This window comes from Deinococcus cellulosilyticus NBRC 106333 = KACC 11606 (assembly GCF_007990775.1).
In the GTDB taxonomy this organism is placed as follows: domain Bacteria; phylum Deinococcota; class Deinococci; order Deinococcales; family Deinococcaceae; genus Deinococcus_C; species Deinococcus_C cellulosilyticus.
This window is the reverse complement of sequence record NZ_BJXB01000020.1, coordinates 1-56720: the sequence shown is the minus strand read 5'-3', so window position 1 is coordinate 56720 and position 56720 is coordinate 1. Positions and strand designations below refer to the sequence as shown.

The following is a 56720-nucleotide window of genomic DNA, read 5'->3' as shown; positions in this document are numbered from 1 at the left end:
GCACCCGCAAGGTGCCTTTGCCCTGCAGTTGTTCGGCCATGAAGTGCTGGTCGGTCCGGTCTGCAGGGGCTTCTTTGGGGACCAGGGTGATGTGATCATTGGGGAGTCCAGGTCCCTGAAACTGCACCTCGATGTCCTGCCCCACTTTGACTTTCGCCGGGGCCTGAAGGCTGTATTTCCCCTGCACGGCAGTGAATTTCGCCCGTCCCAGCACCCGCCCTGCAGGGGTCATGTACCTGAGTTCGTACTGGCCTGGCTGGAAGGGAAGGCGGATCTGGGTCACGGCAGGCTGTCCGTACAGGTTCAGGGTCACGTCAAAGGCCCCATCCGGGGCATCTGCTTTCACCACGGTGAGGTAATCGCTGCCGTTGGCAGGGCCTGTCCAGGCGACCTGCAGCAGGTCTCCGGCATTCACCTGATTTGCGATTTTCAGGGTCGCAGGAACGTCCCTGGGGGTAAACGGGCTGCTGCGGCCCAGCACTTCAATTTCCCCGGAGCGGTTTCGCACGTAACGGAACTCCAGGGTTTCCGGGGCCTCCGGCAGGCGCACGTTGAATTGCCCGTTCTGGCTTCCCACGTACGTTTCAAAACCACTCTCGAAGTCGGGGTCCTCAGGGTGCACCAGCCTCAGGTAGGCGTCCAGACCGTCCTCGGGGACATTCTGCACATCCACGGTGATGGTGCTTCCCATCACGGGCGTGGACGGATGCACGGTGACCCTGACCGGTTTTGCTGGATCGGCGGCCTCGAAACGGTAGCTGTTCTGCCCCGGGTTGACCACCACTCCAGAGTAGGATCTCACCCCTGCAGGGGTGTTGATGTGCAGGCTGTAACTGCCCACCCTCACCTGCCCGCCAAAAAGTCCCGTTGTGTTCTGCGCCTGCAACACCAGACGCTCACCCCCTGCAGCACTGGTCAGCGTGACGGTGCCACTGGATTGGAAGGGAGCACCTCCCTGGGTGAGCTGGATGTCGAGCTGTGCTTTCTCATCCACCACCTGCACCACCTGCTCGACGGCCTTGCCAAGCGCCCGGGCGAGCCCTGTTGCGGTGGTGGTGTTCTCAAAGGTGCCCAGTCCCTGGAAGGCCTGCTGGGCTTTCGCATCCAGGTCAATGCCAATGATGCGCAGATCCACCTCAAGGCCCCGTTCCTTGAACGGGTTCAGGCTGGCTTTCAGGTCCCCACCGCAGGACTCCATGCCGTCGGTGACCAGCACAATCACCTTTCTGTCGTCTCCCGGAGCAAAATCACTGGCGGCCTGCTGCAGCGAGTAGGCAATGGGGGTCGCCCCTTTGGGAGCGGTTTTGCGCACCGTGTCCTGAAGCGCAGTGCGGTTGATTCCAGAGATGGGGAGGACCAGCTGGCTGTCCTCGCAGCTGCTCCCCTCGGTGGTTTTGCCCCCGTACACCCTGAGGCCCACATTCAGCTGTGGATCATCGGGCAGGCTGGCAATGAAGCCAGAGAGCACACTTCTGGCCACCTGGATGCGGCTCTGGCCGTTTTCAAGTTTGGTGTACATGCTGCCCGAGGCGTCCAGGATGATTTCCACCTGGGTGGCGTGGGCAGAGGCAACAAGCATCAGGCCCAGGGTGAGGGTCTTCGGGAAAATTCGCATTGTGATTCCTCCAGCGTGCAATGAAATGCTTCAGTGGATTGTGGAGCCCATTCAAAAAAAGGTCCTTTCAGCATGATACGTTGTGGCTTTCCATTCGCACAGGGGAGAAACCCCACCTTCAGTCCCTGAACCGGGTCGAAAAAGGAAAGGGTTTCATCTTCCAGCAGGGTTGCAGGTTCCTGCATTGAACACGAAAAACAGCTCATTTTTGCCGTGCAGGCACATGTTATGCTTGGCCCGATGACTGTCTTCAAAATGCTTTTGTTGGGTGTCTCCCTGCTGGGAGGGGCCAGTGCCAGAGACCTTTACGCGTCCCTGCAAACCGTTCCCGCTCCGGTGGCGGGATCTTCCTGCATGCTGGACTTCGAGGCCTGCATTGCGTCAGACACGGTGGGAAACCAGCTCTTTTTTGTTCCCGGTGTGAATGAAAACCGGGCTGTGTATGCCTTTGATGCTGTCACTGGAAAGACCCGGCAGGTGATGCCCCTTTCTTTTCCGGTGTGTGATCTCAAGTTCATCAACGACCACCAGTTCTACCTGCGGGGCCTTGACCTGACGTTGCACGACCTGAAGGACCTGACGCACCCCCTGAAAGCCCAGTTGCCCCGGGGTTATGTGAACAGCTGTGAAGACGACATGCTCTCCCTGTCTCCGGGCATCAACAAGGTGGTTTTCACCAGCACCCAGGGGGACATCATGCACAGTGAAATCGGCAAGGCGGAGGCAGTGCTGGACCTCAAAGGCAACGACAGTTTCAATGAAATGGGCAGTGTGGACGGCAACAATGTGTATTTCATTGACGACCACTACAGCGTGGTGAAGCTGGACCTGAACACCCGCAAAACCCAGAAAATTGCAGAAAATGAATACCTTCCACGTGCCCTCATGGCAGACCCTGCAACCCACCGGGTGTATTTCTCCAGCAGCAAACCCAAACTCTGCCAGCTGAACATCTACGATCCTGCCAGCAAAAAACTCCAGACGCTGCAGGTGGAGGTGTGTGCCACCGTGATCAAGAAGACCCCCCAGGGAGAAATCCTGCTGGCGGGACGTTTTGGCGGCATCCTGGTGCTGGATGCCCAGGGCAAGGTCCTGCAACGGATGAAAGAACAGAAAAACATCTCATCGGTGGAATTCCTGCAGGACGGGACCCTCTGTGTGATCCTGGAAGACAGCAGTTTACACCTGTACCGGCGCAATTCCTGAGGGGTAAAAGGGCCTGAAGTCTGCTCAGGGGATCACTGGATCGCCAGGTGTCCCTCCGGGGCGAATGTCCAGCCGTCTTCATAGAGCACCTCAAAGAGGTGACCGTCAGGGTCAGCGAAGTAACCGCTGTGGCCCCAGGGGTTGGGGCCTGCGGCACGGTGGATGGTGGCCCCCAGGGACGCTGCCCGCTCCATCATCTTGTACACCTCCTGGGGGGTGGTGGTCACGTGGGCCAGGGCCATCCCTGGAAAGCCCTGCCCCTGGCCGTTCTGAAAACGGGCATCGGCGGCAAAGGCCTCCCTGGATTGCAGTCCCATCACCACCCCTCCCAGGTCAAAAAGCACGAATTCGGGGTTGCCAGATGGGCTTTTCTTCCAGCCGAGCCCTTCGTAGAACGCCACGGAGGCTTGCAGGTTTTGCACCCCAAGCAACACCAGATGGATGCGTTGTTTCATGTTTCCTCCAGGTTTACCGGACATGGTCCGGGGCATGGCCACCATGTGGGGCCAGGGAGTCTCAACCGTAAAATTCAGGCAGCTTCTTCAGGCCATCCCACTGTGCCCGCTCATGCCCGAAGATGACCAGGTTGACCTGTCCGTGTTCCACCAGATCCAGCAGTTTGAGGGTGCTCTTCCGGGCCTGTTCAGGGTCGGGGTTGTGGTCGTTCAGTGGAGCGTCCCGGGTGAAGCCCTCAGCGAAAGGGACAGCGTCCACTGTGAGCAAGACCTTTCCTGTCTCTGGCAATTCCAGCAGCACCGACTGGTGCCCTGGCACATGTCCGCTGGTTTCAAGCAGTTGCAGACCGGGAAAGAGTTCCATGTCCCCCTGCACCAGCTGGATGCGTTCCATCGGCTGGTCCCATTCAGCTCTCAGGGCCGCATAACGGGGGTTGCCGGACAGGGCGTCTTCATGGTGAACCTGCTGCACCACGTATTTGGCGCGAGTGAAGGCCCCATGCCGTCCAGCATGGTCAATGTCATAGTGGGTGGAAATCACGGTGTCAATGTTGTCTGGGGTCAGACCGATCCTGGAGAGTTGCTGGATCACGTCCTGGCCGTTCTCGAAGTCCGCTTCCTCTTGCGGGATCGTTTCTGGGAGGCCCGTGTCGATCAGGATGTTTTTGCCGTCCCTGGTTTGCACCAGGTAGCACACCACCGGAATCTGGTATTCGGGCATGGACCCCACTTCCATCAGATAAAGACGTTTTATACTTGTTTGACGCATGAATTCCTCCCTGGAATCAAAAGGGTGTGTTCCATCATGAAAACTTGAGGGGTTGAAGGCATACCCACCACGCTCACACCGCCACCAGCACTGGATCTGCAGGGGTGACGGTCAGCCAGGATGAAGGGCAGGGTCTGAGGAGGGTTTGCAACTGGGTCACGGTGCGCTGCTCCAGCCACTCCCTCGCACTGGCCTGGCCCAGAATCACGGGCATCCGGTCATGAAAGCTGGAGACGGTTTTGTTTGGGGGGCAGGTCAGAAGGGTGAAAGAGTGCACGAGTCCCTCTTTGCCCATCCAGAAATCCCACAGCCCGGCCACGATGAGGGGGCCACCACTGGCACTGGAAAACAGAAACTTCTCTTTGCGTTTGCCGTCCCTCTTCCACTCCACGAAATTCGAGATCTGCACGAGGCAACGCTGGGTCTGGAAGGGCCTGCGGTAACTGGGCAGGGTGTGGGCGGTTTCGGAGCGGGCATTGAAGGTCAGCTTGAATTTTTTGAGGTCCTCTTCTCCCTGACAGAAAGAGGGAATCAGACCCCAGCGGGCAGAGAGGGCTTCCAGTTCATCGGTGCCGGGCCTTTTTCGGATGATCGGGTAGGGCTCGGTGGGCCTGAGTTCTCGTGCGAAATTCCAGGGGCCGTGGTATTTGATGTTCCAGATGAAGTGTCCGTCGTGGTGTCCGGTGATGCGTCCGCACATGGTGTTTCTCCTGTTGGTGCTTCAAAAAGGACTCACAAAAACCCCGAACCGTTGCACTCTGGGTGCAATGGTCCTTTTTTACCGTGTCATAACTGACTATACTTGACAGCTTGATACGTATCAAGTAGTGTCGAATCATGCCCCCCAGAATCACCGAGATTCGCAAAAAAATCCTCAGCTGCTTGCTCAAACTGTGCCAGAAAGGTCCGGTCACCTCTGCGGAACTGGCCCGCAGCATGAACATGACCGCCCAGGCCATGCACCAGCATGTGAAAGCCCTCGAAGAACTGGGCTTTGTGCAGGTCCATCGCCTCACCGACCGCAGTGCCACCCTCACCATCACCGAGAAGGCAGAACATGAACTCGGGCTCGGGGCCCTGCCCATCGCCGGACAGATCGCCGCAGGTTTCCCCCTCACCCCCAGCGACCACAGCCAGGGCTTCATGAGTCGCCTCTCGGATTTCTTTGATGCCAGAGACGGAGACTACCTGCTGCAGGTCGAAGGCAACAGCATGACCGGCGTCGGGATTTTCCCCGGAGACATGGTGGTGGTGCGCCCAGGGACGGAGATTGTGGAAGGGGAAATCGCGGTGGTGCTGATCCGCAGCGAAAACCTGGTCACCCTGAAGCGCTGGTACGTCGAAGGAGAAGACATCGTGCTGGTCAGTGAAAACACAGCGATGGAACCCATGCGCTACCGCAGGGAGGACATCAAATTGCAGGGCCAGCTGATTGGTCGCCTCGGGGGGAAACCGCCACGCAAAAACCGCCACAGTTGAACTGACATTTCAGCACAACAGAGGCTCCCGGCAGCACATGCCTTGCCGGGTGGGGTCACTGTTTTTCAGAGAGGTGCTTCATGCCCATTGTTGCCATCCATTTCATTCCTTTTGCATTTCACAACCTCCCTGAAGACCAGCCCAGGGTCTCCCTCAAAGAGGGCCGTGCCCTCCATGTGTGCGAAAAAGCCGCAGCCCTCGGGGTGACACAAGACATGCCAGAAAGTGCCGTGAGGCTGAGGGCCACTGACGCAAAAATCGTGCAGGACTCCAGTCCAGAGCTCTCCCGACAGTGGCAGGATTTCCTGTTGCAGGTGTTTCACTTCAGCCCCAACGTGGAAAGCCTCAGAGAGGGGGTGTGCCTGATCACCTGCAGTGCGTACGATGCCCACCAGATCCAGCACCAGTTCGGCTGTCCGGTTGGGGTGGGGGACACCCGCGAGCAGGCCCTCATTGCTGCCACCGTCGCGACCCGAAGCAGGGTGCGTACTGTGCTGGACTTTGATGCGTTCTCGCAGGAGGTCCCCATCACCTCGCTCTCGGTGCTGGGCATCAAACAAGAAACCCTCGAGCGTTTGAGTTGGCTGGGCGTGACCACCCTTGGAGACCTCAAAACCTGGAGCCGCAAGCAAATTCAGCATTACTTTGGCATTGAGGCCAGACCGATCATCGGCCTGTTTTTTGAAAAGAACGTCTGGGTGGCGAGGTACAACCTGCCAAAAGAAATCATCAGCAGCTTCAGCTTCGAAAGTCCCGTTCAGGAGCCGTGCGACATCGACCCCGCCCTGAAACGCATGGGGGAGCACCTCTTTCAGAAACTTTCGGGCCTGCACCCCAGAAAACTGGTGCTCACTGCAGGGACCCCCATCGGAAACCTGTGGTCTTCGAGGAACGTCAAGGACCCGGTGCAGAAACAGGACACCTTGCAGCACCTGATGCGTCTGGCCCTTGATGACAGTTTCGCAGTGCAGTTCGGCATCGAGAAACTCGAAGTGCGCCTGATGGACCTGTACCAGCTGGGCGAACAGAAAACGCTCTTCCAGCAGAAGCCCTCTTCAAAGGACGCTGTAAAACTTGTCCACCAGCGTTTCGCCGGGGTGATGTTCCACTACCAGATTCACGATCCTTTTTCTCAGGCCAGAGACCAGCGGTTTCAGAAGCTTCCTTTCGACGAGGAGGAGTGACATGCGCCTCATCATGCAAAGTGCGCATGTGGAAACCCGTGAGGGCCGCATTTCCAGGGTCACCACCCAAAACCGCGCTTACGTGATTGTCCGCACGGTGGAGCACTGGCGCTCCGGTGGCCGCTGGTGGCGGGGAGAATGCCCCAGGAACTATTACCTGCTGAGAACCCGGGAGGGCACCTTGCTGGAAGTCTACGAGGAGATCCTGACGTGGACCCTGAGCGCCATTCAAGACTGAACGTGCTCTTCTGCCACTCGTTTTTCAGCTTCGGGGCAGGCACCTCGAGTCCCACACGGCTGGTGGAAACCGCCAGACGCTTTGGGTACACCCACCTTGCCCTGATCGACGAGGCCTCGATGGGTGGAGCGGTGGAACTGCATGAAGCCTGTCAGGCCTGCGGGCTTCACCCGATCCTCGGCCAGACCCTGCAGGTGCAGGTGGAGTTGCTGGGGGAGACGTTGACTGGACCTGTGGTCGCACTCTGTGAAGACCGGGAAGGCTACAGGCAGCTCAATGAACTCATCACCCTGCAAAACGAGCAGGGTCACGTGCAACCTGGACATTTGCGTGGATTGCACGTGCTGACCGGAGGACGCCGGAGCCTGCTGGGAAGGCTGCTGCAGGGTGACTTTCGGAGGGCCAGACACTGGATTCAGCACCTCAAAGGGGTTCTTGGGGGCAAACTGTACCTGCAACTGTGGCACGACCTGTGCCACGGGGATGACCGGATGGCAGAAAGCATGGTCCACCTTGCACGTGACGTGGACCTGCCGTGTGTGGTCGCCCCCGAAATCCGTTACGCCACCGAAGACCAGTGGCCCCTCTTTGACGCCCTGACCTGTGCGAGGCTGGGAATCACCCTGGACACCCCCCATGAACTCAGGCCGGTGAATGGTGCTCAGGCCATTCAGCCGTGGGAGCATTACCTGCAGCGCCTCCCGTACCCTCAGGCCATCTGGGCCGCCAACGATCTGGCCAGACGGTGCACTTTTGAGCTGCTGCCAGATCGGCTCACCCCTGCACAGGCAAGCATCCCGGAGCATTTCAGCCCGAAGCTGTACCTGATGGTGCGCGCCTTCAGCGGCCTGGAGGAACGCTACGCGCCCACAAAGCGCAAAGCGGCTGCAAAGCAACTGGCCCATGAACTGGGCATCGTACAGAAACACGAACTTGAAAACTTCTTCCTGCTGGCCACCGAGGTCAGTGATTACTGCCGGGAGAACCGCATCATGGCTGCGGGCCGGGGCAGTGCCGCCGGAAGTGTGCTCTGTTACGTCCTGGGCATCACAGGGGTGGACCCCCTGCAACATGGACTTCTTTTCGAGCGTTTCTTGCACGGTGAAAAAAAGGCCATGCCCGATGTGGACATTGACATCTCCAGTTCCCGCCGCCGGGAGGTGCTGGCGTGGGTGGAGAAGCGCTTCGGTGAGCAGGGAAGAGAGGCGATGGTGGCAAACCGCATCACCTACCGCCTGCCGTCTGCTGTGCAGGACCTTTCCCGTGCGCTGGGGTTGCCGCAGCAGCAGGCAGCGGACCTCACCAAAGCCCTGGGCAGGGACTTCCGGCACCTGAGGCCAGCGGACGCCCACAGGGCAAAAGTGGTGTTTGATGAAATCCTCAGGGATGCCCCGGCAAAACAGGTCCTGCTGGACCTGCTTTCCCGCATGGAGCGTGGATTTGTGCGTCACCTCGCCCCGCACAGTGGCGGGGTGGTGCTCTCCAGAGAGCCCCTCTCGCACTACAGTCCCCTGCGGGTCAGTTCGGGGGGCATCCGCACCCTGGAATTCAACAAGGACGATGCCGAAACGCTGGGCCTCATCAAGCTGGATCTGCTGGGGCTCAGGATGCTGTCCACCATCGAAAATGCCCTCTCGGAAATCGAGCGGGTGGAGGGGAAGCGCCTGGACCCCTCCACTTTGCCTGACCATCCGAAAGTCTGGTGGCGGATCTCGCGGGGGGACAACATCGGCCTCTTTCAAATCGAGTCTCCGGGTCAGATGCAGCTCTCGGCCAGGAACCAGCCCAGAAACCTCAGGGAACTCGCCCACCAGGTGGCCCTTTTTCGTCCGGGTCCCATCCAGTCGAACACCGTCCACCCGTACCTGAGGCGCAAATCCGGCCGGGAGCAAGTGCCCCTTTTGCACCCCACCCTCACACCCATCTTGCAGGGCACTTTCGGGACGGTGCTCTTTCAGGAGCAGGTCCTGAGGATCTGTGTGCACTTTGCGGGGCTGAACTGGCTGGACGCTGACCGCTACAGGAAGAAACTCTCGGCCTGGGAGGACCAGGGGGAGTTGCAGGAATTGAAGAAACGCTTTGTGTCCAGTGCCGTGTCGCACCACCAGAACCATCCCTGTCCGGTGTCCAGTGGGCTGGCAGAGCAGGTCTTTGAGATGATCGCGGCGTTCCGGGGGTACGGTTTTGCAGAGTCCCATGCGTACGCCTTTGCCCAGCACGCCTACACCAGTGCTTACCTGAAGGAGTTTTTTCCTGCCGGGTACTTTGTGGGGGTGCTCAACCATGAACCGGGCATGTACTCCCGCCAGACGGTGGTGCAAGAATGCCTCAAACGAGGGGTTGCCATGCTGCCCCTGCACATCAACCACAGCCACGTGCTTTTTCAGGTGGAAAAAGTTGGGGGAGGCAAGGGGACAAAAGGCATCCGTTTTGGCCTGTGCGGGGTGAAAGGCCTTACAGAAAACAGCCCGGCCCGCATCGTGCTGGAGCGGTCTCGTGGACTTTATGCGTCCCTGCAGGACTTCTACACCCGCGTGTCCCTCACCTCCAGTGAGTACGAAGCGCTCATTCTGGCCGGGGCCTTTGACGCCTTTTTGCCCCGCAGAGAGGCCCTGTACCAGTTGAAAACCTTACAGCACAGCACAAAAGGTGGAAGTGGAGCCCTGTTTCTGCCTGAAGTGGGTGCCCCAGAGTTTCACCCACCCACGGAACAGGACCTGCACCGCTGGGACCTGCACTTCAAGCGGGCTTCTGAATCCGGGCGTCACATCATGGACCTGTACCGATCCGAACTTCAGGCCCTGGAGGTGCTGCCCCTCAGGGTCCTCAAAGATGGGGACCGGGTGCGCACGGCAGGCTGGGTGATCTCCAAACAGAAACCCCCCAGTGCAAATGGGGTGGCTTTTTTTGCCGTTGAGGACGGACCTGTACGTGCACAGGTGATCCTTTCTCCAGAGTTGTGGGAAAGAGAGCGCACCCTGCTCAGGGACGTGCAACTGCTGATTGTGGAGGGTCGGGTGCAGGCGAGTGGGGTGAATGTGGCGGTGGTGGCAGAGTCGGTGTGGTGCCTGGTGCAAAGGCCCAGAGCGAAGGTGCAGGTGGGTTGATGGGGCCATTTCCCAAAAATATGTTTTTAGCGAATTTTTATGCTAGGATTTTGTTATGGATAACGCCGATGCCATGCTCCGCAAAGCCGGACTGATGAGCGCCCATGTGGCCCTCTTCAACCGCATGAACGCCCTTCGCCAGATGCTCTTCCTCGCCGAAGTCCTCGATGAACGCCAGGCCAGCGCTGCACTGGTGCGCGCAGGCACCATCACCACCATCGGGCCTGCCACCGCAGAAGAACCCAGTGTCACCAGCAGTCGGGGCCGCACTGCGGACGCTCCCACCTGTTACAGCACCCTCGCAGACCTCAAAGGACACGCTGCAGAGGTGTACGCCGTCACCACCCCGGAACTGAAAGCCCTGAATGCCGCAGCCATCGAAGCCCTGAAAGCCAGCGATGAGCTTGCAGCTTTCGCCCAGACCCTCACCAAACTCGATGGGGACACCGGAGAAAGTTCCCGCCGTTCCCGCACCGCCACTCCCGCAGAAACGGCACCTTCAGCCTCCTGAAGGGCTTCAAACAGAACACCCACCTCGCAAGGTGGGTGTTTTTGCTTTTTCAGATGGATTTCACACTTTCAAAGCCACTGGAGTGGGCAGGCACCTCAAGGTCACCCGTCAGGCGGGTCTTTCAACAGGTCTGCGAACGCCTCTGCCGGAATGGGCCGGGAGAACAGGTAGCCCTGCAGGTACTGGCAGTTGCGGCTCTGCAACCACTCCTGCTGCCCCGGGGTTTCCACCCCTTCTGCCACCACTTCCTTGTTGAGGTGGTGACCCATCGAAATGATGGCCTCCATGATGGTGGAGGTGTTCTGGGAATCCAGTTGCTGCACAAAACTGCGGTCAATTTTGATGTAGTGCGGATTGAAGCGGGTGAGGTAACTCAGAGAAGAATACCCGGTGCCAAAGTCATCCAGGGCAATTTTCACCCCCGCCTCCTCCAGCAGGCTCAATTGTTCTTCCACCACCCCATGGTCCTGCATGAACACACTCTCGGTGATCTCCACGATGATCCGGGAAGCATCAAGGTTGTGGCGTTCAAGCTGCTCCAGCAGATTCTGGATGGTGCCAGGCTGAACGAATTGCCTTGCCGAAAGGTTGATGGACACGGCCACTTCGGGCAACCCCTGGGCGTCCCAGGTTTTCAGTTGTTGCATCACCGTCTCACAGACCCAGCGGCCCATCGGGTGGATCAGGCCACTTTCTTCGGCCAGGGGAATGAACACCGCAGGACTGATGAAGCCCCGGTTGGGGTGTTTCCAGCGCAACAGGGCTTCCGCTTTGCGGATCACTCCCGTCTGGGCGTCCAGGATCGGCTGGTAATACACCTCCAGCAGGTTCTCCTGCACGGCCTGCGCCAGTTGATGTTGAAGAAACTGCTGCTCCAGCAGGTCCTGTTGCTGCCCGGGTTCAAAGAACACATGCTGTCCACGGGCGTGCCGTTTGGCGGCGGTGAGGGCGTCTTCCGCACAGGCCAGCAGGTGGTGGGCTTCATCGCTGTGCTGCGGATAAAGGGCGGTGCCAATGGTTCCCTGAATGGAAAAGGCTTTCTGGCCCGGCGTTTGCCAGGAAGGCAGGTTTTCCAGGATGCGTTCTGCGATCACCGAGACCGTGTGGATGTCCCGCAGTCCAGTGAGCAGAATGGCGAACGAATCCCCACCCAGCCTTGCCAGCACATCGGTGCTGCGCAGGCTGTCTTGCAGGCTGGAGGCGACCTCACACAGCACCTGGTCTCCGGCTGCCGTGCCATGTCTGGCGTTGAAGTCCTTGAAGCGGTCCAGATCAAGCAGCAACACCGCACAATTCAGCCCGGTTTGCTGGTGCAGGTGCAGGTGTTGCCTGAGGCGTTCCAGGAAATACCTGCGGTTGGGAAGTCCAGTCAGGACGTCTTTCTCCAGGGGAGAGGTGCGTTCAACCCTGTGGGAGGCCCCGACCTGATAAACCACCCCCACCACCTGCTGGCTTTCCGGAGGGGTCATGCCCAGCACCCGGGCCTTGATGTGCAACTGGCGCACCTGACCTTCAGGACCTTCCACCTGCAGGTCCGACTCCATCAGGCCATCAAAGGGAGGATGCCCGTACATCAACTGCTGCAAAAACACCGCCCACAAATCCTGCTGGTCTGCCCGCCCTCCGATGTCCAGCACCCCTTGCAGGCTGAGCACCGGCGCATCCGGGGCCATGCCGAGCAGGGCACGGGCCGCCTGGTCCACCATGCAGATGCCGGTTCTGCCATCGATGCTCCAGAACCCGATTTCGGTGGTGAAGGAGGCCAGTTCAAGCTGTGCCGCCTGCACAGAGGGAACTTCCGGGGAAGGCTGCACCTTCCAGCTCTGAACGGTCACCTGACCCTCTTGCGTGCGATCCACCACTTGATGGCGCAACAAAGAGGTGTTTTCACCTTGTGGAAGAACATCTTGCTGGGCCCCTGTGAGACCGTGATGCAGAAAGTGCAAGAGGCGGTCTTGCCCTGCCTCACCCAGAATGGCCGTCCAGTCTTTCAGCAAGTCAGGCAGGGCCGGGACGCCGTGCCACCTGGCAAGGCAGGGACCTGCATTCACCTGCCCTGTGGACAGATGAAATGTCCAGTGCACTGGAGAAACATGGGAGGAAAAGAAGACAGGATCATTCATGGGGTTCACTGGAGCACAGGGAAGATGTGGGAGGTCTTGTGGCTACAGTCTAGGCAGAAGCCTCTCACAGCTTTCTGAAAGCTGAGTCACGGTTTCTGTCAGGTTTCACCAGAACCGATGTGTCGGACAATTCCTCACCTGAAGGCCTGTGGCCAGCCCTGGGAAGCCTCTTGTGGGCAATCCTTTGAGATGCTCTCTGTGCAGCCCCATGAGTTTTTCTGGCGCAAAGGAGGGTGGGGGGCTTTCTGCGGTCCCCACTTTGCTTCAGGGTCGGAGCAGCAGGCTGTCCACCGTGTGCTGCAGGATGGTTTTTGCCTGTTCTGGGGTCACCCTGTGCATCAGGACGTGAATGCTCAGGCCATCGAGCAGGGCATGAAGCTGGTTGGCGGCCTGTTCCGGAGGGTGCCTGAGCTGCCACCCAGCCTGTGCAAAGTCCTTGAAAATCTGCACGAAGAGGGCATTGAGGTTCCTGTACAGGAGGCCCTGGGTGTCGGCGTAGCTCTGTTCGATGACCGCCTCACCGACATACGCCAGCCAGACTTCCATCCACAAGCGGGGTTCGTCATCGACGGGCAGCATGAATTCGAGGAAGTTGAGAAGGCTTTGCCGGAAATCTGGGGAGTGGGGCAGGCTCCGCAGGTGCTCTTCGATTCGCCTGTTGAGGTGTTCTGCCCCGAAGTTGAGGATGGCCTCGCGGTTGGGGAGGTAGTGGCGGATGGCTCCGCTGGACCACCCGCTCTCTTCACTGAGGTTGCGCAGGGTCACCCCTGAGAGTCCCTGTTTGCGGATCAGGCTCCAGATGGCTTGTGCAAGTTCAGCGCGGCGGTCGTCGTGGTTCACGATTCGGGGCATGCCCTGTTTTAGCACACTCTTGCGAAAACCGCAAAGCTGTGCTACTTTTGGAGCATAGGATTTAACACGGATGTGCTAAATAAGAAAGGAGCCCCACCATGAACGCCTGGACCCTCCTGATCCTCGCTGGTCTGCTTGAAGTCGGTTTCACCACCGCCCTGAAACTCGAACAGAAAAACAAAAATTACTTCTGGATGTTCCTGGTGTGCGCCATCGGCAGCTTCGGAATGCTGTCCCAGGCCATCACCACCATCCCCCTCGGTACCGCCTACGCCGTCTGGACGGGCATCGGAGCAGTGGGCACCACCCTGGTGGGCATGCTGGTGTTCAGGGACCGGGCCACCCCCCTCAGCCTGATTCTGCTGGCCCTGGCGGTGCTGCTGATTGTGCTCCTGAAGGTGACCTCATGAACGGCTGGATGTGGCTCTTGCTCGCAGGCATCTTCGAAATTGGCTTCACCACCGCCATGAAACTCCAGCAGCAAAACGAAAGCTATGGCATCGTCTTTCTGGTCTGTGTGATCCTCAGTTTTGAATGCCTCAGCAAGGCCATCAAAACCATTCCCCTCAGCACTGGATACGCCATCTGGACGGGCATCGGGGCTGTGGGCACTCTGATTGTGGGTGCTGTGCTCTTCCAGGAAACCCTCAGTCCGCTGCGCATGCTGCTGCTCATCCTTTTGATTGCCGTGCTGGTCGGCCTGAAGTTTGCCACACCCCAGAAAAAAGCTGCCTGACAGAGGGCATTCACAGCAGCGGGGTTTTTGCAGGAACAACACCTCCGGCACAGGCGGTCAGGCGGTCACGCCAGCGTCACAGCCTTCCGACTACCCTGATGGCATGAAAACCCTGAACACCATCCGGTCCACCTCCCTGCTTCTGCTCACCCTGCTGGTCGGGTGCAACAGTGCCGCCAGCAACACCCCCACAGATCCCACCCCGGAGAATGGCGTCCTGCAAGGAAAAGTGCTCAAAGCAAATGGAGACCCGGTGGTGGGCGCCCAGATCTTCATCCAGCCTGCCCTGTTCAGCGGGTTTGTGAAGGCACGCACCGACAGCAGCGGAAAGTACCGCTCCCCGCAACTCAGTTCTGCAGCCGCCCCCTACGAGGCAGATGCTTTCTACGAGGTGGACTACCACGGCAGACACTACTGCGTGCGCATGTCCGGAGAAACCCCCGAAGATGAGGACGTGTTCAACCCCACCCACGGGGCCACCCGCAACTTCCGCTGGAAGATGACCGGGCACATGGCCTCACAGCACGGCGAGGTGTGGGGAGGTTCCCTGCAATTCACCAATGAAACCGCCACCCCCATCCCGTGGGGCTCCAGCATCAAACTGCGACTGGAACCGGATGGCCCCCTGATCGACGGAAGCCAGGGCACTATGCTGGAACGCACCGTCAAACTCGAACAAAACAACTTCTGGCGGGACATCCCGGTGGGTCGCTACCGGGTCACGGCACAATTGCAGGAGGAAGACGGCAGCTGGACCCCCATCCGCCTGCGGGTCTGGCGGGTGGACGATGAGCCCCAGAATGAAGCCACCCTGCTCTTTGACGGCTTCAACTCCTGCGGGCACACCGGTTCCTTCGGTTTCACCACCGTGATCTTCTCCCGCTGAGGTTCAGGCTGCTGAAAAGGGGGTGTCTTTGAATGGTTTTCAAGGACACCCTGCTTTCACCTGTGATCGATCTGAAATTCAGAATCCCTGCTGGGTGCGCCCCGAAGGCAATGATCCCCCTTCAGCTTTGAGCCCTTGTTCCAGCATCTCGAACATGCGTGACATCTGCACCCCACTGGCCTCCAGCAGTTCGGCCTTCTTGCCCCTCAGGAACAGCAAATCAAATTTGCTCCCCTGCAGGTGGGTTTCCTGCTCGAACGCCCACAGGTCCCCATCCTGGGTGAGGGTGCGCTTGATGACCAGCTGGGTGTTTCTCAGGTAGGGAATGCTGACCACAAAGCTTTCCAGCATGTGGCAGGACACCACCTCAAAAGGCACCTGCCTGCCATCTTTGTAAAAAAGGGTGCCTTTGACGTGCTGACGGAAAGGGCCACCCAGCTCCACCTTTTCCAGTGCAGGGTCCCACAAAGGCCAGTTCTGGGGGTTGCTCCACAGCTTCCAGACGGCCTGGGCAGGGCTGTGGGTGCTTGCTGCATACGTGCTGATGTGCATCAGAATCCTCCTTGCAAATTTGAAATGGAATAGGGTGACATTAGCAGATTCTGGATTTCAAGGTGAGGGGCCTGTCTGGTTTACCGGTCCATGTGGCAGATCCTGCTTCGATCCAGGGAGGATTTGCTCTGGAAAACAACTGGGCAGGGCTTTGCAACAGGTCATTGTCGACACACCAGTGTCCTCTGTCACCGGGTCATCAGAAACACGTAATCCAGCTGCGGAGGGGTGTGCCCGATCAGGCGGACCAACTGCACAATGTGGGCGGTGTGCCTCACCTCGTGCTGCATCACATGCCACAGGACTTCTTCTGCGCTGAGGGTTTCTGCCCGATCGTCAAAAGCTTTGATCCTGCGGCCTGATTGGGCCACAGCCATGATGTCTGGCCAGCGTTTCAGGGTGTCTTTCTCCACGGCCTCCCAGTAGGAAAGCAGCTTTTCCAGCGTTTCGGTTTCATGGTGCCAGTATTCATCTGCAGACCTGGGTTCGGCTCCAAAAGCCGCATACACCATGGGCTCACCCAGCAGATCCAGCCTGAACCAGCCGTCTTCCACAATGGCAATGTGATGCACCAGATCCTTGATGCAGCGTGCACCATCGCTGGGAAGGACAGGCCTGGAAAGTTCCTCATCAGAGAGGGTGCGCAGGGTGTCCCACAGGAGACGGCGGGCCTTTGTCAAATACGTGTAGAACATTTCGGGTTGCATGGTTTATTGTACAGGGCAATTTTCTGGGGGATGCGAACATCCGCCATCCCACCTGCAGGCAACAGGAGACCCATTGCAAACAATCTTTTGTGTCTGTAAACCGTGAGGCTGGAACACAAAGAAGCTGGCCTGAATTTGAACAGGCCAGCTTTCGGGGAGAAAAGTTCAGTTGTAAGTGAATGCCGCTGTCTTGGTGATGGTGGTGTTCGCACCTGCTGCTGGGCTGGTGAAGGCCACATCCACAACCTTCGGGGTACCGCCATTGGGTGCGGTGCAGTTCATGGTGGTGGTGCTGGTGATGGTGCAGGGCGTTGCCGCTGCAGTTCCAAATTTGGAGGAGATGCCCGCATGGAAATCGGTCCCGGTCACCGTGACGATGGTGGTGCTTGCAGAAGCAGACGTGCTGCTCGGGCTCAGACCGGTGATGGTGAAGTTCACGGTGTCGTTGGCCACACCAGGGGTCGGGGTCGGGTCGTTGTGAAAGTTATTGCGGTTGTTGTCCGTGTCGGTGCTGTTTATGTCACGGGAGAGGGTCATGGTGGTCACGGCAGTTGGAGAGGTTGGATAAAGCGCTGTAGCGGTTTCATACAACTGCCCTCCAGCCAGGAAAGCAGGGGTGTTGGTGTCCAGATTCGCCCCTGTAACGTCATAACCCAGTGCATCCACAAGCGTGCCTGTGCCACTTGCCAGGATGATGCTGTCTCCGCCAGCGTTCTCAAAGTCCACAGTGGTTCCGATCAGGTCTGCATTGGGAATGGTGGTGGCGCCAGAGATGTTGCCGTCTGCAATCAACAGGATGCCGTCTGCAGGAATGCGGGTGCCTGCAGGAACTTTGTAGTAGCCTGCATTGCGGGTGCCTGCAGAAATGCCTTTTCCTTCTGTGTCAAAAAGTTCATAATCCCCAACAAGGGCACCCCCGGGTCCAGCCAGTTCAATGAAAGTTTTGCCATCGTCTCCACCAGGGGCATCGATCAGGGCCTCATTGATGACCACCGCAGAGCAACTGCCGTTTGCTGCGCCTCTGGTGTCAGAGACGCGGGTTTTGGTTCCTGTGCCAGGGTAGAAGCTCACACACCAGTTGGTGGCGGTGTTGTTGTCAGCCGCGGTGGCACCAGAGGTCAGCTGTGTGGAAGCACCACTGTAACCCACAAAAGCAGCGGAAGAAGGGAGATAAGAGGCATTGGAGGTAAAGGTTCTGAAGTCCACCAGGTCTTCCACTGCCGGTCCACTGCTGCCATGTTTGAGCAGGGCAAGGATGTCTCCATTGTCCAGCAGGGAAAAAGTGGAGCCAGGAGCCCCGTACACAAAGCCTGCTCCTGCAGGGATGTCGGCAGCACTGGCAGGATTGACCACACCATAAGCCACTGCCCCTGCTGCGAGGGTGATGGGTGTTTTGGCACTTCCAGTCGGGTCGGTGACTGCACGCAGGCGGGCCACCTGTCCAAGCCAGTTCTGGAACCAGTAGCCCTGCAGGTTCACAGGTGCAGCGCTCATGTTTTTCACCTCAATGAATTCGGTTCCCAGGGATTTGAATTCGGTGATCACCACATTCAGGTTTTCGCTGTCATTGGCGTAGGTGGAGCACTTTCCCATGGTTTGCATTCCATCAGATCCGGAGGCCACGGCAATGATGGCACCGCAGATCCGGGTGGCAGAGGCGTCATAACTGCTGCCTCCCAGCACCCGCACGGAACTGGCACCCACATCACTGGCGCGGGTGTCCACCAGGGTGTCATCGGTCTCCAGGGTGCTCTGGGTGACCCGGGTGGCGGCCTCATCGACGAGCACGAAAGTCATGGTGAAACGGTAGGGGGTGCTGGCCGAGACGGTGTTGGGCACCCGCACGGCAAGGGTGATGCGGCCCGTGTCACAGTTGGGGGTCGCACAACCCGCAGCGTCAATGAAGCGCTTGTTGCCGCTTGTGTTCAGGTTTCTGGCACTGTAACCGTAGTACAGCACGGTGTCACTGGGAGAGATGATTCCAGAAACCTTGGCCTCTGAATCAATGGCATTGACTTCATCACCGGTGAAAACCTGCAGGTCCGCCTGGGTGGGGACCACCATGGAACCACCACTCAGCACATCAAAAGCGGTTCCGTGTGAGGGGAGCACAGCGCGGGCCACACTGGAATCGGTGATGGGGGTGCCTGCAGCATTGCTGATTTTTTTCAGGGCTGTTCCACCAATGTTGTCTGCTGCCTTGTGGTAAGCGTAGAGCGTGAGGTTGTCAAAAGGCTGGGCACTGAGGTTTTTCACCGTGAAGGTGGCATTCATGTAACGGTGACCACTGGTGTCATCGTAGTCCGTGTAAGCTGCTGGCTTGAGAAATTTCACATCGGTGTCGGGCCGCACGGCCTGAGGAAGCACGATTGCGGTGGCAGTGGGTGCAGGACCCAGCTCAAAAGTGAGTTCCACTGCCCCACGCACCACAGGCTGTGGTCTGGTGGGGGCAGAGGGGTTTGAAGCACATGCAGCCAGCATGATGGGGGCAAGCAAGAAAAGCAGGGAGGGTTTGAGGTGTTTCATCGGGTGCCTCTGAAACAGACAACAGGAGCGGAAGCGGGGTGCTGAGTGGTGGACGGGTTTTGCATGGGTCTCCTGATGTGCGTGGGGACAGAATTGTAAAAACGGACGTTCCTTCCTCAGATGGGACCTGGGAAGGTGAAGGGATGGGGCTGTGCAATGAAGAGGATCAGTCCCCGCCTGGACCGATTTCCAGGCTGATGGCTGTGGTCAGCATTTGCCAGCGGCCATGGGCAACGAGAACGGGAGGCTCGTATGTGGGACGTTCTGCAGGTTCAGAACCTGCAGTGTCGATGGTGGTGAGGGTGGGCACGGATTCTGAATCATGCGTCATGGGTTTTCACGTCCTCTGGAAGTTCCAGCAAGTCAAAATGCAGAGCACATGCCTTCTTGCTGTGATGTGCAATTTAGCATCAACAATAAGCAGGGTCAAGTTTATTGGTGAGACCAGCGGGTGATTTTTCTCGGAATGCCACATTGATACCCAGATGTAAGGATAAAGTATGTTTTTTGTAATGAAATGCTGGCCATGCAGGTGATTTGTGTTTGGGTTGTATCATCTGCTTCCGCAATGCTCGGACTGCACAACCCTGGTGCATATGATGAATCTTTATGTGCTGTGAAACAGCTTCTAAAATGAGCTGATGACCTGCAGCCCAAGGTATCTACCCAGAAATGTCATGGTTTTGTCAACTGTTTGAAGGGTTGTCTGTGGGTCATTTTGGCAGTGCTTCACCTGATTCTCCTGTTCAATCTCATGTTTTTGAAGGTCTGATGTTTGAAACGCTTCTGACAACGGAGCAGGTGGTCCTCTTGTTGCACAGGTGGAGGGTTCTGCAGCAATCCTGGGTCAGGGCTGTTTCTGGTTCACTTGCTTCCCTGAGACGGTCATGAAACGCCTGCGGCTTATCCTGAGGAAAAATCACCTTGAGGAGGACCATCATGCACCCGACCGGAAATCTGCCCCATGCACCTCAAAAGGCTGCACAGGCCCTTGATGAGGGTTGCCCATGAGTGTCAAAGCAGCAGTGCAGGCCCGTCACCGCACCCTGATGCAGGGGGTGCTGGTGCTGGCTGGAGCCGTGGCCCTTTTTCTGACCGCAGGATTCTTCTTGCAATGGCCGCCCGTCACCCGCCTGTGGCCCTGGCCGGATGCGAGCCTGTCTTACACCTTCATTGCCTCCATTTTTGCTGCCGTGGCCGCCCCGGTGATCTGGCTTGGGCTGTCCGGTGACTTTGGGGCAGCCAGGGGAGGGGCCATCAACCTCGGAGTGGTTTTCGCGGGTGCAGCAGTGGTTTTTGCAGGATGGCTGGGGGCTTCCAGCCTGCCACAGTGGGGGCCTGCCCTGACCTGTCTCGCAGGTGTGGTCCTCAATGGGATGCTCTTTGTGTGGACCCGAAAACTGCGGATGCTGGATTCCACACCAACTCCACCCCTGGTGCGGTTTTCCTTTGCTTTCTTTACGCTCGCGCTCATCACTGTGGGAATGGGTTTGTTTTTGCACAGACCGGTGTTTCCCTGGGGACTGGACCCGGCCTCTTCCACCATCTTCAGTTTTGCTTTTTTCGGAGCGGCGTACTACTTCGGGTATGGCGTGGTGCGGCCCTGCTGGTCCAATGCAGTAGGGCAATTGCTTTCCTTCCTGGCCTATGACCTTGTGCTGATCATCCCCTACCTGATGCGCCTGCTGGGAGGAGAGGGGGAAGGCCCTGCAAGCCCATACATGTACGGAAGTTATGGCTCTGCCCCTTCAGCCCCCCAGGGGGGAGGAACCCTCAGTCTTGTGCTGTACATCCTGGTTCTGCTGTACAGTGCTGCACTGGCGGTGTATCACCTCATGATCCATCCTCGCACCCGGTTGTGGTCCCGCCAGCAGGGATGACGCTGCAGTGGCTGCATGCGCTGTGCATCAAGCCCAGCAAAGAGAGGATGCGTCAGCGGTCCATCCCTGCAACGCCCTGACATCCCGCAGTTCAATCCAGAAGTTTCCAGCACCCCTTCAGACCCTCTGGACGAACACCTGGGTGTCCAGAAGGAAGGACCCGGGAGGTGCAAAGGAACACCAAGATCCTGCAGGTGCCCTGCAACCCTGCTGAAGGGTGCAGATCCAGGGACCATTGCAGATCAATGCGGACGGTTTTTATGCTTTTCTGAGTGCCTGAGGGCCTCAGATTCTTCCTGGCAACGGTCCAGGTACAGCGACCATTCCTGCAGGGTTCTCAGGCCAGATGCGATGGCCTGTGCAGGAATGTGCAACCGGTCCCGGATAAAAATTCTCGTTTGGCACGGGAGAGAACAAGGCTGTTCATGGCTCAGCGCACCATGCCTTTCTGGAAGGGGGGTGAGGGTGAGCAAAACCCTCAGAAATCCCTGTTCAGGTGCAGCAGAGGTCTTCTCATGGTGGCGTGATATGATGATGTTTCGGCAAAAGACCCAGGGACCCATGTTTCTGCGGTCATTTTGCTTACGCACCATCACCTCTTCCAGGTGGTCCTTTTCAGGTTCTGCTCGTGCAGCGGTCCTGCCGTCATGAAAGAGGAATCACATGCTGAATGCTTCAAGTTCTGTCCTGCAAATCCAGCAGGGTGCAGTGCTCCAATTGCTGACCACCCACAACAGCCTGGGCGGTCACGAAATTCGTGCTGAACTCGGAATCACCACCAGTGAGCTGCAAACGGTGCTCGCTGAATTGATCGCCCAGGGTCTGGTGCAGACCGACCAGCTGCGCAACAGCGTGCGCTACATCAAACGTGAGTTTGAGCATGACCCCCACCTGGTGCACCCGGAGTGGTTTGGGCAACTGGAAGCCTGGTTTGCCCAGGGGGGCCGGGAGACCGTGTTCAGTCTGGCCCGACAGTTGAAATGGAAGGTGCCCGACACCCGAGCCACGCTGGAGGAAATGCGCAAGCAGGGCCTGCTGTACGGAAAATTTGTTGGCAACATGTGCGTGTATTCACTGCGTCAACGTGGAGTGGTGCGGCAGGTCTCTCAGGCCTGAAGATCGACGTTCTGAAACGTCTTCAGAACAAGCTGCGCTGCAGCAAAAAAACAAACCTCCGCTTTGCGAGGGGTGAAGGCAGGGAAATGACTTTCCCTGCCTTCTTCTCAGCGAGGTCTGCCCGGGCATCATGCACTGCAGCTCTGGTACGGTCCTCAAGTTCTGCCTGGCTTTGTCCACAAAGTTGTCGCTGTTTTCAGCGGTGGCTTCATCTGCCCTTTTGACTGCCTTGAAGGGTTTACGCATACCCTGCCTGAGAAAACATTGCAGCAGGAGAGGTGACCTTGTGGCAAAGTCCAGGGGATTGAACATTTTGACATGCCACTGGATCTTGCTTGTAGGGTGTTGCTTGCAGATGCGTCCTTTCAGTCAGTCCTGTAAAACAGAGCACAACATGTGTTCCACGCTGGGCATTTCAAAAGCCAGGGTCATCAATTGAACAGAATTGTTTTGGAGTCAGGCGTACCCTGAAAGCACTGTGCTGAAATTCGATTTCAACAGTTTGAGTCCATTTCCATTCAGTTGGAGTTCAGGTGATCATGTCCCTGTGTTTCTTTGCCCATCTGATTCCAAATGAATCTATCAGATTTTATCATTAATTTATCACCTTATTTTTTTAAGATGAATGTGTTGAACAAGACGCCAACAGTGTCTACAACATCATGCAACACCCATCATTATTGGATCTGTGACTTCATCGAAGCCACAGCGTGTTTTCACCTGACCTTTGTGCCTGGATCAGACCCCCTCTGCAAGACGGTGCCTCAGGCTGAACCCCCTGAAGGCCATCTTGCTCCAGAGGGCGATGAGAGCAGCACCAGGGCCGGACCTTCTGGTGGCAAACCCGGACAGGTCCCTGGCACGTGGAGTCCTCTGGATGAACCCTCCAGGGGTTGCCCGTGCCCCACAGGTGAAACAGGTAATTCACCCTGAGGATGCCTCTGGCATCCTTTTTTCATCTGGGGTTCAAATCCAGGGAGACAGGTACGCCTACGGAAAGACCCACCAACCCTATCGAATCACTCGAAAGGAGATGCAACATGCCTTTTCAGATGAAGCCGCAGCGACTGCAGGAAATCCAGAATTTGATTGACAGATACGAGCCCATCCTGGAACCCCTGAGCCAGCAACAGGCCACTGCTCTGGCCCATTCACGGGACACGGTGCGCGTCCACCTGTATGCCTGGCACATCAAGGATTTCCAGCAGCATGAGCAGCAGGTGCTGTCCGAGCTCGGTCATGTGTGCCATCTGGAACACAAGAAGATCCGCACCCTGCTTGCCCGCAAGCACCGGGAGTGGCTGGACCAGGCGTACCCGTGGCTGCTTGAAAACGAAAAACGACCCCGCCTGGAAAGACGCCATTCAGGATCAACTGGGCAACAGTCTGTGGATGCAAAGTGAACCTGGTAGAATCTTCCGGTTTTGAAGGGATTGAAAATCTTCCGTTTCTGCAGGTGTAAAACCTGAATTCCCTTGCCCGAGCCTCCACAGGCCGAAGGGAGTTGCGAAGTGTGCCACGGTCCCAAGAAAACACGCCATGCTCATGTTGCCTTCTGGCCAATCTGCTTTTGCCTCTTCCAGACGGCGACATGCTGGGAAAAAACAGGACAGTGCTCAATGGTTTCAGTTTCAGTTCATGTGTTCAGGGGAAATCCCTTTCTCTGGTGCCGCATGATCGAAAGAGGGAGAGACAATCCCAATTATCATATGGTTATCATGTTTAATGCTTACGCTGATGTTGTTGAAGCCCAGATGGCTTTCAACAACGCTTCCATGCATGGAATTCCCCAAGTCCTGTTTTTTATTGAACATCATTAAAACTTTGCAAGTTCACTTGCAATGTACCCTGCATGTCACACTGCACAACCCAGTGCACCCATCAACACAGACCTTTCACATCCAAAGGAGATGAACATGACCAACCAAAGTGGTGGAAATCAAGGCGGTTCCGGAGGCGGCAACTCAGGCGGTCAAGGCGGTTCTGGAGGCAACTCCGGTGGTCAGGGCGGAAGCTCTGGCGGACAGGGTGGAAGCTCTGGCGGACAGGGCGGAAGCTCTGGCGGACAGGGTGGAAGCTCTGGCGGTTCAGGCGGCCAGGGGTCCAACAGTGGCGGTGGCAGCCAGGGTTCTCAATAAAACCTGAAATTCACTTCGAGAGGACGCAACTTGCGTCCTCTTTTTTGTTTGGTGGGCACTGCAGGACTTCTGGAGAGGGAGCCTGTCCCTGCTTTCTGTCCTGTGCCTGAATCTTCTGCTCTGGGTGTGGATGGACGAATGGCAGATTCCAGGCCTTCTCAAACCGTGTATGCTCTTGCTGAGACTGCTGTTCTGGCAGCCCCATCCCTTCTCTCACCTTCTCGTCAGGATGATGCATGGCACCCCTTAAACCCACCCTGTCCCAGCTCCAGTGTTTTGTGGCGGTCAGTGACGCTGGAAGTTTCAATGAAGCCGCCGCCCGCACCGGCATGTCCCAGAGCACCCTCAGTGAGGCGGTGCAGACCCTGGAAAGGCACCTCAGGTGCACCCTCTTTCACCGCAGCCGAAATGGGGTGACGCTCACTGCTGCCGGAGCCCGGGCCCTGGACCACGCCCGCATTGCCCTGATGGCCATTGAGGACCTCACCCGTGCGGTGGAAGACCCGCAGGAACTCTCTGGCACGGTACGAATCGTCAGCTTGCGCAGTGCTGCGTCCAAACTGTTGCCCCGGGTGCTGGTGCGCCTCAGGCAGGACCATCCGGGTCTGAATGTGGTGGTGCTGGAGTCTGAATCCCACGCCTCGGCAGGGGAGACCTTGCTGCGAAGAGGTGAAGCAGACATTGGCCTTTTGCCCCATCCTCCTCACGCTTCTCTGCTGTCCTGGCCGCTGTACCAGGATGAGTGGCTGGCGATCTATTCCCGCAAACGCCAGAACAAACCCCGCACCTGGGCCGATTATCACGGCCAGACTTTTCTGATGAACGGGGGTGCCCCATCCACGGTTGTGATGATGGAGGAGTTGATGGAGCAGCACGGGGTGCAGCAGGCCACCATCCAGCAGTATCAGGATGACACGGTTCTTCTGGCGATGGCCGAGCATGACCTGGGCATCACCCTGCTTCCCCGTCTGGCGATTCCCCATCTGCCAGACACCCTGGAAACCTGGCCCCTGCCTGATCCGATGCCCCGAACCATCGGGGTGATGGTGCTTCCACGCCGTTCTGGACTGCCCATTTTGCAGGCGGTGGTTCATGCCTTGCTGGACACCTGGGCCCACACGCCAGAAACCCAGTTGCAGCAGCCTTGAACGGGTCGTTTTTCATCATGCTGCTGTCACAAATTTGAGTGGTGCAGCTGGCAAAAGTCTGAAATTTGCTGTTTGAAGCGTCGATCAGGCAGATGAGGTCTGATCAGCGATCCTCAGAATTGACTCAGCGCAACTACAGGGCAGTTGAAGGTGTGCAGGTTATCTTGAGGGTGGCTGTTTTGGTAAAGCAGAAATCCCCTCACACAAACATTTCGAGTGTAAATGTTTGTGCATGTCAATTTTGAAGTCAAAAGCCATTTTTTAAGTTGAGTCCTGATATAAGTAAAAACCCTGGTCAAGAGAATTAAGATTTTATCATCAATCTATCATCTTTAGTATCTATGATGATCGTGTTGAGTTCATTTGAAACTCGACTTCAAAAGCAATGCACCGCTGGAAGGAAGCAATCACCTTCTCAGCCACATCATCTCTCCAAAAGGGATTTGAATCTGGCGGTCGACATCCAGCCCCACAAAGAACAGTCACCCATCTGCACTGCCCTGTACAGAGCCCCTGGGCCTCTTGCCGAAGGTGCACGCCACTCACCCCTTTCCTGGTGAAAAGCGCATGCACCGGACAGAGGTCCTCATCCTGTCTGGCCCAAACAGAAATGGAGCACCCCATGGCCTGGACCATCAACGAAGATGCCAACCTCCACCTGCAGACCACCCCGTGTCAGGCCCGCAGTGTGCTCAATGTGGACCACCTGCCCGAACAGGATGTGCAACCCCAGCGCTCCACGGTGCTGCTCTCACAACATGGGACGGAACAGCCCATCATCCAGGAACACCTGATGCGCGGAGGATGCGCCGTGGTGTTTGACCGGATGAATCGCAACGACCCCGAGCCCCGCACCGAACACTGGCTGATGGTGCACCAGGGCGAAAGTGCAATTCCTGTGGTGTCCCTCCTGGAACTCTGCATCCAGTGTGGAGAAACCACCCTGGACCACCTGGAACACCTGCTCGGTGAAACTGCCCTGCTTTTGCTCAGTGGATGCGACCCCTGGAAAATCAGGCCCCACCTGCTTCCCGAAAACCCCAACCCCAAAGGAGAAGAAGATGCCCCAGTTTTACATTCGTGAAGCCGGCATGCTGACCGTGATCGAGGCTGCTGGCCCGGTCGAGGCCCTGAGCCACTACGGTCATGTGCACGGCTGGAAACTGAAACCGGACTGGCTTCAGGAGCTCAGAGAAGGCGTGTGGTCCCTCTTTCATGGGGAGTTGATGCTCTTCACCGAGGACCCCAGACCGGCCACTTCTGCACCTGTGCTGGTCAGTGAAGACCTGCACCTCACAGGAAGGCCCCAGTAACAGCCCATGAAAGTGTTCGGTCTGCAGCTCAACGTGCTCATCCGCGACGAGGACGGCATGTGGCAGGTGCTGTGTTCCCAGGACGTGCTGAAAAAACTGATTGACGCTTTCGATATTCAGGAACACATCTGGGTTGAGGGTGAGCCCCACCAGATCAGCAGCATCGATTTCACCGATCTGGAAGAAGCCCGGCTTGGTTACGACCTCTTCGTGATGAACCTCACCGTGCGCCGAATCACCCGCAGTGCCTGAACAGCAAGACCTGCAAGAAAGGAGCCGAATGTGCCACTGAAAACCTCACCGGAAAAACGCAGGCAGATGGAAGCTCTGGTGGAACAGTACCATCCCGCCCTGCACCCCCTTCCCAGAGAGGAAGCCGAGCAACTCGGTCACAGCAGGGAGGTGATCCGGGTCAGGCTGTGCGCCCTGCACATGCCTGAACTCACTGCACATGAGGTGTGGGTGATGCAGGAACTCGGTGAGGTCTGTCACCTGGAAATCAAGAAGATCCGCACCCTGCTGGCCGCCCGGCACCGCGAATGGATTGACCTTGCCTACCCCTGGCTCAAGTGAGTGGGCCAGAAAGGTTTTCTCTGGGCACTTCACGTCCCACTGCAATCCCCCGACGGTCCTCCAGTGGGGTGAACGTCCACTCCAGAAGCACGGCATGTCCTGCCCTGTGCATCCACCTGACCCGGTGGGCAGGTGAAGGCTGACCAGACTCCACGATGTCCAGATGGGCACTGCTGGCCGTGGGGGTGTCCTCTGGATGGGAAAAATCGGTGACGGGTCGCCCGATCACCTCTTCAGGGAGGTACCCCAGGATGCGGGTGAAGGCCGGATTGACGCTGAGGATCTTCATGTTCTGGCCCACCAGGATGATGTCCGGAGACTGGTCAATCACCGACTGCAGGTGCCTCGCCCGGTTCACCACGGTGCCCTTCAGGTGTTGTCGGTGCAGTCCAAGCGAGAGGGACTGTGCCACCTGGGCTGCTGCCACAATCTGCTGGGTGGTGGGTTTGCGTTTCTCCCGGCAAGAGGCGTAAATCAACCCGATGCCCTGATCCGGGGTCCGCAGGGCACAGCAAAAGAGGGTGTCCTGGGTTCGCTTGATCAGGTTCTCGGTGGGGCCCAGTTGCTGCTCTTCGTGTTCCCACACCAGATCCACCATCCCAAACCTGAGGGCCATGCGGGCCAGGGCCTCTGCCTGCACGTTCAGGCGAATCAGGGCAGAGAGGTAAGCCTGATCTTCCGGGATGCCATAACTGCCCACCGCCTGCAAAGTCCCCTCTGTCCCTTCAGGGTCCTGCAGGAGCACATGGCCTGTTCACACTCCAGGCATTTTGCGAACAGGGCTGCAAACTGGTCTTCTGCCCCCTCTGGCCAGTTCAGGGCAAGGTGGATGGGGTCCAGGTCTGGAATGGGCAATTTGCTGTTGGGCTCAACGGATGACCTGTGCATGTGCTCACCTCAAGGGAATTGAACAAAAAGGATGCTGGTGACCTGATACGAAAATAAAACAAAAAGTGGGCTTCAGGAAGTGGGCTTGATCTCTTTGTGCTCCAGCAACTGGCGAAGCTCAAAAACGGCCTGCCCCAGCCTGAACCCTTCAGCGTCCGGTTCCAGTTTCAGGAACCTGCACTCCAGTTCTGCCTGTGCCTGCATGATCCGTTGATCAAGCAGGAGACGCTGCTGCCCGGACACCCGTCTGGACACCAGTACGACGGCCACGTTTGCACGGGCAAAATACAGGTCCAATCGCAGGTCTCCCACCTCCACATTCTGGCTGGGTTCAAAGTCCTGAAACGCCTCCGACAGCACCTCCAGCAGTTCAGACTCTGCATCCAGCCGCAAAGTCACCACTTCGGTTTCTGTGTTCACCTGCTCCAGCAACAAGACCAGACGGTCAAAATCCTCGATGGGAATGGCGGGCAGCATGCGGCTCTTGCGCCCATCTTTCATGATGAACTGCTTGCGGGCATGCCGGGGCAGCATCTCTGCAGGCAGCTTCAGCAGCTTTTTCCAAGTTCTGGATGGATAGGGATCTCCAAGGTGGGTGAGCACCTCATAGACCGAGAGATGACCTTCCACCACCTGAAATCCTGACATGCAAGAAGTTTAGCAGGATTCAACTGTTCCACAGCAGGCATTTGTCATTGGCACCACAAAACATGAAGAAAATAAACCCACATCCGGTCCATTCTGATGAAAGGGTCAGAAGAACCTGACCTTTTTTCAGTTGGCATGTTGCATCAGGGCTCAGTTTGACCGGGTCATGCAGTTGAAGGCCCATTCTAGGTGCATTGGGCCCACCCCGTCCATCACCTGGAGGGCTGGATCAAAAGGGGTTTTGCTTGCCTGACCGGGACAAAATCTGACTGCAAAACCCTTACCCTGAAACCATGGACATGGCAGTTCTGGCTCTGGTCATGCTGGTGCTGGTGCTCACGGTGGGGGCGTTTCGCCCGGACCTGAACGCAGGTGTGCTTTCCATTGCTGCGGCTTTCCTGCTGGGGGCTTTTGGTGCAGGTCTCACAGCAACCCAGATTGCTGATTTTCTGCCTTCAAGCCTGATCCTCACCCTGGTGGGGGTGTCCCTGTTTTTTGAACTGCTCAGGCACAACGGCACCCTGGACCTCCTGGCCCGCTGGGCACTGAAGCCCGTGAGGGGAGATGCCCGCTGGCTTCCAGTGGCGTTTTTCCTGATCGCTTTTGTGCTGTCCGCACTGGGTCCGGGCAACATTGCTGCAACAGCGCTCATTGCGCCAGTGGCGATGGCCAGCAGCTTGCAGTTGGGTGTGAGTCCGCTCCTGATGGCCATTGTGGTCTGCACCGGGGCCAATGCTGGAACCTTTTCACCTGTTGCGGTCACAGGCAGCATCAACACTGAACTGATGCGCCAGATGGGCCTTTCTGAGCCTGCCCTGCCGTTGCAGGTGTTCTGGAGGGTGGCAGTGATTCAGACCCTCAGTGCTGTGCTGGCCTACCTGCTGTTCCACCCGAAGGCTCAGAACCTCAACCCCACCGCTTCAGAAGACAGGCCTGATTTCAGCAAACAGCACCTGCTTTCTCTGGGGTGCATGGCGGTGTTCATTGCGCTGGTGGTGGTGTTTCACTGGCCTGCTTCCTACAGCGCGATCCTGCTTTCTGTGCTGCTGATGGTGTTGCGGGCCGCTCCCTCCGAGAAAGCCTTAGAGACCGTTCCGTGGGCAGTGGTGGTGCTCATTGCTGGCATCAGTGTGCTGCTGGGCGTGCTGGAACATGTGGGCAGCCTGGAAATGCTCACTTCCCGACTCAGTGAAACACCGGATGGGGTGTTTCATGGGGTGCTGGCCCTGGTGGCAGGTCTGGCCTCTGTTGGCAGCAGTTCCAGTGGGGTGGTGATGCCGCTCTTCATTCCCATGGTTCCCGGTCTCGTCCCGGGAGGCAGCGAAAGGGCCTGGATGGACGCAGTGATCGCCATTGATGTGGGGGCCCACATGGTGGATGTCAGTCCCCTCTCCACGCTGGGTGCCCTGTGCCTTGCTGCCCTGCCAGAAGGCCCTGAGCGGCAGCGCACTTTCCGGCACCTGCTGTTGTGGGGTCTGATGATGGCTTTCCTGGGAGCCCTGCTGGTTTTTGTGGTTCTGGATCTCGTCTCCTGATCCACATGACTTCGACTTGCTTGTGGGTAATCCTCTGGTAATGCCAGGGGCCTACAATGAAAGCAGCACCTGAACCTGTCTTCCTGAACACCCGGTCTCCAGCAGATCCCTGTGTTCCCTCTTCGTATCCCTGGCCAATCAGGTGTCACGGAGGTGAGAGTGATGTCCTTTCAAAACCGCACGGTGGCAGGAGAACAACTCGCTGAACGGATCTTCAAAAAAGTGCATGCCCAGAAGGTGCTGGTGCTCGCGATCCCGAGAGGGGGAATTCCGGTGGCCCTTCCGGTGGCCCGCAAGTTGAATGCCCCGCTGGACGTGCTGGTGGTGCGCAAACTCACCCCTGAGGGAACAGACCGCCCGGCCACCGGAGCCCTCTCGGCAGGTGGAGTGCAATTGCTGGACGGGGACACCATGGAGTGGTTCCATCTGGCCCCTCACACCCTGAATGAAAGCCACACCCTGCAAATGCAGGCCCTGGAAAAACAGGAGCAGGGTTACCGTTCAGGGTTGCATCCCCTGAACCTCAGTGGCCTGACGGTGGTGCTCATTGATGACGGCATGGTCACCGGGGCCACCATGCGTGCAGCCATTCAGGCGGTGTGGTACCTGGGAGCGAAGCACCTGGTGGTCGCAGTTCCACAAGCCTCCCGTGAATCCATCATTGCCGTGCAGGGTCTGGTGGATGAGGTGGTCTGTCTGGAAACCCCTGTTCCGTATTCCACCGTCCGTGACGGTTATGCAGAACCGCTGGGCTTCACCGATGCCGAACTGAGCAGCATGCTGCGGGAGCTTTCCGTGTAGTTGAGGCATTGAGGAGGTGCAAGTGAAACGCATTCTGGTTCCCACCGATTTTTCAGCCAGTGCCCAGAAAGCCCTGGAACTCGCCCGCCACCTGTGCCCGCAGGCCAAAATCGGGGTGCTGCATGTCTTTGATGCCAGTGCCATGTACGCCCCTTATGCAGATGGCATTGGACCTCTGTACCTGATGGAAGAGGCCAACAAAGGCCTGCAAACAGAAACCCTGCACAGGCTCAGGGAATGGTGCCAGAAAGGTGAAGAATCCTGGCAGGTGGTGGGTCAACCTGCAGAAGCCATTCTCCGTGAGGCAAAGGAATTTCAGGCCGATGGCATCTTCATGGGCACCCACGGCAGGCGCGGTTTCAGTCACCTGCTCTTTGGCAGTGTGGCCGAGCAGGTGGTGCGGCAGTCCCCTGTTCCGGTGATGGTGGTGCGGGCAGTGGAGCATTGAGGTGTTGCCCAGCTGATTCATTGTGCTTGAGAACCTGCCAGTTCCAGCTGCTGGTTCTGGTGCAGGCCTCTGGCTGCAAGGGTGTTTCTGGCAAACATCCTTGCAGTCTCTTTGCTGAAGGTCAACAATGCAAGGATGCCCGATCCTCTCTTCCACCCGCTGCATGAATGGTTGCCCTCCGAGTTTCCTCACCTCACCAGCCTTTTGGTGTCCCGTCAGGGGGTGCTCTTGCACGAGCAGTATCTGCAGGGAGATGCGGGCACGGCCAGGGAGGTTCAGTCGGTCACCAAGAGCATTCTGGCCTTGCTGTATGGTGTGGCCCTTGACCGTGGTGTGCTGTCTGGTTTGCAGGTCCCGGTGCTGGACTTCTTTCCCGAGCACCAATCCCTGGTCAAGGACTCCAGGTGGGAGAGGGTGACCCTGCAGCACCTTTTTACCATGACCGGGGGCCTTCCTTCCGAATTGACCGATGAGGTTTACGATGAGGCCTGGTTCACCCATCAGGACCCTGTGCGGTTTGCCCTGGAGCAGAAGTTGCTGGAAGAGCCCGGTGAGCGGTTCCATTATTCCAACGCTGGTTTTCACCTGCTGGGAGAGGTTCTTTCCCGGGCGGTGGGAATGCCTTTGCAGGACTTTGCCGGGCAGGTGCTGTTCGTTCCTCTGGGGATTTCCTTTTCCCGTTGGGAGGAAGATGCTGGAGGGCGTGCTTTTGGTTCGGGAGGCCTGCACCTGACGGCCCCTGCCCTTCACAGGGTCGGTCAGCTGGTGCTGCAAAACGGCCAGTGGGAGGGGCAGCAGATCGTGCCTGCCGACTGGCTTGCACAGATCACCCAGCCAGTGGTGCCGGGTTATGAATGGATGGAAGGCCTTCCCTGGTACGGGATGGGCTGGTGGCTGACCACAGAACTGGGCCAGAGGGCCTGGTATGCCACAGGTTTTGGGGGGCAGTATCTGGCGCTTTTCCCGGATCTTGAAGTGGTGGTGTCCATCACAGGTGACGTGTCACCTCACCCTTCCCATCGACAGGTGATCACAGAGCAGCTTTTGCCCCCTTTGCTGCCGGGGTGAAGGGTCTGACCCTCACCGGACACCTGCATCACCCACCGCAACACCCGCAGTTCCGGTTTTGTTAATCTTGGAGGGCTTCCCCGACCACAGCCTTCTCAAACTGCTCATGGGTGATGCTCCTTCCAGCACCCATGAGCAGTTCAGGTTTTCCCGTTTCCACTTCCTGGCCAGGGCAGCGGTGACCCGTTGCTGATGATTCTGGACCCCCCTTAAGCCACTTTGCCCATCTCACGCACCCGACCAGAAGTTTATGCTGCGACATGCAAATCGATCTGAATGACTTCTACAGGCGGGTCAAAGACACCCGCGCCATTGTGCTGAACTGGCTGGACACCCTGCCTGAAGGGGTGTTCACCCGGGAGCATCCCGATTTCGCTTTTGGCAGCCTGTGTGGCATTTATTCGCACATCGCAAAGTGTTACCTGGTGTGGGTGGGCAATGTGGGTCTGGGACTGCCCAGACCCAACCTGCAAGTGACCAGTGTGGCAGAACTCCGCGAGGTGTTTGCACAGGTGGATCAGGTGGTTCAGCAAGCCCTGGAGCGGTTTGAAGGGCAGGATGGCCCCATCCACTGGACCGATGCATCTGGAGAGCCCTGCACCTTCTCCCGGCACTGGTTGATCTTGCACCCCATCACCCATGAGTTTCACCACAAAGGGCAGGCCCTTGCCCTGGCCCGCATTCTGGGGCATCCGCATCCCGGGAACCCGGACACCGATCTGGTTGCACCCTGACTTCAGTTGCCCTGAACATTCTGCAGTGTTACGATCAGGCACCGTCGCACACCTGCCCAGGCCATCTGTGCCGCAGGACCATTCAACAAGGAGGTTGGTGTGACCATCAGATTCAACCATTCCATCATTGCTGCCAGAGACCGCACGGTTTCCGCAGCCTTTTATGCCCGGGTGCTTGGGTTGCCAGAACCCACCACCTGGGGTCCTTTTTCTTTTGTGATGCTGGACGACCATGCCCACCTGCAGTTTGCCACTGTTCCAGAAGGGGCAGACATTCACATGCAGCATTATGCTTTTCTGGTGGACGACGAAAGTTTCGACCAGATTTATGAACGCCTGTTGCACGCTGGGCTGGAGCAATGGGCAGACCCGCAGATGCAATTCTCCGGGCAGATCAACACCAACCACGGGGGTCGGGGTGTGTACTTCAAAGATCCCGCAGGACATGGGCTGGAGGTCATCACCCGGCCTTATGAAATGTAAAAACTGAAACCGGCGTGTCAGGTGATGCACAGCGAACAGAAGAACTGTTCGCTGTGCATTGACCTTTGTCCGTCCTCCTTTCGCAAATGTCCCGATTTCTTTATCCAGCAAGAAAACAAAAATACCAATTGAGAACCATTTGGCATCAAAAAGCCCGGAAGAGCGCAGGTTTCTGGGCTTTTTGATGGACCTGAGAAACAGCGCCGGGCATCCTTCATCGAAAATTTCCTGTTGTGGACCTGAATTTCTGGCTTGACCCCATGCCAGATCTCCCTGTACACTTATTTTACTGATCAAGATAAGTCCGACAGGAAGGTGCCATGCTTCGCAGCAAACTGCTCAGAGAGCTCTACCAGCAACACACGCTGTCCCGTGCGGACCTCACCCGCCTGACCGGGGCGAGTTCGGCTTCGGTGACCCAGATCATCCGGGAACTGCTCGATGAGGGCGTGGTGCAGGAGCAGGGCAGCCAGCAAGAAGGTCTGGGCAGGCCCCGCGTGATGCTGTGCATCCAGCAGGATTTCAGGTGCGTGGTGGGCATCCGCATGGTCTCGCAGGAGATCCATGCCAGTCTGATGAACCTGCGTGGTCACAGCCTGTGCCAGTTGACCCATCACCTCACTTCTTTTGAGCCCCATCAGGTCACAGCAGAACTCGCAGAAGTGGTCCATAAACTGATCCTGCAGGGCGGCATTTCAAAAGACAAACTGCTCGGGGTGGGCCTTGCCCTCTCGGGGATCGTGGACGCCAGACAGAACCTCTGCGTGTACTCCTTCCTGCTCGGCTGGAAACACGTTCCCATCGGGGAGATGCTGGAAAAGCGCCTGTCTGTGCCAGTGCGGGTGGACAACGACGTCAATTCCATCACCATTGCCCAGAAGCTCTTCTCCGAAATGCGTCTGGAGCGTTACTTCACTGTGCTGTACATCGGAGAGGGGATTGGGGCCGGATTCTACCACGACGATGAGCTCCTCACTGGACGCAACAATGCTGCCGGAGAAATTGGGCATTTCACTGTGGTGCGAAACGGCAGACTGTGCATCTGCGGCAAGCGGGGCTGTCTGCAGGCCTACGCCTCCACAGACTCGTTGCTCCATCAGGCCAGAGAGCAGGGTCTGGACATCGAGACCCTGGAAGACCTGCACCACGCCGCCCTGCAGGGAGACCCGGAAGTGCTGCGCCTGTTGAATTTCGCAGGGCAACTGGTGGGTCTGGCCCTGTCCTATGTCATCGACACCCTGGACATCCAGAAGGTGATTGTCTACGCCCCGACCTGCAACACCGAACGCACCTTCCAGAATGCCCTGCTGGAGGCTGTGCACCACCACTCCCTGCCCCTGGTGGATTCCCCCAAGACCATCCTTTTCAAGCCCGGCGAGCCCGAATTGTGGCTGGCCGGAGCGGGAGGCATCGCAATCAATGCCTTCCTGAATGACCAGTTGAAACTCCCCCTGACCGCAAGCGTGCACGAGAGGTGAACCATGACCCAGACCAGATTCAGCGAAGAATTCAAACTGCAGGTGCTGTCCGAGGTCAGCTCGGGCCGCAAAACCATCGCGCAGGTGTGCCGCGAGTACGGCTTCACCGATCAGACCTTCTACAACTGGCGCAACCGCTACATGGCTGCAGCAGGTTCTGCCTCAAATGCCAGCCCAGACGAAGTGGAACAACTCAAAAAAGAAAACGACATGCTGAAAGTGATGGTCGGAGACCTCAGTTTGCAGATCATGCAGCTCCAGCAGACCCTGACTCAATTGCAAACCCGCGAGTTGCAGGCCCGCTGAAAACGCCCAGGATTCAGGGCCGTTCTTTGTTGCCCAGCAGCAGTTGCAGGGAGATTTCTCGGGGTTCATCTGGTGTGTTTCGCTGGCGACGCTCCTGGCGGCCACTCCACAGGGCAAGAACCAGAATGCCAATGAACAGCAGGGGCATGACGTATTCAGAAAATCCTGACATGACTGAAAGAATAAACGAGCTGGGTCATCACTGCCTCAGGGAAATCCCTGTTGAAAGTTCACACAGGGGGGATGGTCGTCCAGAGCCGCTCAAAGGCCCTGAGCACCTCAGGATCAAACATGGTGCCTGAATTGCGTTTCAGTTCCTCCATGGCGGCCTCGTGGGGCATGGACTCCTTGTAGGGTCTTTTTGAGACCAGTGCGTCGTAAACATCCACCACTGTGAAGATGCGGGCCACCAGTGGAATGGACAGTCCCCGGAGGCCTTTCGGGTAGCCGCTGCCCTCCCAGCGTTCATGGTGGTGCAAGATCACCTCCAGGGTCTTGTGGGGGAGGCTTGGGATGCTGCGCAGCATCTCAAAACCGATCTCACTGTGCTTTTTCACCACCTCGAATTCTTCCGGGGTCAGCCTGCCGGGTTTCAGCAGGATGTGGTCTGGAATGGCAATCTTCCCGGTGTCGTGCAGGTACGCGCCCCATCTGAGGGCTGCAAGGTCTTCTTCACTGAGGTCAAGCTGCTGTCCCAGGAGTTCTGAGAGGTCCACCACCCGGTCGGTGTGGCCTTTGGTCTCAAAATCCCGGTACTCCAGCACCAGACCGATGGCCCTGAGGGTTTCTTCCCGACTGAGGGTGAGCTGTTCCAGCAGGTAGTTTTTTTCGAAAGCGTGGGCAATGCGCTCTTTCATGGCAGAAAGCATGCGGCGGGTGGTTTCGCTGAAGTCCTGCCTGTCTTGCAGTGTGCCGAACACCAGAAAGCCGTGCAATCTGTGTTGAATGTGAATGGGAAGCAGGGCCAGTTGAAAAGCGTCTGGTCTGGGCAGGGGCTCACCAGGATCGCACAGGGCATCATCTGCATTGAAAAACACCGCTTTCTGGTTCACAAAACCTGCCATGACCCTGGGGCCGCTGCGCAGCAGGTATTTCTGCAGCAGTTTCCTGGCCTCCTCCCCAGACAGACCGTGATGCTGTTCCAGCGCGTACTGGTGTTCGTCCATGCGGATGAACAGCCCGTAATCAAAGCCCAGTGATGTTGTGGCATGCCTGAACGCCACCTCAATCACCTCCGAGGGCTCACTGGCCTCCTCAAGCTCGGCGGTGAGGTTCACCATCTCATTGGCGGTGTTCAGCGCCCTGAGCACTTCCTCTCTGGACTGCATGTGCAGGGTGATGTCCAGTGTGGAGGTGACCATCCCGCAATATTCAAACCCACTCCACAGAAGGGTGAACTGCGTTTCCACCCAGATCAGGCGACCACTCTTGTGCTTCAGGCGATACTCCATCACGAGATGGGTGCGCCGCTGGCTGCGGGCCTCAGCAAGTTCTGAGATCAGTCGGGGTCTGTCATCGTCAGCCACGCACTCAAAACCTTCTTTGCCCATCAGTTCTTCAGGGGTGAGGCCCAGCAACTGGCTGGAAGAAGGGGAAGCAAAGGTGATGTGGTTCTCGTCATCGAAACGCAGAATGGCATTCACCGTGTTCTCGGCTATCAGGCGGTACTCCTGTTCCCGTTGCTGAAGTTGATCTTGCAGTTCCATGTGACGGGTGACATCCACCACAACCACCATGCGTGCCTGTTCCCCCTGATGCACTGTGGCATGGCTGCTGACCAGCACCTGCAACCGTTCTCCAGCCTTTGTCTGGTGCACCCAAACGATCTGGCCAGCACTGAAGGCAGGACGTTCACTGTCTCTCAGGAAGGCCTTCAGGCGTTTTTGTTCTTCCGGTGGCCGGATGTCATACAGGGTCATCTGCAAAAATTCCTCCCGGCTGTACCCGTACAGGTGGATGGCAGCATCATTGACCCGCAAAAAACGCCTGTCAGACTCCCGAAACACCCACATGGGAAGGGGATGGTCATCAAAGAAAACACTGGGATCTTCTGTTGCAGTTTTTTCGGGCAGGGCAAGCAGGAAACCTTCGACACATCCTCTGGCCCGCTGCACCAGTTCTGCGCTGGGCTCCTCAGGGCACAGCAGGCAGATCTGCAGGTGTTCAAGCGTGAACACCACCTGATGCTGTCCGTGCTGGGTGGGTCGGACCTGCACCTGGCATGTTCCTGCGTTGTCCGCCACAGGGGTTTCCTCTGTGTTCACGTCGATCACTGCATTGCTTGCACCCAGCAGTCGTTTCAGTTGCTCCACCAGTGGAGTCCAGTTGTGAGAGGAAAGGGTGGGGTGGGATGCTCCAGGCATGATGCTTCAGTGTGACCCCCTGGGGCCACCCTGACTGTGAATTCAGCACCAGCAACCCTGAACTGTCCTTGAGAAAACTGCGAGCAGCAGGTGATTCTGGTCCCGCATCGCAGGTGAGCAACCAGCTGGACCGTGTGCACTGTGCGAACAGAATGAACAAAACCTTGCGGTGGAACAAAGCATCTTCTACCATGAACCTACCTGAAAAACAGCTGAACCAGAGCAGCACACGTGCGTGCTGGATGGGGTTCTATTCAAGGAGGAAGGTATGAGGAGATTCGCAGTGGTGCTCACCTGTGGCCTGATGGCCACCGCAGCTGCACAGCAGGTCCAGGTGGAGTTCTGGCACACCTATGGGGACGCCAAACGGGGCGGCTGGATTCAGCAGAAAGTCGAAGAATTCAACAAATCCCGCCCCAACATCAAAGTTGTCGCCCAGGCCAAGGGGAATTACGAGGGGGTCTTCCAGGCCTCGATTCTGGCGGCCAGACAGGGGAAGCCCCCGGCCCTGGTGCAACTGAGTGAAGCAGGCAGCCAGCTTGCCATCGACAGTGGCATTTTTCAGCCCATCAGCAGCATCGGCAAGGTGAATTACTCCGACTACATCAAGCCCGTGATCAACTACTATACCGTGCAGGGCAAGATCTACAGCCTGCCTTTCAACTCTTCCTCTCCTGTGCTGTACATCAACAAGACCCTCGCGGAGAAAGCAGGCATCAAGCTGAACAGCCTGCCCGACACCTTCGGCAAAATCAGTGCGGCCTGCAAGAAAATCAAAGCTTCTGGCATTGAAGCCAAATGCATCACCTTCCAGGTCGATTCCTGGCTGATGGAGCAGTGGGTGGCCGAGCAGGGCGAGGTGTTCGTCAACAACGACAACGGACGCAAAGGCCGGGCCACCGAATCCAACCTGACCAGTGAGGCCCTCAAGAAGGCCGTGCGCTGGATGAAATCCCTCAACGATGACGGCATGTACACCTACACCGGCAAATTCGAGGACGCTGAGGGCTCTCAGGCCATCTTCGTGAACCAGAAAGCGGTGTTTCTGATTGCCTCCACCTCCCGGATTGGCAACATCACCAGTGACGCGAAAAAGAACGGGTTCAATGTGGCCGTTGGGCAGTACCCCATTCCAGACGGCACCACCCGCAATGGTGTGGTGATCAGTGGGGGCAGCCTGTGGGTCACCCAGGAAATCCCCGATGAAGTGGCCGAGGCCGCCCGCGAATTCGCCCTGTTCCTCACCAGCAGCAGCAACATGGTGGACTGGCACAAACTGACCGGATACTACCCGGTGCGCAACAGCAGCGTGCAACTGCTCAAGAAAGAAGGCTGGCTGGAAAAAGGTGCAGCGCAGGCCGTGGCCTTCAACCAGCTTCTCAGAACAAAAGTCAATTCCGCCACCGCAGGCGCACTGTTCGGCAGTTTCTACGAGGTGCGCAAAGAAGTCGAGCAGACCCTGCAGCGCGTGCTGCAAGGGGCAGACATCGACAAATCCCTCTCGGACCTGAAGCAGAAGTCAGACCGCATCATCAAAGACTACAACGCCAACTTCTGACCCTGCCTGGTCAATGCTCCCGGGGAAGGTGAAAGCCTTCCCTGAGGAGGCCTGTGTTTTCAGGAGGCCCTGATGCAACCCGACACTTCCGTTTTTAGAGGCCGACTGGCCCCCCTGCTCCTGATTGGTCCATCGATTCTGCTCCTGCTGGTGTTCCTGTATTACCCGGCCATCCGCACCCTGATGCTCAGTGCCTACCAGAGCAATGTGGTGCTGGGCACCCAGAAATTTGTGGGCCTGCAGAACTTCCTCAAAGTGCTCTCCGACCCCACCTACCTGCAGGCCTTCTGGCAAACCGCCCTGTTTGCCGCCCTGGTGGTGGTCCTCGGAATTTTCCTGAGCCTGATGCTGTCTTTGATGGCCAGCAACATCCCCTCTGGGGGCCGCTTCTATCGCCTGATGCTGATTTTCCCCTACGCCCTGTCTCCAGCCATTGCAGGAACCCTGTGGCTCTTTCTCTTCAATCCCGAGATTGGCACCGTGAACAGCGTGCTCTTCAACCTCTTTGGCATCAAACCCCGCTGGCTCGATGACCCCAACCTCGCTTTCATTCTGGTGGTGGCCGCTGCCGTGTGGAAGAACCTGGGTTACAACATCGCCTTCTACCTCGCCGCCGTGCAGAACCTCCCGAAAGAAGTGGTGGAAGCCGCCCGCATTGATGGAGTGAACAGCTTCCAGATGTTCTGGAAGATCACCGTCCCGATGCTGAGTCCCATCACCTTCTTTCTGGTGTTCGCCAACCTGATCTACGCCCTCTTTGACAGCTTCGGTCTGGTGGACATCCTCACCAGAGGAGGACCTGTGAACGGTGAAACCGGCGTGACCACCTTCCTGATCTACAAACTGTACCGCGAGGGCTTCGAGAACTTCCAGACGGGCATGGCCGCCACCCAGGCAATCCTGATGCTGGTCATCGTGGGTGTGCTCACCCTCATCCAGTTCCGGGTGGGCAGAAAGCAGGTGCACTATGGCGGTTAAAACTGTTCCCTACTCCTCCATCCCCCAGAAGCGCCGCAACCAGAGGCAGGTTTTCCTGCAGCACCTCATCCTCTCTTTGACCGTGTTCGTGGTGGCCTTCCCCCTGATTTTTGCCGTGATCAAGGCCACGCAGGACTCCAGTCAGGTGGTCAGTGCCAACCTGATGCCCGGCACCTCCTTTTTCGCCAACCTGAAAGAAGCCTGGGATGCCGCGCACCTTGGCACCTACATGCGCAACTCCTTCATCGTGGCGATCACCGTGACCGTCGGCAAGACGCTTCTCTCCATGATGGCTGCACTCGCCTTCGTGTACTTCCGCTTCCCCTTCAAAACGCCCCTTTTTGCACTGGTGCTCTTCAGCCTGATGCTCCCCGCCGAACTGAAGATCGTGGCCCTCTTTGACCTCGTGAACGACCTGAACTGGGTGAACACCTACCAGGCCATCATCGTGCCCTTCCTGGCCTCTGCCACGGGAACGTTTCTCTTCAGGCAGCACTTCATGAACATCCCCCGCAGCATGGCCGAAGCCGCCCAGATTGACGGGGCAAGCCCCTGGCAGTTTCTGTGGCTGATCCTGATTCCCATGAGCCTCAACACCATCGGTGCCCTGGGGGTGATCCAGTTCGTGTACATCTGGGACCAGTACCTGTGGCCCCTGGTGATCATCCGGGATGTGGACCACCAGGTGGTTCAGGTGGGGCTTCGTTCCCTGATCGGCAGTGCAGACGGCACCAACTGGGGCTCGGTGATGGCCGGAACCATCGTGAGCCTGCTTCCTCCCCTGGTGATGTTCACCCTGCTGCAGGAGCAGTTCAGCAGAGGGATCGCCCTCAGCCAGGAGAAATGACATGGTGACCCTGCCCGACTTCTCACTGCGCCTGTTGCTGGCCGTGCTGCTCGGCACCCTGATCGGCCTGGAACGGCAACGCAGGGGCAGTCTGGCAGGGCTTCGCACCAACGCCCTGGTTTCGGTGTCGTCTGCGATGTTTGTGGTGATTGCCTCGCTGGAACCCGGAACCCTGGACCACACCCGCATTGCAGCACAGGTGGTGTCCGGGGTGGGTTTCCTGGGGGCTGGAGCGATCCTCAGGGAAGGCCTGAGTGTCAGGGGCCTCAACACCGCAGCCACCCTCTGGAGCAGTGCAGCGGTGGGCTGTCTGGCCGGGCTCGGTTTTGTGCTGGAAGCGTCAGTGGGTGCAGGGCTGGTGTTCCTGGGCCACCCGGTCCTAAGGCGCATGGAAAGCACACTGGATGTGCTCAGCGCCAGAAAAGAGAAACGCACCGGGTCCCGGCTGGAACTCGATTGCGCCCCTCAGGATGAAAACTGGGTTCGCCGCACATTGTTGCAGGACCTCGAAGACACCGGGAGTGAATTGCAGGGCGTGCAGGTCAGACGCACCGAGAACACCGTGCATTTCATCCTGGACGTGTCCCACCCGGCAAATGTGCAACCCCTCGGGCAACTGATGCGCCGTCTGGCCCTCGATGGAAGTGTGCAGAGGGTGGCCTGTCAGACTCCGGTCACGGGGGGTGGGCTAACATGAAGACCACCTACCTGTTCAGACCGAGGTCCAAAATGGTTTCACAGACCACCATGGGAAAACAACTGATGACCGAGGAGGTCGTGCCCCCGGCGCGCAAGAAGCGTCTGGGGGTGTCCCAGCGTTTCTTCGTGATGCAATTCGTGCTCTTCTCGGTCCTGACGGTGATCCTGGGAAGCATCCAGGCGGTCACCACCGTGCAGCGCACCCGCACCGAGTACGGAGAGCGTGCCCTGGTGATCTCCCAGATGGTCGCCAACGTTCCCACCGTGATCGATTACCTGAACCACCCGGAGGAACGCATCGCCATCAATCCCCTGATGAACCACCTGCGGGAACAGGTGCATGCGGATTTTCTGGTGGTGGGCAGCAAACTCGGCATCCGCTACGCCCACCCGTTCCCTCCGGAAATCAGCGAGCACATCATGTCCGGCGACAGCAAGGAGGATGTGCTCGCAGAAACCCACCCCATCGAAACCGGTGAAGGCAACCTGGGGAACTTCATCTGGGGCAAGGCCTCGGTGCATGATCCAGATGGTTACGTGATCGGGATGGTTTCGACGGGATTTTTGCTCCCCACCGTGCAGAGCGTGGCCTGGAGGGTGGTGTGGGACATTCTGCCGTGGTACGGGCTCAGCGTGGTGTTTGCCCTGATCAGCAGTGTGGTGGTGAGCCGCCGCATCCGCCGGGAGATGTTCAACCTGGAGCCCGAACAGATCGCCTCTCTGGTCTACCAGCACCGACTGGTCCTCGGGGCCCTGAACGAAGGGGTGATGGTGATTTCCTCGCAGGGACAGGTGATGCTCGCCAATGGACGTGCAGCGGGACTGCTGGAACTGCACAGACAGTCCGGTCCCCTGAGCGAATGGTGGCCCGAGTGGCACGACCTCCATCAGCAGCACGAGGGGGATTTTGAGGGGGTCAGTCTGAACTTTGGACCCCGGCCTCTGCTGGTCAGCCGTTTCGGACTTCCTGAAGACCAGGCGGTGGTGGTGATCCGGGACCGCGAGGAGGCCATGAACCTCGCAGAAGAACTCACCCAGGTGAAGCAGTACGCCACCATGCTGCGCGCCCAGACCCACGAATTCATGAACCGGCTCCACACCATCGGGGGCCTGATCCAGCTGGACAAACCCGAACTGGCTTTAGAAGTGGTGCAGGGTGAGGTCAAGCAGCACCAGCAGATCCGGGAAATCATGCAGGACATCGAAATCCCACAGGTCGCTGCCCTGTTGATCGGCAAACACGAACGGGCCAGGGAACTCGGGATTCCCTTCGAGATCGATCCCCTCTCCAATCTGCAGGCAAACTGGGACCGCACCACCCGGGACGTGCTGGTCCTCACCCTCGGAAATCTGATTGAAAACGCTTTTGATGCTGCCCTCGAAAACCACCGTGCCCCCATCCGGGTGCAAATTGCAGAAGACCCGGAAGGCCTGCAACTTGAAGTGCAAGACGGAGGATCAGGCATCCCGGAAGACCTGCTGGAGCGCATTTTCGATCAGGGGTTCTCCACACGGGGCGAAGGGCGAGGGTATGGCCTCCACCTGATCCAGCAGCAACTCAAACTGGTCCACGGGCACATCGAGTGCTTCAGGCAGGACCACAGGACCACATTCCGGGTCAGCATCCCAAGACAGGAGGGGCAGCATGGGTGACATTCACGTTCTGCTGATCGAAGACGATCCCTGGGTCGCCGAGGTCAATCGCCAGTTGATTGAAAGCCTGCCCCCCTTCAAAGTGGTGGGCGTCGCAGACACCCTGCAGGAAGCCAGACGCCTCACCCTGGAGCTCAGGCCGCACCTGATGGTGGTGGACGTGTACCTCCCGGACGGCTCTGGCCTGGAATGGGTGCACCACCTGCGCAGCGAGGGAAGCGTGCTCGACATCATCATGATCACCGCCGCCAACGATGTGTCCAGCATCCAGATGGCCCTCCGGGACGGGGTGCTCGACTACCTGATCAAGCCTTTCGAGAAAAGCCGCCTGCATGACGCCCTCAACCGTTACCTTTCAAGACGCAACGTGTACGCAGGATCAAACACCTTCACGCAGGCCCGACTGGACCGCCTGCTGAGGCATGACCCTCAGGTGCACCTCCCCAAAGGCATTGAGCAGGTGACCCTCGACCAGATCCAGAACCTGCTCACAGAAGCTGGGAAACCCCTTACTGCAGAAGAGATCGGGGGGCAACTCGGGATCAGCAGGGTCACGGCATGGAGGTACCTGGAGTACCTCGTGGAGCGAGGCTGGGCTGCGGTGGAAGCCCTGTACAAAGGCAGTGGCAGGCCCCAGAAGAGTTACGCCAGGAAACAGGCCTCCTCCCCCTGATTTTCAGCTGTGGAATCCATGAAACATTGATGCATCCACAATTTTTACCATCAGGGCTACGATGAAGCATGAACCTTTACCCCACCTTCGAACAGGGGCTGAAGGCAGAACTGCCCCTGTTCCGACACCTGACTTTGCTGTCCATCGAAGTGAGCCCCCACAGGTTTGGCCAGTTGATTTCCGTGCATTACCTGGAGCCCACCGGCCTCGCCCTGAGCCCCACCTACATTGAAACCCGCGCAGAATTCTGGATTGCCGGAACCCAGCTGACCCCACGCAGTGCAGAACGGGTCAGACGGGCCATGGGCCTCTCCCGCATCACCGTCAGTGGTGCACCCCCGAAATGGAGCCCCAGAAAGCAGGAGAACATCGGGTTTGCCTTTCAGGTCAGCACCTGACCGGAACAAACCATCCTGAACCCCAGCCCTGGAAAATCCCCCTGGGGAGGTTTTTCTTTGATCGTCTCTACAGGTTGATTGATCCTTGCAAAAAGAGCTTTGGATCGTTCAGCTGTCCTGACCTTCCGATTCGCTTCCATCACCCCAAAAGATTGGACATTTCTTTGGGCAGGAATCAATCATACCCATTGATGATCAAATCACCCAGTTCATACTGAACCCTCAGTGGGAGCAAATCATTTCCACGGATTTGATCAATGCACCCCTCAGCTGTGCTTGTGCCACCTGGATGACTGGTCTCAACAGGTGCTGCTTGAACCTCGATTTCGTTTCCTGACCCATACCATTTGCTTCTCCTCCTGACCATGTTCTTACTTTGCAGTGTTCCTGGCTCTACCATGTGCTTTCGAAAAGGAGTGCTCTGGAACGCTAGAGCGCCTTTTTTTGCACGGGACATCATGCTCAGGCAGCAGGTTCTCACATTTGCTCAGCCAGCCATCTATGGTGTTCCTGGCAAACTTGACTGGACTGAGGAGCCTCAGTCCAGATGTGTTGTTCAGGCTGAATGAGCTCAGCCAGTCCTCATGAAGCCTGTGTGCCAGCCACTGTACTGTTCTTTTCATGAAGTCTGGGAAACCAAGATGTGATTGGTGGCGATTGAAATCCTAAATGGATGATGGGCAAACGTGACTTATTCTTATGGGTGAAATGGAAATGAGGATCGTGATACTTCTAACCATATGCTCACTCTTGAGCTAAGGGCATTGTGTTAATATGTCAATGGTGGGAAAAACATTTGTGGTTGATCAGAATTGGATCGATTGGAAATGGGCACCCTGAACACTTCCTGATTCGGAGGAAAATGATGAAAATTTGGGTGGCTCTCCTTCTGATTTTAGGGATATTAGGGTATTTTTGGTATACGAAGAATTTTTCTTTTTCCTTTGAAATCACTGTAGACTACATGAGATGTTTGAACAATGAGGGAGTTTCTATTCCCTGGAAAGTAAGAGATGGACGAATTTACATTCGTCCATCTGATGAGCACTATTTGATTGCTGCCTGCACCTGATCAACAGGTGGCGTAATTTAGACGATCAATCAGATCTTTATAAGAGGCAGGCCAGCTCGCTGACCAGGCATTTGAAGATGTCAGATATCTTTGATTGCCTACAAGCTCGTCAACCTGTTCAGTAAAATAGTTTCTTTTGGCGATTTTTAGACGTCCATCACGCATGGCCTTGTGTAATTCTGCACGAGCTACACCTTTGCATTTGTACATGTTGGGAAGATTGTTTGCTACGTTTCGGCCTACTGCGTTGTTGTGATAATCCATTTGTTGGCCGACACCTCCCTGGATCTGTGTGGGTGAACCTTGCTCATGGGTATCAGCATAATTCTGTGCCCAGGTGTAACTCATGGTAATGGTCATCACGGCATTCCAATAGGAGTGTCTGAATGCATCCTTTTCATTGTTGATCGAATAGCTTTGCCATGAAGAGAAATCGGTACCTGACTGCTGTGATGCAACATATCCTGCATCAAGAAAATTGAGGCAGTTCCAGGCATTTTGATCACAAAGTGCTCGTTCCATGGGATTTAGACTGGGTTTATCTTGTGGAAGTAGAGAACTATAAGGATACAGCTGTTGTTTGTTGGGGTTGTTAGGATTAATTTTGAATTGTGGATTTTTTAAAGTTTCCAGAATCACTTCGTTCATTTGTTTATAGAATTCAGTGGTGTGAGGATCAGTGCTTTGCTTTTTTTCCTTCACGAAATGAACTCCTTCGGCATTCAAGTGCTCCATGTTTTGTAGGGCTAATCTTTGGTAATCAGATGGATGAATCTTAGATTCGTCTGCTGAAATGTCTTTGATTTGAGTGCTGCAAGAGGAAAGCAGCAATCCTGCTAGAAGCATTACGATTTTCGAACGTTTCATCTTTAATCTCCTTATGCGAACAGATGGGCAAGCATATAACTTTTTACCCAGATGAAAGCTTAACAGGATAGCGTGACATGCGCAATTTGCGGATTTCCCTGATTGAGATCAGAGGTGTGAATGACCTGCTTAATTTTTTTAAATAAATCGCTCATTTTTATTCACTGCAACACATGTGATTTTAAAACCTTCAGAAATCATCTCACTTCTATCTAACATTCTTGTGGAAGAAAATCTGATATTGGAGATTGAAATGAAAGCTCCAGGTATCTCGAGAGGGTTCCTTGGTGTCAACGCCCTCCCAGGAACATCTACAATCACAACAGAACCATTCTTGTCACCCAGGCAAAAACAGCAACAGAGCATCAGAGAGGGTTGACCCGTCTAAAAAACCCATCTTTGTCACGCACACCAGCACCTCTGCCCGGTCCCCGGATTGATCCTGATGCTCACACGGATCGGTATGATGAAGCCATGTGTGTTGCTCAGGTGAAACTCCGTGCCTAGAAAATCCACCCTCAAAGATGTCGCGGACGCCGTGGGTGTCTCTCCCAGCACGGTGTCCAAAGTGCTTTCTGGCACCGCTCGCGTGTCTGTCGAAACCCGACTGCGCATTGAGCAGGCCATCGAGGACCTGCATTACATCCCGAATGTGGTGGCCCGTGGGCTGGTGCAGGGCCAGACGTACTGCATCGGGGTGGTCACGCAGGCCATTTCCAGCCCGTTTTATGGTGCGGCCATGCTCGGGGTGCAAGAAGCCCTTGATGACACCGAGTACGCCCCCCTCTACATGGATGGCCGCTGGATGCCCAGAAGGGAAGAGCAGGCCCTGGGCCGCATGATGGGCCGGGTGGATGGCATCATCGTGCTGGGAGGACGGCTCGACGATGACCGGGTGGCCCATTATGCCCGACGGGTGCCCCTGATCTGTGTGGGTCGCAAGATTGAAGGGCTGGAACACCAGTCCTTGATGGTGGACAACGACGCTGGAGCCCGTCTGGCAGTGGAACACCTGCTGGAACTCGGGCACCGAAAGATTGCCCACATTGCAGGTTCACCCCAGCAGCCAGATGCCGAGGCCCGCAAGCAAACCTACCTGAACCTGCTGCAAGCCGAGGGCATCGAAGTGAAACCCAGCTGGATTGTGCACGGGGATTTCCGGGAGCAGTCTGGCACGCTGGCCATGCTGCAACTGCTGGAGTCCGGAGAGCGTTTTTCGGCGGTGTTCTGCGCCAACGACCAGATGGCTTACGGGGCCATGCTTGCCCTTTATCGGGCAGGACTCAGGGTCCCCGAGGACGTTTCCCTGATTGGCTTTGACGATGCCTACACGTCCTCTTTTGTGCTCCCTCCCCTCACCACCGTGCACCAGCCGATGGAAGAAGCAGGCCGCGCAGCCGCCCAGGGCATGCTCGACCTGCTTGAAGGAAAGGACATCAACCTCGGGCACCTGAAGCCCCGACTGATCGTGCGAGAATCGGTGCGTGCACACTGGTGAATCTGGATTTCACTCTTCGAGCAGTTGCATGACCTTTGCGTCCGAAACCAGGGCAGGATCAGACCAGTCCAGGTTCATGGCGTCAGATGAGACCTGTGGACGCTTGAAGTGCACCCAGTCCACCCACCCTTTGAGGTCCGGGGTGCCCTCATAGACCCGGTTGTTGTAAACCCGTGGGTCGGTGCGGCGGGTGTGGGGTGGTCCCATCACATTCCGGAGGGTGTTGTAGTCCGTGTAGGCAATGATGCCCACCTGCAGTGTGGCTGGAAGGTCTGGCCTCAGGTACCTCTGGTGCACCGTCCAGGTCCCTCCATCCTGGCGTTGCAAAAACAGAAAGGCTGCTCCTTTGCGCAGCAGGGCCACTTCCACCCAGCCTGTGGGGGCCTGTGCCACCTGCAAGGTCGAGTGGCCTTGCACGGTGGTTTTCACTTCCCAGTGGGGCTGTCCTGCAGGTTCGGTGGTTCCGGTGGTCAGAAACACCCAGTTTTCCTCTTCTTCCTTCCAGGTTTCAGGGGTGACCTCAGGGTGGGGCTCCCTGGCCATCAGGCCCATCAGGGAGTACATGCGTTGTGGGACACCTCCACCTCGCCCTTCGACTTTGAGGCGGGTGGTGACCACAAAATCCCCGGTGACCTCCTTGAACAGAAAGGGAGCCCGGTATCCTGCGTACCACCCACTGGTGAGGGGTTCAATGTACAGGTGGCCCGGACTGGTGGTGTGGATGTCCAGGGCTTTCCACTGGCTGGGCCAGCCTTCCACCACATCGTGGCGTTGCCACTGCACCAGGCTGTCGGCCCGGTTGAATTCATCGTTCAGAACAGAGAGGTCGTCTGGAGTTGCCTGGGCATTGAAGGCCAGCAGCACAGCGAGGCTGGTCAGGGCACGCAAAAAGTGGGTTCTGGGCATGGGGTCCTCTTGCATCCCACATTATCTTTGAGGCTGTGACGGGGTTGTGACAGAAATCAGGACGTGGAGTTGTCTTCTGAGAGAGGCAGACGCACCACAGCATGGGTGCCCTCGCCCAGTTTGCTTTCCATCCAGATGTCTCCGTGGTGCTGGTCTACAATCCATTTGGCAATGGGCAGCCCAAGCCCGGTGCCTCCAGGGTCCTGGCCCCGGTGCCTCGCCTTGTCCACCCGGTAGAAGCGCTCAAAGACCCTTGGGAGGTCCGTTTCACTGATGCCAATTCCACTGTCGGACACCCGGAACTCGGCGCTCTGGCTGTTGGTTTTCAGGGACAGTTGAATCGTTCCACCCTTGGGGGTGTATTTGGTGGCGTTTTCCAGCAGAATCAGGGCAAGCTGCTTCAGGCGGTCCCGGTCCCCGTAGATCCACACCCTGGGCAGGTCCGTGAGCACCATGTGGTGGTTGCGGTTGATGCGTTCGGTTTCCCTCCAGGCATCCAGCAGCACTTGATCCAGACGCACTTCGTCTTCCTTGAAAGAAAGGCCGGAATCCCCCCGGGCCAGTTGCAGCATGTCATGCACCAGGCGGCCCAGACGGGAAGACTCCCTTTGCACATCACCGATGATCTCCAGTTTGTCCTTGTTGTCGATGTGGGGGTAACGGATCAGGATGTCCAGGTTTCCCTGAATGGCGGCCAGAGGGGTGCGAATTTCATGGGCCGCATCCGCCACGAAGCGCTTTTGCACCTCCATCAGCTCCCTGAGCTGCGCCTCGTTCTGGCGCAATGCCTCCTGGGCCACCCTGCGGTCATGCATCTCGATGCAGCCCCCGATGAACCCCACGAATTCTCCTCCTGGTGAGAACCTGGGAACCCCATTGGCGAGAATCCAGCGGTATTCCCCATCATGGCGTCTTAGGCGGTACTCGATCTGGAATTCTTTCTGGGCCTCAAAGTGCTCGGTGTAGATGTCGATGTAGCGCTGCACGTCTTCCGGGTGCACAAATTGCGTCCAGCCGTGGCCCTGGGAATCCTGGGGGGAAGAGCCTGTGAATTCCAGCCAGGTTCTGTTGAAAAACACCCGGTCTTTGCTGAGGTCACTCATCCAGATCAGGATCGGTACACTGTCGGTGACCGCTTTGAATCTGGCCTCGCTTTCCTCCAGGGCATGACGGCTTTCCTGCAGGGCTTCCTGAATGAGTTTGCGGTCATGCATCTCGATGCAGCCCCCAATGAACCCCGAAAATTCCCCGGAAGTGGAGAACCTGGGCACCCCGGTGGCAAGAATCCAGCGGTACTCCCCATCAAAGCGTCTGAGGCGGTACTCGATCTGGAATTCCTTCTGGGCTTCGAAGTGCTCGGTGTAGATGTCAATGTAGCGCTGCACGTCCTCCGGGTGCACGAACTTCGTCCAGCCATATCCCAGGCTCTCCTCCACACTTTCCCCGGTGAATTCCAGCCAGGTTTTGTTGAAAAAAATCCGGTCTTTGCTGAGGTCACTCATCCAGATCAGGATGGGTACGCTGTCTGCGATGACTTTGAAGCGCTGCTCGCTTTCACGCAGAACCTCTTCATTTTTCACCCGATCGGTGATGTCCCGGGCAATGGAGATGATGTGCCCTTCGCCTTCATGAAAGACACTCCAGGAGAGGTGCACCACATGACCATCTCTGTGCAGGTAGCGGTTGCGGTAATCGCGCACCGACATGCCCTGCAGAATGCGGCTCTGGTTGGTGTGCAGGTTGCGCTCAATGTCGTCAGGATGCATGAATTCACGCAGGTCATGACCGACCATTTCTTCAGGGTGGTACCCCAGAATGTCATGGCAGGCCGGATTGACACTGACGATGTTCAGGCCATGTCGGGTGATGATCATGTCCGGGCTGCGGTCCACGATTTGCTGCAGCCTCTGTGCTGTCCGGGTGGTTTCATCTTTCTGTCTCGCCCGGTGCAGGCCGATGGTCAGGGCCTGCGCCACCTGTGCGGCCTCCACAATGTGGTGGATGTCGGGAATGAAAGGCTGGGTTGTTGCGGCGTGAAGCATCCCGGGGGTGCCATCTGGAAGCCGGAAGGGCAGGCAAAGCAGGGTGTCGAGGCCATGGGCCTTCATCAGGGTGGTCTCGGTGGAGCCCAACTGCTGCAGGTCCCGGGTCCAGAGCAGCTGGATGCGCTTTTCCTGCTGTGCCTGATGGGCCAGGGAAGGCTCGGACAGGTCAAGGTGGGTGGTTTCGAGCAGCGTCAGGCCGCATTTGCCCACAGGCCGGAGGCACCCTGGAGGCAGGGCAGGGTCCTGCAGCCAGACGATGGCTTTCTCTGCCTGCAATGCCTGGGCGAACAGCTCTGCAAATTGGTCAGGGGCATGTTCGGGCCAGGCCAGGGCGAGGTCTGTGGGGGCAGGTGCAAGTTGGGTCATGAAATCGGTCTCCATACGGCGGGGAACAGACTGCTCGGTGGAGGGGACCACCTGCCTGGAAGCACAGGCTGAGCGGGGTGTGACAGGGGGATGACACACCGTCAGTTGTGCCCATCGTAATCTGGCACACTGAATTGCAACTGAGGTTCCTCTGAAGAAATTCTGGTGTCTGGCACATGAAAAGCACAGAACAGGGTTTGCAGAAGTCTGACCATTGAAAGCGGCATGCAAACAACAGCTGATTGTGCACAATCTGACCAAAATGTCACAAAGGGGTTCTTTCACTCCTGTCTCATGGTCGTCTTAGGCAGAATCGCCTTGCGCACAGGACTTTTCAGGCTCTGGTCTGTTGTCGATGATCCAATGGTGAACCTCTCCCCTTGCAAACCCATCCTGACAGCGATGGTCAAACCTGAGGACTCCAGGAAAAGCTGTCAGACCCCATATCTACAATGAAACCATGCCTTACCTTTCCTGCCCCCTCACCCTGCAGGACCTCCCCGAGCAGCTGAAAGAAACCTGCAAGTTGCTGGAGGGAGAATACAGCTGTGTCAAACACGCCGTTCTGGTGCACCAGCTCAGAGACATGTACCAGCTGGTGAAACCCCACACCCTGGATCAAGATGGTCAGCCCTTTGAGTGCCTTCCCAGCCATGTGATTCTGGAACAGCAATGGCATGCAGGGAAGGAAACGGCCAGGGAAACCCTGAGAGAGCTTCAGGAAATCGCCCGGTGCCTCGCCGATGATCCCAACAAAGTGGAGTACAATCCCCTCGCACTCCGGCTCATCCAGGTCCTGCGTTTGCTGTGACCCTCAGAAAAGTCGGTGACCGGTCACCGGATCTGTTTCCCAGGCCTGCCCCTGAAAAGCCAGAAACACCCCCACCCAGGTGCCGAGATGCCCAAAATGGAACAGCAGGCCCCCATCCTGAAAGACCCCATCGGCCTGCTGAAACCTGGGTTCATTCCCCTGGTTCATGTGGATGTCGTGGATGCCGTAGGCAAAAGAGCCCGCCTTCTGCAGAGAAAGGCTGCTGGGTCTGCGCTGGAGGTTTGCCCCGGGCGTCCACAATTCTCCAAACACATACACCCAGCAGTCCCTGTGCTGCCTTGCCAGTTGCAAAAGGCTGCGCAGGTGGTCCTGCAGATCATCTTTCACACCTGGACCAGAGGGAGGCAGCACCTGCATGGTGCCTGGATCAAACAGACCAGATCTCAGGTAATCGAGGCGCACCTGCAGGTCCTGGGGCCCGGGACGCACAGCAAAGGCGTGGTTTTCCAGGTAATGGCGCTCTGCACGGTTTTTGCCCTGAAACTCAGGTGCCTGTGAAGCAAAATACGCTGGAAGATCCATGGTGATCGGGTGCTCAAACGGACTTACAACCACAAACTTCAGGTGGCTTGATCCTGCCTCACCAGAGTTGCTGCGGGACAGCACATTGATGGCAAGCTGCAGGTCCCGCAACCGACCATCGAGACAGGTGCGGGCATGAACCCGATGGTGCACCGAACCGCTGGTGTGGTTGTCTGAACGTGAAGAGAGAATTTTGACCTTGGCGATCCAGTAATCGATGGGCATGCTCTGTGGGTCAGTGTAGACCGTCAAGCACCTCAAATTCCACTTCCAGCAGCCTGTCCAGGGAGATCAACTCAGGTTCCTGCACCGACTTCACCCGGCACAGGGTGGAATTCACCCACACGGGCTCTTCAATCTCACAGGCATCCTGCAGCAACTCCAGGGTGCGAGGATGGGCCAGCAGCAACGTCTGCACCCCGTCCCGGATCACATTGGCGGTGTGGGTTTCTCCAAACACATGCAAAATCATCATGGCAATGGTTCCGCAAAAAACCTCTCCTGGCTGGAATTTCACAGCCAGGAGAAGAAAGGGGCCTGATCAGGGGGTGTAAAAACCACCGTGATGACGGCCCAGAATGTCCCTGACCTGCTCTTCTTGCACACTGTCCTCGGCATCCACCGAGATCAGGTAACGGCCATTGTCGAAAGCGTCCCGGTAGAAGCGGGATTCCCGATCCGGGTCACCCCCATGGTCCTGCACAGGATTCACATTGTCATCCAGGCGGTCATGCATGGCTCCCGCCACCAGCACGGCACCCACACCGGGAGAGCCCAGACCCCCGACACCCATGGGAACGCCAGCGTTGGCAATCGGGGGCACGAGGTAGGGGAGGGGCTCACGGCGCAGGGCATACCCGGAATAATTCCCATCGGTGCTCACGGTCCCGTCAGGATCAGGACGCACCGCTTCACCTGAACCCTGCTCACCCCTGTGGCTGAAAGACAGGTGCTGGTCGCTGATTCCAAGGTTTCTGAGGTCCTGCAGGGCAGAACGGACTTCACTTTCGTTGTGAAAGACGGCGGTGATTCTGGACATGGTGTTCCTCCTGTGCATCAAATGCGAAATACAAGCTGCATTCAGTATGCGCCTCAAGCCATGCGCAGTCTGTTGGGATTCCCACCCTCAGGACTGGTGGCCTGCAGCGTTCACCAGTCCATCTGATTCTGACATGCCCACTGGATGGAGTATTCTGGACATGACGTTCTCCAATTTCGAGCTTTTCAATGTTTAAATTCACTTTACAGAGGTCAAGATGCAAAAAATGGGTTTGATGCTGTCGATGTTCATGTTGTCTTCTGCTTTTGCAACTGCACTTCCCCAGGAAATCACAGCACAATACCGGGTGCTGTCAGAGGGTTTCACCAGTGAAAACCCACAGCTGATCAAACAGGTGGTTTCAGAACACCTGGACCACATTGATCTGGATGGGGTGCACAGCGGCCTGCAGGCCCTTCTGGGCACTTTTGAGCCAGGTGCACTGCACAGGTTGGATTTCCAGAACCATGGGGTGGAAGTGCTGGATTTCCAGCCCCTTGGGTACGGCTGGGTGGTTGAGGTGCAGCGGGTGGTTTCAGGAAGGATTGTCTCTCCGGGAGCAGCTCAGGAATTTACCACCACTGTGACCCAGAGAGACACCTGGGAAAAAGAAAAAGGACGCTGGAAAATCATCAGAACCCAGCTTCTGAAAGAGCAATCCCAGTCTGAAGGCATGACCCGGACCAGAACAGCATATGTGCCTCTGGACACCACTTCCCTGCAAAAAATCAGCAAAACCCTGAAGCCTCACCTGTGGCAATTTTCTGACAATGTGGAAACCTTCCCCACTGTTCCACAGCTGAATGCATTGCTGGATGGTGCCCGTGTGGTGGGGATGGGTGAGGGCAGTCACGGCACCCATGAGCATTTTCAGTTGAAATTGCAGCTGTTGAAACATCTGGTGGAACACCACGGCTTCACCGTTTTTGCCATTGAAGCAGATCTGGATGACACTTACACCATCGAACAGTATGTGCAGGGCAAGGGGGGCAGCGCAGAAATGGCCACCCGCAGCTTTGATTTCTGGATCTGGAACACTTTTGAGATGCAAGCGCTCCTGCAGTGGATTCATGACCACAACCAGAAGCGAGGAACCAGACCTGCAGTGCATGTGGTGGGATTTGACCTGCAAGACCCCCTGGGCAGCTTGCAGTTGCTGTCTCAGTGGGAAGGTCAACTTCCTGAACCTGTGAAAGCGGCCCTGAGAGAATTGCTGTCCACTCCAGCAGACCAGTGGCACATCACACAGGCCAGCGCTCCTGAAATGCGTAAACACATGCAGGAGCTCTCAAACTGGGCAGCGTCACTGAATCCCCTGGGTGAGGAGACCCCTTACCTTCAATTGCTGGTGCGGTCCATCTTACAGGGAGTGGAGCTGCAGAGCAGTTCTGGCCTGATGACCTCGCAATTGCGCGACCGTTTCATGGCAGAAAACGTGCGTTGGGTCCAGGACAGACTGTACCCTGACCAGAAAATGATGCTCTGGGCACACAACCTGCACATCGCGAAAGCGCAAGTTCAAAACAGTGGTGTGGTCCCGATGGGTCAACACCTCGCAGAGCAACTGGGAGACCAGTACCGGGCCTGGGGCCTCACCTTTCCCAGGGGCTCCATTCGAGTGCTTGACGGTCAGATGCAAAAAGTGGCACACCTTCAGTTGCCTCCAGTGCCAGCAGATTCCCTGTCTGCACTGATGGCTCCTCCGGTAGGATGGGTGACAGGATTGAACGTGCAACAGGCGGCCCAGAACCGTGCTCTGCTGGAATGGCTGGCAGACCATGGAACCGTGCAGACCAGTGGCCATTTGGCTTACCCTGACATGGCAAGCTGGAGCCAGATCAATCTGGTGGCTGCATTTGATGCGGTTTTCAGCACCGAGAAAAGCACCCCGGCCAGGGCACTACCCTGACCTTTGCTCAAGCAGAGGAACACCCGCCCTGTTTTCTCCTCTCTGCTGGGTCCTTTGGACCCGTGCCCCCGGTTTCCCTCACCGGTAATCTTCAGGATTGGCCTTGCCGTTTCTTTCCAGATCCAACATGTACCTCCAGGAATCCGGCTGCGACCCATCCACGTCCCGAAACCCATACACCTTTGCCAGCTGTCCACTGGACAGGGACTGCCCGGACCAGCGGGATTTCTCAGGATCGGCTGCGAGTGCAGCCACCGCCCTTCCAATGAAATAAGGGGTTTCTGAGGTGGCAAAACCAGGTTCTTTCTCGATGGCATCCCGCCAGTTTTCTTCGGTGACCCCGTAAGCGTCCAGCATGAATTCTGAGCGCAACCACCCCGGGGTGAGGGAGACCACCGTCACTTCTCGCTCTGTTGTGTCCTGGGCGAGGGTCCAGCAAAAGCGGGTGAGGGAGGTTTTGGCCAGGTCAATGAACACCGTCATGCGGTAGTGGTGGTGGTTGTATGCGTAAGTGCCGTCGGTGAGGCACACCACCAGTCCTCGTTTTTTGATGAGGGGCAGGGCCAGGTGGGTGGTGATCAGGTGGGTGCGCAGGGCGGTGTCCATCACCTGCAGGCCTTTTTCCAGCCCTGTTTCCCAGAATCTGGTGCCCACTTCCATCAGGTGTTCCGCCCCGATGGCGTTGACCAGCACATCCAGGTGCCCGTGTTCTTTTTCAATGCGGCCCATGAGGTCCTGGACCTGTTCCCTTTGCAGGTGGTCCACCTGGACGGGAATGCCGGTTCCGCCTGCCTCGGTGACCAGATGTGCGGTTTCTTCGATGGTTTCTTGCCTGTGGTAGTCGGAGGTGTGGTGTCGGGTGGTGCGTCCGGTGACGTACACGGTGGCCCCTGCCTGCCCGAGCTCCACGGCGATGCCCCGACCTGCGCCCCGGGTTCCTCCGGCCACCAGGGCCACCTTTCCATGCAATGTGGGTGTGCTGTTCATGTTGC

57 protein-coding genes (1 of these 57 running past the window's edge) are annotated in these 56720 nt (G+C 57.3%); 36 read left to right on the top strand and 21 right to left on the bottom strand.

The features are described 5' to 3' along the window. Positions 1-1615: the 5' portion of a VWA domain-containing protein gene (locus DC3_RS19715; RefSeq protein ID WP_146887404.1), read on the bottom strand. The gene continues 881 nt to the left of window position 1, outside the view; only the first 1615 of its 2496 coding nucleotides appear in the window; it begins with the start codon at positions 1613-1615; its stop codon lies off the left edge, out of view. Between the two features lie 240 nt (positions 1616-1855). Here DC3_RS19715 and DC3_RS19710 point away from each other — a divergent pair, with 240 nt between their 5' ends. Next, positions 1856-2821, top strand: a complete 966-nt coding sequence (locus tag DC3_RS19710) for a YncE family protein (protein WP_146887402.1) — start codon at positions 1856-1858, stop codon at positions 2819-2821. 32 nt (positions 2822-2853) lie between these two features. Here the strand turns inward: DC3_RS19710 and DC3_RS19705 are convergent, their stop codons facing one another. The 3 genes from DC3_RS19705 to DC3_RS19695 form a co-directional block, all read right to left on the bottom strand. Continuing rightward, positions 2854-3276: a VOC family protein gene (locus DC3_RS19705; RefSeq protein ID WP_146887400.1), complete on the bottom strand. Its 423-nt coding sequence runs from the start codon at positions 3274-3276 to the stop codon at positions 2854-2856. Positions 3277-3337: 61 nt separating this feature from the next. Further along, positions 3338-4045: an N-acyl homoserine lactonase family protein gene (locus DC3_RS19700; protein ID WP_146887398.1), complete on the bottom strand. Its 708-nt coding sequence runs from the start codon at positions 4043-4045 to the stop codon at positions 3338-3340. Positions 4046-4118: 73 nt separating this feature from the next. Further along, the gene (locus DC3_RS19695; RefSeq protein WP_146887396.1) at positions 4119-4745 is read right to left on the bottom strand and encodes an SOS response-associated peptidase; all 627 of its coding nucleotides are present in this window, start codon (positions 4743-4745) and stop codon (positions 4119-4121) included. Positions 4746-4882: 137 nt separating this feature from the next. Between DC3_RS19695 and DC3_RS19690 the strand changes: the two genes are divergently transcribed. From DC3_RS19690 to DC3_RS19670, 5 genes are all read left to right on the top strand, one after another. Beyond that, the gene (locus DC3_RS19690; protein WP_146887394.1) at positions 4883-5524 is read left to right on the top strand and encodes a LexA family protein; all 642 of its coding nucleotides are present in this window, start codon (positions 4883-4885) and stop codon (positions 5522-5524) included. An 80-nt stretch (positions 5525-5604) separates the two neighbouring features. Then, on the top strand, positions 5605-6708 hold the full coding sequence (locus DC3_RS19685) for a DinB/UmuC family translesion DNA polymerase (protein ID WP_146887392.1): 1104 nt from the start codon (positions 5605-5607) through the stop codon (positions 6706-6708). A 1-nt stretch (position 6709) separates the two neighbouring features. Next, a complete protein-coding gene (locus DC3_RS19680; protein ID WP_146887390.1) occupies positions 6710-6946 on the top strand; it encodes a hypothetical protein in 237 nt (78 codons plus the stop codon). After that, complete coding sequence (gene dnaE / locus DC3_RS19675; protein WP_186816141.1) at positions 6919-10053, top strand: DNA polymerase III subunit alpha; 3135 nt, start codon at positions 6919-6921, stop codon at positions 10051-10053. The genes DC3_RS19680 and dnaE overlap by 28 nt, the downstream gene beginning before the upstream one ends. Positions 10054-10108: 55 nt before the next feature. After that, entirely contained in the window at positions 10109-10564 is a 456-nt protein-coding gene (locus tag DC3_RS19670) for a multidrug DMT transporter (protein WP_146887386.1), read from the top strand. 101 nt (positions 10565-10665) lie between these two features. Here the strand turns inward: DC3_RS19670 and DC3_RS19665 are convergent, their stop codons facing one another. Next, the gene (locus tag DC3_RS19665) at positions 10666-12687 is read right to left on the bottom strand and encodes a putative bifunctional diguanylate cyclase/phosphodiesterase (RefSeq protein ID WP_146887384.1); all 2022 of its coding nucleotides are present in this window, start codon (positions 12685-12687) and stop codon (positions 10666-10668) included. A 264-nt stretch (positions 12688-12951) separates the two neighbouring features. Beyond that, the gene (locus DC3_RS19660) at positions 12952-13539 is read right to left on the bottom strand and encodes a TetR/AcrR family transcriptional regulator (protein ID WP_146887382.1); all 588 of its coding nucleotides are present in this window, start codon (positions 13537-13539) and stop codon (positions 12952-12954) included. Between the two features lie 98 nt (positions 13540-13637). Between DC3_RS19660 and DC3_RS19655 the strand changes: the two genes are divergently transcribed. The 3 genes from DC3_RS19655 (at position 13638) to DC3_RS19645 (ending at position 15161) form a co-directional block, all read left to right on the top strand. After that, positions 13638-13949 carry a DMT family transporter gene (locus tag DC3_RS19655; RefSeq protein WP_146887380.1) on the top strand — a complete coding sequence of 104 codons (312 nt, stop codon included), beginning with the start codon at positions 13638-13640 and terminating at the stop codon, positions 13947-13949. After that, complete coding sequence (locus DC3_RS19650) at positions 13946-14275, top strand: DMT family transporter (RefSeq protein WP_146887378.1); 330 nt, start codon at positions 13946-13948, stop codon at positions 14273-14275. Before DC3_RS19655 ends, DC3_RS19650 begins: the two co-directional genes overlap by 4 nt. A 103-nt stretch (positions 14276-14378) precedes the next feature. Further along, positions 14379-15161 (top strand): carboxypeptidase-like regulatory domain-containing protein, encoded by a 783-nt coding sequence (locus tag DC3_RS19645; RefSeq protein ID WP_146887376.1) that lies wholly within the window; start codon positions 14379-14381, stop codon positions 15159-15161. A 78-nt stretch (positions 15162-15239) separates the two neighbouring features. Here the strand turns inward: DC3_RS19645 and DC3_RS19640 are convergent, their stop codons facing one another. From DC3_RS19640 to DC3_RS29270, 4 genes are all read right to left on the bottom strand, one after another. Further along, positions 15240-15713, bottom strand: a complete 474-nt coding sequence (locus tag DC3_RS19640) for an SRPBCC family protein (protein WP_146887374.1) — start codon at positions 15711-15713, stop codon at positions 15240-15242. Between the two features lie 188 nt (positions 15714-15901). Further along, positions 15902-16420, bottom strand: coding sequence for a DinB family protein (locus DC3_RS19635; RefSeq protein WP_146887372.1), 519 nt, complete (start codon positions 16418-16420; stop codon positions 15902-15904). Between the two features lie 165 nt (positions 16421-16585). Further along, the gene (locus tag DC3_RS19630; RefSeq protein WP_146887371.1) at positions 16586-18946 is read right to left on the bottom strand and encodes an IPT/TIG domain-containing protein; all 2361 of its coding nucleotides are present in this window, start codon (positions 18944-18946) and stop codon (positions 16586-16588) included. A gap of 166 nt (positions 18947-19112) precedes the next feature. After that, on the bottom strand, positions 19113-19277 hold the full coding sequence (locus tag DC3_RS29270; protein WP_186816140.1) for a hypothetical protein: 165 nt from the start codon (positions 19275-19277) through the stop codon (positions 19113-19115). Positions 19278-19953: 676 nt separating this feature from the next. Here DC3_RS29270 and DC3_RS19625 point away from each other — a divergent pair. The 9 genes from DC3_RS19625 (at position 19954) to DC3_RS19590 (ending at position 27114) form a co-directional block, all read left to right on the top strand. Continuing rightward, complete coding sequence (locus DC3_RS19625; protein WP_146887369.1) at positions 19954-20826, top strand: hypothetical protein; 873 nt, start codon at positions 19954-19956, stop codon at positions 20824-20826. Positions 20827-21489: 663 nt separating this feature from the next. Beyond that, the gene (locus DC3_RS19620) at positions 21490-21942 is read left to right on the top strand and encodes a MarR family transcriptional regulator (RefSeq protein WP_146887367.1); all 453 of its coding nucleotides are present in this window, start codon (positions 21490-21492) and stop codon (positions 21940-21942) included. 1040 nt (positions 21943-22982) lie between these two features. Further along, the gene (locus DC3_RS19615; RefSeq protein ID WP_146887365.1) at positions 22983-23345 is read left to right on the top strand and encodes a hypothetical protein; all 363 of its coding nucleotides are present in this window, start codon (positions 22983-22985) and stop codon (positions 23343-23345) included. A 513-nt stretch (positions 23346-23858) separates the two neighbouring features. Beyond that, positions 23859-24080, top strand: coding sequence for a hypothetical protein (locus tag DC3_RS29265; RefSeq protein WP_186816139.1), 222 nt, complete (start codon positions 23859-23861; stop codon positions 24078-24080). Positions 24081-24316: 236 nt separating this feature from the next. Continuing rightward, positions 24317-25228, top strand: a complete 912-nt coding sequence (locus DC3_RS19610; RefSeq protein ID WP_146887363.1) for a LysR family transcriptional regulator — start codon at positions 24317-24319, stop codon at positions 25226-25228. 622 nt (positions 25229-25850) lie between these two features. After that, positions 25851-26312, top strand: coding sequence for a hypothetical protein (locus tag DC3_RS19605; protein ID WP_146887361.1), 462 nt, complete (start codon positions 25851-25853; stop codon positions 26310-26312). Then, complete coding sequence (locus DC3_RS19600) at positions 26290-26541, top strand: hypothetical protein (RefSeq protein WP_146887359.1); 252 nt, start codon at positions 26290-26292, stop codon at positions 26539-26541. Before DC3_RS19605 ends, DC3_RS19600 begins: the two co-directional genes overlap by 23 nt. A gap of 6 nt (positions 26542-26547) precedes the next feature. Beyond that, positions 26548-26793, top strand: coding sequence for a hypothetical protein (locus DC3_RS19595; protein WP_146887357.1), 246 nt, complete (start codon positions 26548-26550; stop codon positions 26791-26793). Between the two features lie 30 nt (positions 26794-26823). Continuing rightward, positions 26824-27114 carry a hypothetical protein gene (locus DC3_RS19590; RefSeq protein ID WP_146887355.1) on the top strand — a complete coding sequence of 97 codons (291 nt, stop codon included), beginning with the start codon at positions 26824-26826 and terminating at the stop codon, positions 27112-27114. Here the strand turns inward: DC3_RS19590 and DC3_RS19585 are convergent. Together DC3_RS19585 and DC3_RS19580 are read right to left on the bottom strand one after the other, a co-directional pair. Then, positions 27107-27859, bottom strand: coding sequence for a PAS domain S-box protein (locus DC3_RS19585; RefSeq protein WP_146887353.1), 753 nt, complete (start codon positions 27857-27859; stop codon positions 27107-27109). The genes DC3_RS19590 and DC3_RS19585 overlap by 8 nt on opposite strands. Positions 27860-28074: 215 nt before the next feature. Next, a complete protein-coding gene (locus DC3_RS19580; protein ID WP_146887351.1) occupies positions 28075-28650 on the bottom strand; it encodes a hypothetical protein in 576 nt (191 codons plus the stop codon). Between the two features lie 293 nt (positions 28651-28943). Between DC3_RS19580 and DC3_RS19575 the strand changes: the two genes are divergently transcribed. From DC3_RS19575 to DC3_RS19540, 8 genes are all read left to right on the top strand, one after another. Continuing rightward, positions 28944-30185 (top strand): SLC13 family permease, encoded by a 1242-nt coding sequence (locus DC3_RS19575; protein ID WP_146887349.1) that lies wholly within the window; start codon positions 28944-28946, stop codon positions 30183-30185. Positions 30186-30347: 162 nt separating this feature from the next. Continuing rightward, positions 30348-30986: a phosphoribosyltransferase gene (locus DC3_RS19570; RefSeq protein ID WP_146887347.1), complete on the top strand. Its 639-nt coding sequence runs from the start codon at positions 30348-30350 to the stop codon at positions 30984-30986. Positions 30987-31008: 22 nt separating this feature from the next. Next, positions 31009-31434 carry a universal stress protein gene (locus DC3_RS19565; protein WP_186816138.1) on the top strand — a complete coding sequence of 142 codons (426 nt, stop codon included), beginning with the start codon at positions 31009-31011 and terminating at the stop codon, positions 31432-31434. 135 nt (positions 31435-31569) lie between these two features. Continuing rightward, positions 31570-32502 (top strand): serine hydrolase domain-containing protein, encoded by a 933-nt coding sequence (locus DC3_RS19560; RefSeq protein WP_146887343.1) that lies wholly within the window; start codon positions 31570-31572, stop codon positions 32500-32502. Positions 32503-32762: 260 nt separating this feature from the next. Then, entirely contained in the window at positions 32763-33236 is a 474-nt protein-coding gene (locus DC3_RS19555) for a DinB family protein (RefSeq protein ID WP_146887341.1), read from the top strand. A 99-nt stretch (positions 33237-33335) separates the two neighbouring features. Beyond that, positions 33336-33719, top strand: a complete 384-nt coding sequence (locus DC3_RS19550; protein ID WP_146887339.1) for a VOC family protein — start codon at positions 33336-33338, stop codon at positions 33717-33719. A gap of 320 nt (positions 33720-34039) precedes the next feature. Then, positions 34040-35197: an ROK family transcriptional regulator gene (locus tag DC3_RS19545; protein ID WP_146887337.1), complete on the top strand. Its 1158-nt coding sequence runs from the start codon at positions 34040-34042 to the stop codon at positions 35195-35197. Between the two features lie 3 nt (positions 35198-35200). Then, the gene (locus DC3_RS19540; RefSeq protein WP_146887335.1) at positions 35201-35503 is read left to right on the top strand and encodes a transposase; all 303 of its coding nucleotides are present in this window, start codon (positions 35201-35203) and stop codon (positions 35501-35503) included. Positions 35504-35516: 13 nt separating this feature from the next. On the opposite strand, the gene DC3_RS29260 is transcribed toward DC3_RS19540, so the two are convergent. Together DC3_RS29260 and DC3_RS19535 are read right to left on the bottom strand one after the other, a co-directional pair. Then, positions 35517-35675 (bottom strand): hypothetical protein, encoded by a 159-nt coding sequence (locus DC3_RS29260; RefSeq protein WP_186816137.1) that lies wholly within the window; start codon positions 35673-35675, stop codon positions 35517-35519. 58 nt (positions 35676-35733) lie between these two features. Next, positions 35734-37866: an HD domain-containing phosphohydrolase gene (locus DC3_RS19535; protein ID WP_146887333.1), complete on the bottom strand. Its 2133-nt coding sequence runs from the start codon at positions 37864-37866 to the stop codon at positions 35734-35736. Between the two features lie 268 nt (positions 37867-38134). Here DC3_RS19535 and DC3_RS19530 point away from each other — a divergent pair, with 268 nt between their 5' ends. From DC3_RS19530 to DC3_RS19500, 7 genes are all read left to right on the top strand, one after another. Continuing rightward, on the top strand, positions 38135-39424 hold the full coding sequence (locus DC3_RS19530) for an ABC transporter substrate-binding protein (protein ID WP_146887331.1): 1290 nt from the start codon (positions 38135-38137) through the stop codon (positions 39422-39424). 72 nt (positions 39425-39496) lie between these two features. Beyond that, positions 39497-40402 (top strand): carbohydrate ABC transporter permease, encoded by a 906-nt coding sequence (locus tag DC3_RS19525; protein ID WP_146887329.1) that lies wholly within the window; start codon positions 39497-39499, stop codon positions 40400-40402. Next, positions 40392-41249 (top strand): carbohydrate ABC transporter permease, encoded by an 858-nt coding sequence (locus DC3_RS19520; protein WP_146887327.1) that lies wholly within the window; start codon positions 40392-40394, stop codon positions 41247-41249. The genes DC3_RS19525 and DC3_RS19520 overlap by 11 nt, the downstream gene beginning before the upstream one ends. 1 nt (position 41250) lies before the next feature. Next, positions 41251-41946, top strand: coding sequence for an MgtC/SapB family protein (locus tag DC3_RS19515; protein WP_146887325.1), 696 nt, complete (start codon positions 41251-41253; stop codon positions 41944-41946). Beyond that, positions 41943-43601 (top strand): ATP-binding protein, encoded by a 1659-nt coding sequence (locus tag DC3_RS19510; RefSeq protein WP_146887323.1) that lies wholly within the window; start codon positions 41943-41945, stop codon positions 43599-43601. The genes DC3_RS19515 and DC3_RS19510 overlap by 4 nt, the downstream gene beginning before the upstream one ends. Next, the gene (locus DC3_RS19505; protein WP_146887321.1) at positions 43594-44274 is read left to right on the top strand and encodes a response regulator; all 681 of its coding nucleotides are present in this window, start codon (positions 43594-43596) and stop codon (positions 44272-44274) included. The genes DC3_RS19510 and DC3_RS19505 overlap by 8 nt, the downstream gene beginning before the upstream one ends. 68 nt (positions 44275-44342) lie before the next feature. Further along, positions 44343-44672 (top strand): hypothetical protein, encoded by a 330-nt coding sequence (locus DC3_RS19500; protein WP_146887320.1) that lies wholly within the window; start codon positions 44343-44345, stop codon positions 44670-44672. A gap of 1072 nt (positions 44673-45744) precedes the next feature. On the opposite strand, the gene DC3_RS19495 is transcribed toward DC3_RS19500, so the two are convergent. Continuing rightward, a complete protein-coding gene (locus DC3_RS19495) occupies positions 45745-46611 on the bottom strand; it encodes a DUF6973 domain-containing protein (RefSeq protein ID WP_146887318.1) in 867 nt (288 codons plus the stop codon). 499 nt (positions 46612-47110) lie between these two features. On the opposite strand from DC3_RS19495, the gene DC3_RS19490 reads away from it, so the two are divergent. Beyond that, entirely contained in the window at positions 47111-48109 is a 999-nt protein-coding gene (locus tag DC3_RS19490; protein WP_146887316.1) for a LacI family DNA-binding transcriptional regulator, read from the top strand. A 9-nt stretch (positions 48110-48118) separates the two neighbouring features. Here DC3_RS19490 and DC3_RS19485 read toward each other — a convergent pair whose 3' ends face one another. Both DC3_RS19485 and DC3_RS19480 read right to left on the bottom strand, forming a co-directional pair. Continuing rightward, positions 48119-49015: a DUF1349 domain-containing protein gene (locus DC3_RS19485; protein WP_146887314.1), complete on the bottom strand. Its 897-nt coding sequence runs from the start codon at positions 49013-49015 to the stop codon at positions 48119-48121. Between the two features lie 56 nt (positions 49016-49071). Beyond that, a complete protein-coding gene (locus DC3_RS19480) occupies positions 49072-51426 on the bottom strand; it encodes a PAS domain S-box protein (protein ID WP_186816136.1) in 2355 nt (784 codons plus the stop codon). A 460-nt stretch (positions 51427-51886) separates the two neighbouring features. Here DC3_RS19480 and DC3_RS19475 point away from each other — a divergent pair, with 460 nt between their 5' ends. Next, positions 51887-52237, top strand: a complete 351-nt coding sequence (locus DC3_RS19475; protein WP_146887310.1) for a hypothetical protein — start codon at positions 51887-51889, stop codon at positions 52235-52237. Positions 52238-52240: 3 nt separating this feature from the next. Here DC3_RS19475 and DC3_RS19470 read toward each other — a convergent pair whose 3' ends face one another. The 3 genes from DC3_RS19470 to DC3_RS19460 all read right to left on the bottom strand — a co-directional run bounded on the left by DC3_RS19470 (position 52241) and on the right by DC3_RS19460 (position 53819). After that, complete coding sequence (locus DC3_RS19470; protein WP_146887308.1) at positions 52241-53005, bottom strand: DUF2278 family protein; 765 nt, start codon at positions 53003-53005, stop codon at positions 52241-52243. Between the two features lie 10 nt (positions 53006-53015). After that, positions 53016-53255: a hypothetical protein gene (locus DC3_RS19465; RefSeq protein WP_146887307.1), complete on the bottom strand. Its 240-nt coding sequence runs from the start codon at positions 53253-53255 to the stop codon at positions 53016-53018. Positions 53256-53321: 66 nt separating this feature from the next. Continuing rightward, on the bottom strand, positions 53322-53819 hold the full coding sequence (locus tag DC3_RS19460) for a hypothetical protein (protein ID WP_146887305.1): 498 nt from the start codon (positions 53817-53819) through the stop codon (positions 53322-53324). 217 nt (positions 53820-54036) lie between these two features. Between DC3_RS19460 and DC3_RS19455 the strand changes: the two genes are divergently transcribed. After that, positions 54037-55728, top strand: a complete 1692-nt coding sequence (locus DC3_RS19455) for an erythromycin esterase family protein (protein ID WP_146887303.1) — start codon at positions 54037-54039, stop codon at positions 55726-55728. Positions 55729-55806: 78 nt separating this feature from the next. Here the strand turns inward: DC3_RS19455 and DC3_RS19450 are convergent. After that, positions 55807-56720, bottom strand: a 914-nt coding sequence (locus DC3_RS19450) for an SDR family oxidoreductase (protein WP_307724749.1), incomplete at its 5' end; no start/stop codon positions are given.

Coding starts and splice junctions, on each gene's coding strand:
- DC3_RS19525 (WP_146887329.1), top strand. CDS start 39,497: ATGCAACCCGACACTTCCGTTTTTAGAGGCCGACTGGCCCCCCTGCTC.
- DC3_RS19685 (WP_146887392.1), top strand. CDS start 5,605: ATGCCCATTGTTGCCATCCATTTCATTCCTTTTGCATTTCACAACCTC.
- DC3_RS19465 (WP_146887307.1), bottom strand. CDS start 53,255: ATGATGATTTTGCATGTGTTTGGAGAAACCCACACCGCCAATGTGATC.
- DC3_RS19480 (WP_186816136.1), bottom strand. CDS start 51,426: ATGACCCAACTTGCACCTGCCCCCACAGACCTCGCCCTGGCCTGGCCC.
- DC3_RS19700 (WP_146887398.1), bottom strand. CDS start 4,045: ATGCGTCAAACAAGTATAAAACGTCTTTATCTGATGGAAGTGGGGTCC.
- DC3_RS19580 (WP_146887351.1), bottom strand. CDS start 28,650: ATGTCAGGATTTCAGGTGGTGGAAGGTCATCTCTCGGTCTATGAGGTG.
- DC3_RS19620 (WP_146887367.1), top strand. CDS start 21,490: ATGCTGAATGCTTCAAGTTCTGTCCTGCAAATCCAGCAGGGTGCAGTG.
- DC3_RS19470 (WP_146887308.1), bottom strand. CDS start 53,005: ATGCCCATCGATTACTGGATCGCCAAGGTCAAAATTCTCTCTTCACGT.
- DC3_RS29270 (WP_186816140.1), bottom strand. CDS start 19,277: ATGACGCATGATTCAGAATCCGTGCCCACCCTCACCACCATCGACACT.
- DC3_RS19670 (WP_146887386.1), top strand. CDS start 10,109: ATGGATAACGCCGATGCCATGCTCCGCAAAGCCGGACTGATGAGCGCC.
- DC3_RS19505 (WP_146887321.1), top strand. CDS start 43,594: ATGGGTGACATTCACGTTCTGCTGATCGAAGACGATCCCTGGGTCGCC.
- DC3_RS19475 (WP_146887310.1), top strand. CDS start 51,887: ATGCCTTACCTTTCCTGCCCCCTCACCCTGCAGGACCTCCCCGAGCAG.
- DC3_RS19710 (WP_146887402.1), top strand. CDS start 1,856: ATGACTGTCTTCAAAATGCTTTTGTTGGGTGTCTCCCTGCTGGGAGGG.
- DC3_RS19520 (WP_146887327.1), top strand. CDS start 40,392: ATGGCGGTTAAAACTGTTCCCTACTCCTCCATCCCCCAGAAGCGCCGC.
- DC3_RS19690 (WP_146887394.1), top strand. CDS start 4,883: ATGCCCCCCAGAATCACCGAGATTCGCAAAAAAATCCTCAGCTGCTTG.
- DC3_RS19610 (WP_146887363.1), top strand. CDS start 24,317: ATGGCACCCCTTAAACCCACCCTGTCCCAGCTCCAGTGTTTTGTGGCG.
- DC3_RS29265 (WP_186816139.1), top strand. CDS start 23,859: ATGACCAACCAAAGTGGTGGAAATCAAGGCGGTTCCGGAGGCGGCAAC.
- DC3_RS19575 (WP_146887349.1), top strand. CDS start 28,944: ATGGACATGGCAGTTCTGGCTCTGGTCATGCTGGTGCTGGTGCTCACG.
- DC3_RS19570 (WP_146887347.1), top strand. CDS start 30,348: ATGTCCTTTCAAAACCGCACGGTGGCAGGAGAACAACTCGCTGAACGG.
- DC3_RS19545 (WP_146887337.1), top strand. CDS start 34,040: ATGCTTCGCAGCAAACTGCTCAGAGAGCTCTACCAGCAACACACGCTG.
- DC3_RS19495 (WP_146887318.1), bottom strand. CDS start 46,611: ATGAAACGTTCGAAAATCGTAATGCTTCTAGCAGGATTGCTGCTTTCC.
- DC3_RS19655 (WP_146887380.1), top strand. CDS start 13,638: ATGAACGCCTGGACCCTCCTGATCCTCGCTGGTCTGCTTGAAGTCGGT.
- DC3_RS19595 (WP_146887357.1), top strand. CDS start 26,548: ATGAAAGTGTTCGGTCTGCAGCTCAACGTGCTCATCCGCGACGAGGAC.
- DC3_RS19635 (WP_146887372.1), bottom strand. CDS start 16,420: ATGCAACCCGAAATGTTCTACACGTATTTGACAAAGGCCCGCCGTCTC.
- DC3_RS19540 (WP_146887335.1), top strand. CDS start 35,201: ATGACCCAGACCAGATTCAGCGAAGAATTCAAACTGCAGGTGCTGTCC.
- DC3_RS19530 (WP_146887331.1), top strand. CDS start 38,135: ATGAGGAGATTCGCAGTGGTGCTCACCTGTGGCCTGATGGCCACCGCA.
- DC3_RS19605 (WP_146887361.1), top strand. CDS start 25,851: ATGGCCTGGACCATCAACGAAGATGCCAACCTCCACCTGCAGACCACC.
- DC3_RS19640 (WP_146887374.1), bottom strand. CDS start 15,713: ATGCACATCAGCACGTATGCAGCAAGCACCCACAGCCCTGCCCAGGCC.
- DC3_RS19680 (WP_146887390.1), top strand. CDS start 6,710: ATGCGCCTCATCATGCAAAGTGCGCATGTGGAAACCCGTGAGGGCCGC.
- DC3_RS19535 (WP_146887333.1), bottom strand. CDS start 37,866: ATGCCTGGAGCATCCCACCCCACCCTTTCCTCTCACAACTGGACTCCA.
- DC3_RS19625 (WP_146887369.1), top strand. CDS start 19,954: ATGAGTGTCAAAGCAGCAGTGCAGGCCCGTCACCGCACCCTGATGCAG.
- DC3_RS19500 (WP_146887320.1), top strand. CDS start 44,343: ATGAACCTTTACCCCACCTTCGAACAGGGGCTGAAGGCAGAACTGCCC.
- DC3_RS19460 (WP_146887305.1), bottom strand. CDS start 53,819: ATGTCCAGAATCACCGCCGTCTTTCACAACGAAAGTGAAGTCCGTTCT.
- DC3_RS19660 (WP_146887382.1), bottom strand. CDS start 13,539: ATGCCCCGAATCGTGAACCACGACGACCGCCGCGCTGAACTTGCACAA.
- DC3_RS19650 (WP_146887378.1), top strand. CDS start 13,946: ATGAACGGCTGGATGTGGCTCTTGCTCGCAGGCATCTTCGAAATTGGC.
- DC3_RS19455 (WP_146887303.1), top strand. CDS start 54,037: ATGCAAAAAATGGGTTTGATGCTGTCGATGTTCATGTTGTCTTCTGCT.
- DC3_RS19645 (WP_146887376.1), top strand. CDS start 14,379: ATGAAAACCCTGAACACCATCCGGTCCACCTCCCTGCTTCTGCTCACC.
- DC3_RS19560 (WP_146887343.1), top strand. CDS start 31,570: ATGCCCGATCCTCTCTTCCACCCGCTGCATGAATGGTTGCCCTCCGAG.
- DC3_RS19485 (WP_146887314.1), bottom strand. CDS start 49,015: ATGCCCAGAACCCACTTTTTGCGTGCCCTGACCAGCCTCGCTGTGCTG.
- DC3_RS19705 (WP_146887400.1), bottom strand. CDS start 3,276: ATGAAACAACGCATCCATCTGGTGTTGCTTGGGGTGCAAAACCTGCAA.
- DC3_RS19555 (WP_146887341.1), top strand. CDS start 32,763: ATGCAAATCGATCTGAATGACTTCTACAGGCGGGTCAAAGACACCCGC.
- DC3_RS19515 (WP_146887325.1), top strand. CDS start 41,251: ATGGTGACCCTGCCCGACTTCTCACTGCGCCTGTTGCTGGCCGTGCTG.
- DC3_RS29260 (WP_186816137.1), bottom strand. CDS start 35,675: ATGTCAGGATTTTCTGAATACGTCATGCCCCTGCTGTTCATTGGCATT.
- DC3_RS19600 (WP_146887359.1), top strand. CDS start 26,290: ATGCCCCAGTTTTACATTCGTGAAGCCGGCATGCTGACCGTGATCGAG.
- DC3_RS19665 (WP_146887384.1), bottom strand. CDS start 12,687: ATGAATGATCCTGTCTTCTTTTCCTCCCATGTTTCTCCAGTGCACTGG.
- DC3_RS19695 (WP_146887396.1), bottom strand. CDS start 4,745: ATGTGCGGACGCATCACCGGACACCACGACGGACACTTCATCTGGAAC.
- DC3_RS19510 (WP_146887323.1), top strand. CDS start 41,943: ATGAAGACCACCTACCTGTTCAGACCGAGGTCCAAAATGGTTTCACAG.
- DC3_RS19615 (WP_146887365.1), top strand. CDS start 22,983: ATGCCTTTTCAGATGAAGCCGCAGCGACTGCAGGAAATCCAGAATTTG.
- DC3_RS19630 (WP_146887371.1), bottom strand. CDS start 18,946: ATGAAACACCTCAAACCCTCCCTGCTTTTCTTGCTTGCCCCCATCATG.